Below are 57,671 nucleotides of genomic sequence, written 5' to 3' on the forward strand. Positions count from 1 at the left end.
AAACCGCGCTGATGGAATCGCTGGAAGGCAAGAAGGGCCAGCCGCGCTTCAAGCCGCCGTTCCCGGCCAACTTCGGCCTGTACGGCAAGCCGTCGACCATCAACAACACCGAAACCTACGCCTCGGTGCCGTCGATCCTGCGCAAGGGCGCCGACTGGTTCCTGGCGCAGAGCAAGACCAAGAACGGCGGTCCGAAGATCTTCTCGGTCTCCGGCTGCGTCCAGAAGGGCGGCAACTTCGAAGTGCCGCTGGGCACCACCTTCGACGAGCTGCTAGAAATGGCCGGCGGCCTGCGTCCGGGCCGCACGCTCAAGGGCGCGATCCCGGGCGGCGTGTCGATGCCGGTGCTGAAGGCCGAGCAGCTCAAGGGGCTGCCGTTCGACTACGACACCCTGCGCGACCTGAAGACCGGCCTCGGTTCGGGCGCCATCGTGGTGCTGGACGACACCGTCTGCACGGTGCGCTTCACCCGCCGCATCTCGCAGTTCTTCCATAAGGAATCCTGCGGCCAGTGCACGCCGTGCCGCGAAGGCACCGGCTGGATGCATCGCGTGCTGGACCGCATCGTGGAAGGCAAGGGCACCATGGACGACCTGCATCGCCTGAAGGCGATCGCGGGCCAGATCGAAGGCCACACCATCTGCGCGTTCGGCGAAGCGGCGGCGTGGCCGGTGCAGGGTTTCCTGCGCCAGTTCTGGCATGAATTCGAGTACTACATCGTCAACGGTCGCTCCATTGTCGACGACCTGCCGAGCGAGCCGATGGGAGCCGCGGCATGAGCGCGCAGCCGGTGAACAACACGCCGCCCGACCTGCTCAATATCGAGGTCGACGGCAAGCCCACGCAGATCCGCAAGGGCGCCATGATCATCGAAGCGGCTGACGCGATCGGCGTGTCGATCCCGCGCTTCTGCTATCACCGCAAGCTGCCGATCGCCGCCAACTGCCGCATGTGCCTGGTGGAAGTGGAGATGGGCGGCAAGCCCATGCCCAAGCCGCAGCCGGCCTGCGCCACCCCGGTGGCCGAGGGCATGAAGGTGACCACCCGTTCCGCCGGCGCGCTGAAGTACCAGCGCGACGTGATGGAATTCCTGCTGATCAATCATCCGCTGGACTGCCCGATCTGCGACCAGGGCGGCGAGTGCGAACTGCAGGACGTGGCCCTGGGCTACGGCCGCAGCGTGTCGCGCTACACCGAGCGCAAGCGCACCATCGCCGACGAAAACCTCGGTCCGCTGGTCGCTACCGAGATGACCCGCTGTATCCAGTGCACGCGTTGCGTGCGCTTCACCAGCGAGATCGCCGGCACCTACGAGCTGGGCGGCATGAGCCGCGGCGACAATCTGCAGATCGGCACCTATATCGGCAAGGCGCTGGAGACCGAGCTGTCCGGCAACGTCATCGACGTGTGCCCGGTCGGCGCGCTCACCAACAAGCCGTTCCAGTTCAAGGCGCGCGCCTGGGAACTGGTGGCCAAGCCCTCCGTCGGCTACCACGACGCGCTGGGCTCCAACCTGTGGCTGCATACGCGCCGCGGCGAAGTGCTGCGCACGGTGCCGCGCGACAACGAAAGCATCAACGAATGCTGGCTGTCCGACCGCGACCGCTACAGCCACCAGGGCCTGTACGCCGCGGACCGCATCACCGCGCCGCAGGTCAAGCGCAACGGCCAGTGGCAGTCGACCACCTGGGAAGACGCGCTGAGCGTCGCCGGCGAAGCGCTGGCCAAGGCGCGCGGGGAGCTCGGCTTCCTGGTGTCGCCGGCCACCACCAATGAGGAAGGCGACCTGCTGGTGCGCCTGGCCCATGGCCTGGGCAGCGCGCACATCGATCATCGCCTGCGCCAGACCGATTTCGCCGACCACGCCAGCGCCCAGGCCTTCAGCCTGCCGGTGGCGGAAGTTGACAAGGTCAAGGCCGCGCTGCTGATCGGCGCGGACCTGCGCTACGAAATGCCGCTGCTGAACCACCGCGTGCACCAGGCGGTGAAGAAGGGCGCCAAGGTCTACGCGGTCAATCCGGCGCGCTTCAACTTCAACTACGCGCTGGCCGGCGAAGAGATCGTCGCGCCGCAGGCCATGGTCGACGCGCTGCTGGCGCTGGCCAAGGCAGCGGTGCAGGGCGGTGCGATCGCTCCGGCCGCGCTCGCCTCCGCGATCGACGCCGTGCCGGCGGACGAGGGCGACCGCGGCGCGATCGATGCGCTGAAGTCCGGCAAGGCGGTGGTGATCCTCGGCGAAGCCGCCGTGACGCATCCGCAGGCTTCGTGGCTGCGTGCGATCGCGCGCTTCATCGCGCAGGCCACCGGCGCCGGCTACAACGAGATCGCGCCTGGCGCCAATGCGCTGGGCCTGACCCGCGTGGGCGTGCTGCCGGGTAACGGCGGCCTCGACGCGCAGGCGATGCTGGCGCAGCCGCGCAAGGCCTACGTGCTGTACGGCGTGGAGCTGCCGCACGACGTCGCCGCCGGCGCCGCCGCGCTGCAGGCGCTGACCGGCGCCGAAAGCGTGGTCGCATTCTCTGCCTATGCCACTCCCGTGCTGCGCGACCTGGCCGACGTGATCCTGCCGATCGCGCTGCTGCCGGAAATCGACGGCACCCTGGTCAATGTCGACGGCCTCGCCCAAAGCGTGGTGCAGGGCGCCCGCGCCCCCGGCGACGCGCGCCTGGGCTGGAAGGTGCTGCGCGCGCTCGGCGGCAACCTGAAGCTGGCCGGTTTCGAGTTCGACGACCTGGCCGGCCTGCGCGACGGCATCGTCGAGCGCGCCCCGGTTGCCCGCGAAGGCCTCGCGCCGCGCGCGCCGGCCGACGGCCTGACCCGTCTCGCCACCTGGCCGATGTACCGCTCCGACGCCGTGCTGCGCCGCGCGAGCGCGCTCAGCGCGCATCCGCTCAACCGCGAGCCGGCCGTGCGCCTGAGCGCGGCCGAAGCGCAGCGCCAGGGCCTGGCCGACGGCGCTTCGGTGCGTATCGGCAAGGTCGCGCTGCCGGTGGTCATCGATGAGTCGGTGCCGGACGGCACCGCCTGGATCGAAGCCGCGCACGAACTCACCGCCACGTTGCCGCCTTACGGCGCGGCCATCACCTTGAGCAAGGCGTAAGCCATGGGCGAACAGATCCTCAACCAGCTCGTCTGGCCGATCATCTACATCCTGTGCATCGCCGTTCCGGTGATCCTGGCGGTGGCGATGTTCGTGTACTGGGAGCGCAAGGTCATCGGCTGGATGCACGTGCGCATGGGGCCGAACAAGGTCGGTCCCCTCGGCCTGCTGCAGGCCTTCGCCGACGTGGTCAAGCTGCTGATCAAGGAAGTGATCCTTCCCAGCAGCGCGAACAAGTTCCTGTACTACCTGGCGCCGCTGCTGGCGCTGGTGCCGGCGATGGCGGCGTGGGCGGTGATCCCGTTCAACGACAAGCTGGTGCTGGCCAACGTCAACGCCGGCGTGCTGTACCTGCTGGCGATGACCTCGCTGGGCGTGTACGGCATCATCCTCGCCGGCTGGGCTTCCAACTCGCGCTACGCGCTGCTCGGTGCGATGCGCTCGGCGGCGCAGGTGATCTCCTACGAGCTGGCCATGGGCCTGTGCCTGGTCTGCGTGCTGGTGCTGGCCGGCAGCCTGAACCTCACCGACATCGTGCATGCCCAGGCCGGCAAGAAGGGCTTCCTCGAGTGGTTCATGTGGCCGCTGCTGCCGGTGTTCATCATCTACTTCATCTCCGGCGTGGCCGAGACCAACCGCGCACCGTTCGACGTGGCCGAAGGCGAGTCGGAAATCGTCGCCGGCTTCCACGTGGAGTACTCCGGTTCGGCGTTCGCGATCTTCTTCCTGGCCGAATACGCCAACATGATCCTGGTCAGCTTCCTGGCCGCGATCCTGTTCATGGGCGGCTGGCTGTCGCCGTTCCCGCCCTCGGTGCCGTTCCTGGGGCAGGGCAGCTTCTTCTGGCTGTTCGCGAAGGCGTTCTTCTTCGCCTTCTTCTTCCTCTGGTTCCGCGCCAGTTTCCCGCGCTACCGCTATGACCAGATCATGCGGCTGGGCTGGAAGGTATTCATTCCCATCACCATCGTCTGGGTCCTCGTCGCCGGCTGCATGAAGTATTTCGGCTGGGTCAGCATCGGCACGGGAGGCTGAAGAAAACCATGTCCGGCATTACCAACTACTTCAAGAGCCTGCTGCTCATCGAGCTGTTCAAGGGCATGGGCCTGACCATGCGCTACATGTTCAGCCCCAAGTACACGATGCGCTACCCGATGGAGCACATCCCCAAGTCGAACCGCTTCCGCGGCCTGCACGCGCTGCGCCGCTACGCCAACGGCGAAGAACGCTGCATCGCGTGCAAGCTGTGCGAAGCGGTGTGCCCCGCGCTGGCGATCACCATCGACTCCGCTCCGCGCGAGAGCGACGGCCAGCGCCGCACCACCCGCTACGACATCGACCTGTTCAAGTGCATCTTCTGCGGCTTCTGCGAGGAGAGCTGCCCGGTGGACTCGATCGTCGAGACGCACGTGCACGAATACCACTTCGAAAAGCGTGGCGAAAACGTGGTGACCAAGCTGCAGCTGCTCGCCATCGGCGACCGCTTCGAGCATGAAGTCGCCGCCGCCCGCGCTCAAGACGCCGCGTACCGCTAAAGGACACAACCGTGATCGATCCGTCTGTGTTCCAACTTATCTGTTTCTACGCTTTCGCGGCGGTCACCGTAGCGGCAGCGCTGGGCGTCATCACCTTGCGCAACTCGGTGCATGCGGTGCTGTCGCTGGTGCTGACCTTCTTCAGCACCGCCTGCATCTGGCTGCTGGCCGAGGCGGAGTTCCTGGCCATCGCGCTGATCGTGGTCTACGTCGGCGCGGTGATGGTGCTGTTCCTGTTCGTGGTGATGATGCTGGACATCAAGCAGGAACACCTGCGCGAAGGCTTCATCCGCTACCTGCCGGTGGGCATCGTGGTGGCCGTGGTGATGCTGGTGGAAATGCTCGCCCTGATCGGCGTGCGCTCCATGCACGAGGCCGTGATGGGGGCCAACCCGGCCACCGCTGCCGGCCTGTCCAACACGCAGTGGCTGGGCCAGGCGCTGTATACCCAGTTCCTGCTGCCGTTCGAGATCGCCGCGCTGATCCTGACCGTGGGCGTGGTCGCGGCCGTGGCGCTGACCCTGCGCCACCGCGGCGGCACGCGCCACCAGACGGCGGCGCAGCAGGTGGCCGTGAAGGCCACCGACCGCGTGCGCATCGTGAAGATGGCGGCGGAGCGCCCCGCGCCCGAAGCGCCCGCTACGAATCCGGAGACCAAGCCATGATCACGCTGTCGCATTTCATCGTGCTTGGCGCGGTGCTGTTCTGCATCGCGGTGGCCAGCCTGTTCATCAACCGCAAGAACGTCATCGTGCTGCTGATGTCGATCGAGCTGATGCTGCTGGCCGTGAACATCAACTTCGTGGCCTTCTCGCGCTTCCTCGGCGACGTGGCCGGCCAGGTGTTCGTGTTCTTCATCCTTACCGTGGCCGCGGCGGAAACCGCCATCGGCCTGGCGATCCTGGTCCTGCTGTTCCGCAATCGCAGCACGATCAACATCGCCGAAATCGACAGCATGAAGGGCTGAGCCGATGATCTCCACCTCCATCCTGCTGATCATCGCGCTGGCGCCGCTGCTCGGCTGCCTGCTGGCCGGCTTCCTCGGCCGGTTCATCGGGCGCGCCGGCGCGCACAGCGCCACCATCCTCGGCGTAGCGATTTCCTGCGCGCTGTCGATGTACGTGCTGTACCAGCTGTGCACGGGCGCGGTGCCGGTCTACAACCAGAACATCTACACCTGGTTCGAGATCGGCAAGTACACCGCCACCGTCGGCTTCCTGATCGACAAGCTGTCCGCCATGATGATGGTGGTGGTCACCTTCGTGTCGCTGCTGGTGCACATCTACACCATCGGCTACATGGCCGAAGACGACGGCTACCAGCGCTTCTTCAGCTACATCTCGCTGTTCACCTTCTCGATGTTGATGCTCGTGATGAGCAACAACTTCATGCAGCTGTTCTTCGGCTGGGAAGCGGTGGGCCTGGTCTCGTACCTGCTGATCGGTTTCTGGTTCAAGCGTCCGACCGCGATCTTCGCCAACCTCAAGGCGTTCCTGGTCAACCGCGTGGGCGACTTCGGTTTCCTGCTGGGCATCGCCGCGATCCTGTACTTCCTGGGCACGCTGGACTACTCCGCCGCGTTCGCCAACGCGCCGAGCCTGGTCGGCAAGACCCTGCAGATCACCCAGAACCATGCCTGGGATGCCGCCACCGTGATCGGCGTGCTGCTGTTCATCGGCGCGATGGGCAAGTCCGCCCAGGTGCCGCTGCACGTGTGGCTGCCGGACTCGATGGAAGGCCCGACGCCGATCTCGGCGCTGATCCACGCGGCCACCATGGTGACCGCGGGCATCTTCATGGTCGCGCGCATGTCGCCGCTGTTCGAGCTGTCCGAAGGCGCGCTCAGCTTCATCATGGTGATCGGCGCCACCGGCGCGCTGTTCACCGGCCTGATCGGCATCGTGCAGAACGACATCAAGCGCGTGGTGGCGTATTCCACGCTGTCGCAGCTGGGCTACATGACCGTGGCGCTGGGCGTTTCGGCGTACTCCGGCGCGGTGTTCCACCTGATGACCCACGCCTTCTTCAAGGCGCTGCTGTTCCTGGGCGCGGGCTCGGTGATCATCGCCATGCACCATGAGCAGGACATGCGCTACATGGGCGGGCTGCGCAAGTACATGCCGGTCACCTGGATCACCATGTGGATCGGTTCGCTGGCGCTGTGCGGCGTGCCGTTCTTCGCGGGCTTCTATTCCAAGGACGCGATCATCGAGGCGGTGGGCGAGTCGCATCGCTGGGGCGCGGGCTATGCCTATGCCTGCGTGCTGATCGGCGCCTTCGTCACCGCGCTGTACACGTTCCGCCAGATGTACCTGACCTTCCACGGCAAGGAGCGCTTCACCGTCGTGGCTGAGCATGGCCACGCGCATCATGAAGCGCACCACGACGCTCACCATGACGATGGGCATCACGACGACCACGGCCACCACGAGCCGGGCGTGCTGCACCACGCGCCGAAGGAGTCGCCGTGGGTGGTGACGCTGCCGCTGGTGCTGCTGGCGATCCCGTCGGTGGTGATCGGCGCGATCTTCGCCAAGGCGATGCTGTATGACGGCTGGTTCGGTGAAGCGATCCACGTCAACGAGGCCAACAACGTGCTGGCCGAGTTGAGCCATGAGTTCCATGACTGGTTCTCGGCGGGTATCCATGGCTTCGCGCAGTGGCCGTTCTGGCTGGTCGCAGCCGCCTTCGCGATTCAGACCTACATCTACCTCTTCAACCCGTCCGTCGCCGACAAGATCAAGAGCGCGCTCAAGCCGCTGTGGACCGTGCTCGATCGCAAGTACTGGATCGACGACGTCTACTTCGCGCTGTTCGCCAAGGGCGGCGTGAAGCTCGGCCGCGCGCTGTGGAAGGGCGGCGACGCCGCGGTGATCGACGGCGTGCTGGTGGATGGCTCGGCCTCGCTGGTCCGGCGCATCGCCAGCGCGGTGCGCACGCTGCAGTCCGGCTACCTCTATCACTATGCCTTCGCGATGATCCTCGGCCTGATCCTGCTGCTTGGCGGGTATTGGCTGGTCGGGCAATAAGGGAACCCAGCTCCATGTTCAATCACTTGCTCAGCCTGCTGATCTGGCTCCCGATCGTCGGCGCCATCCCCGTGCTGCTGGCCGGTTCCGGCCGCCCCAACACCGCACGCTGGATCTCGCTGCTGGTAGCCGTGCTCACCTTCGTGCTCAGCCTGTTCCTGCTGTCGCAGTACAACGCGGCGGACAGCAGCAAGCAGCTCGGTGAAAGCTACCTGTGGATCGCCTCGCTCGGCGTGCACTACGGCCTGGCGGTCGACGGCATCGCGGTGGCGCTGATCCTGCTCACTACCTTCGTCGGCATCCTGGTCATCGTCGGCGCCTGGGAGGTCATCCAGAACAAGCCGCACCAGTACATGGCCGCCATGCTGGTGCTCGAGGGCCTGATGATCGGCGTGTTCTGCGCCACCGACGCCTTGCTGTTCTACGTGTTCTTCGAGGCCATGCTGATCCCGATGTTCATCCTCATCGGTATCTGGGGTGGTCCGCGCCGCGTCTACGCGACGCTGAAGTTCTTCATCTACACCTTCCTCGGCTCCATCTTCATGCTGGTGGGCCTGATCTACCTGTACCTGAAGGCGGGCTCGTTCGACCTGGCCACGCTGGCGGCGCTGCCGCTGAGCATGCGCGAGCAGACCTGGCTGTTCTTCGCCTTCCTGGCTGCGTTCGCGGTGAAGGTGCCGATGGTGCCGGTGCACACCTGGTTGCCGGACGCCCACGTGGAGGCGCCGACCGGCGGCTCGGTGGTGCTGGCCGCGGTGATGCTGAAGATCGGTGGCTACGGTTTCCTGCGCTTCTCGCTGCCGATCGTGCCGGACGCCTCGGAAGCCTATGCCTGGGTGGTGATCGGCCTGAGCCTGATCGCGGTGGTCTACATCGGCTATATCGCCCTGGTGCAGGAGGACATGAAGAAGCTGGTGGCGTATTCGTCCGTGGCGCACATGGGCTTCGTCACCCTGGGCATCTTCATCGCCTTCATGCTGGTGCGCGGCGCCGGCAACTTCGATGCGGCCAAGCTGGGCATGCAGGGCGCGATGGTGCAGATGATCTCGCACGGCTTCGTGTCGGGCGCGATGTTCTCCTGCATCGGCGTGCTGTACGACCGCCTGCATAGCCGCCAGATCAAGGACTACGGCGGCGTCATCAACGTGATGCCGTGGTTCGGCTTCTTCTACGTGCTGTTCGCCATGGCCAACAGCGGCCTGCCGGGCACCAGCGGCTTCGTCGGCGAGTTCCAGGTGATCCTGGCCAGCTTCCAGGCCAATCCGTGGATCGCGCTGTTCGCAGGCTTCACCCTGATCATCGGCGCCGCCTACACCTTGTGGATGGTTAAGCGCGTGCTGTGGGGCGAAGTGACCAACCCGCACGTGGCCGAAATGAAGGACATCAACGGGCGCGAAGCCTTCGTGCTGATCGCCTTTGCCGCCGCGGTGATCGCGCTGGGCGTGTGGCCGCAGCCGCTGATCCACCTGATGGACAGCTCCGTGTCGCAGCTGGTGCAGCAGCTTGGCAACCACAAGATCTGAGAATGACCATGCCGAATCTCAATGACATTCTGATCATGCTGCCGGAGTTGTACCTGGTGGCGGCGGCGTGCCTGCTGTTGCTGGTGGACGCCTTCATGAAGCCCGAACAGCCTGTCCTGCTGGGCCTCAAGGGACGCGACGTGCTGCATTGGATGTCGATCCTGGTAGTGCTGGTCGCCATCTACCTGGTGATCTCCGGCCAGCCGGAGCAGCCGATGCGCGCCTTCGGCGGCATGTTCATCCGCGACGGCGTGGCCGAGATCCTGAAGACCTTCGCGCTGCTGAGCGTGGCGCTGATCTTCGTCTACTCGCGCTCCTACCTGGCCGACCGCAAGCTGTACGTCGGCGAGTTCTACACGCTGATGATCTTCGCGGTGATCGGCGTAATGCTGCTGGTCTCGGCCGGCAGCCTGGTCACGGTGTACCTGGGCCTGGAACTGCTGACCTTGTCCTCGTACGCACTGGTCGCGCTCAACCGCGATTCGAAGCTGTCGTCCGAGGCGGCGGTGAAGTACTTCGTGCTGGGCGCGCTGGCCTCGGGCATGCTGCTGTACGGCATGTCGATGGTCTACGGCGCCACCGCCACGCTGGACCTGGCCACCTTGCACGGCGCTGCCGCGCATACCGGCGTGCCCAACCTGCTGCTGTTCGGCATGATCTTCATGATCATCGGCATCGGCTTCAAGCTGGGCGCCGCGCCGTTCCATATGTGGATCCCGGACGTCTACCAGGGTGCGCCGACCGCAGTGACGATCTTCATCGCTTCCGCACCGAAGCTGGCCGCGTTCGGCATGGCGTACCGCCTGCTGGAATCGGGCCTGGGCGACCTGTCGCAGCATTGGCAGCAGATGCTGTCCGCGCTGGCGGTGCTGTCGCTGGCGATCGGCAACCTGGTCGCGATCGTGCAGACCAACCTCAAGCGCCTGCTGGCCTATTCGACCATCTCGCACATGGGCTACCTGCTGCTGGGCCTGGTCAATGCCGGGCCCGAGGGTTATGCGTCCGCGCTGTTCTATGCGATCAGCTACGCGCTGATGGGCACCGCGGCGTTCGGCGTGATCATGGCGCTGGCGCGTGCGGGCTTCGAGTGCGAGGAGATCGACGATCTCAAGGGCCTCAACCAGCGTTCGCCGTGGATGGCTTTCCTGATGATGCTGGTGATGTTCTCGCTGGCCGGCGTGCCGCCGCTGTTCGGTTTCTTCGCCAAGTTCCTGGTGCTGCAGGCGGCGATGCATGCCGGCATGCTGTGGCTGGCGATCGTCGGCGCGGTGTTCGCGATCATCGGCCTGTACTACTACCTGCGCGTGGTGAAGGTGATGTACTTCGACGCGCCGGTGGAAGGCACCGAGATCAAGCTGCAGCAGGATCCGGCGATGCGCCTGGTGCTGTCGCTCAATGCGCTGACGCTGCTAGTACTCGGCCTCGCATGGGGCCCGCTGCTGGGCTGGTGCAAGAGCGTGTTTCCCGGTTGAACGATGCGGCGGCTGCGGCTGCCGCGTTTGCATGGCAAGCGTGCGATAGAGAAGCTTGCGTCGGGTTCGGTAAGCATTCTGCAAAAAAAGTTTTACGGAATCGGCTTACAACCCTTGCAAGAATTCGGCCATCTCGCTATAGTTTCTTTTCTGGTGCGGGGTGGAGCAGTCTGGCAGCTCGTCGGGCTCATAACCCGAAGGTCGTAGGTTCGAATCCTACCCCCGCTACCAACTATTCGATTCGGCGTCCTCGAAAGAGGACGCCGAATTTCTTTGTGCGCTCGAAAAAATGCGAGTTCGCAAAAGATCGAGAGCACAGATCACAGGTTGCGATGAAGCAAGGTTTGCGCGCGCTTGTGCGGCGCGTGCGAGGTCTGTGGCCCGGCTGGTATTTCGCGACTCATCAGCCAGCGACACGCATGCCAGCCTGGACATGAAACTCGTGCAGCTGGAAATGGCGCGCCGGGTATTCGCCAGCTCGCGCACGTCCTCGCGCCGGCTGCGGGAAGGGGTCGAGGAGGGCTGTGGATACGCCCCTTTTCCCGGGAATTGACCCGCGTGCGGCAGGGCTGCCGGGCCGGTGTCGCGCCCGTCGCGCCAAAGCCGGGACAAGTGGCGTGAATGTTGCAAAATCGCGTTAAGCAGACTATGCTCCTTGAACTCTGCAGCGGACAAAGCGGAACAACGAAGCGCTTCGACAGCGCATCCTGGTTCCCCCGCTCCCGGACCTTTCTTTGAACAAGAAAGCCTCCTCGTGAGGCTTTTTTGTTGGGCGCAAGGATGCGTCGCATATTCGTCACGCCCGGCTTGGTATTTGTGCCGGTTTGCGCGCGCATATGCCCGGAAAGAGCCCCGGAAGAGTCGGGACATCGGCGCGATAAGGGAATGGGCCGTTGGAGCCCATTTTTTGTTTCTGGCGACGGTAAAACAGACGGTTTTTTATGGACACGCAGGCACTGGCACAACGTTTCACCGAGGTACTGGCCGATCTGGGCCTGAGCTGCCTTGGCGTGGAATTCTCCCCGTCGCAGGGGCAGAGTACGCTGCGCGTTTATCTGGACGTGGAAGGGCGGGAAATCTCCGTCGACGATTGCGAGGCCGCCAGCCGCGAGCTGTCGGCCATGCTCGACGTAGAGGACCCGATCCCGGGGCACTACCTGCTGGAAGTGTCCTCGCCCGGCATCGACCGCCCGCTGTTCACCGCGGCGCAGTTCGGCAGGTTCGTCGGGCAGGAAGTGAAAGTGCTGCTGAAGGCGCCGATCGAAGGGCGCCGCCGCCTGCGCGGCAAGGTCACCAAAGTGGAAGGCGAGCGCATTTCGCTGGAAGCCGAGGGGAAGGTAGTCGAGTTCGATCATGACGCGGTGGAAAGCGCGCGCGTGGTGCCGGATTGGGCAGCGCTCGGCTACGTGCCGCAGCCCAAGCCCGGCAAGAAGCCGGTCAAGAAGAGCTAAGTCATCCATCAGAGCGAGCGGGCGACGGAAAGGCGTCCACGGAGTTGCTGCAATGAGCAAAGAACTATTGCTGGTCGTCGATGCGGTCGCCAACGAAAAGGGCGTGCCGCGCGAGGTGATCTTCCTGGCGATGGAGGCCGCGCTGGCCTCGGCCGCCAAGAAGCGTTACCCCGACGAGGATCCGAACATCCGCGTGAGCATCGACCGCCAGAACGGCGAGTACGAGACCTTCCGCCGCTGGGAAATCATCGCCGATGACGGCGAGATGGAATCGCCGTATCACCAGCTGCGCCTGATGGACGCCGTCGACGAGCGCGAAGACGCGCAGATCGGCGAGCACATCGAGACGCAGATCGAGAACGCCGAATTCGGCCGCATCGCCGCACAGGCCGCCAAGCAGGTGATCGTGCAGCGCGTGCGCGAGGCCGAGCGCCAGCAGGTGGTGGACGCCTACACCGATCGCGTGGGCGAGCTGATCACCGGCATCGTCAAGCGCGTCGAGCGCGGAAACGTCTATCTGGACCTGGGCGGCAACGCCGAGGCCTTCATCCCGCGCGACAAGACCATCCCGCGCGAATCGCATCGCGTCGGCGACCGCGTGCGCGGTTACCTGTTCGAAGTGAAATCGGAAATCCGCGGCCCGCAGCTGTTCGTCTCGCGCGCGGCGCCGGAATTCATGATCGAGCTGTTCAAGCTCGAGGTGCCGGAAGTCGGCCAGGGCCTGGTCGAGATCAAGGGCTGCGCCCGCGATCCGGGCGACCGCGCCAAGATCGCCGTGGTGGCCCATGACAGCCGCACCGATCCGATCGGCGCCTGCATCGGCATGCGCGGTTCGCGCGTGCAGGCGGTGTCGAACGAACTCAACGGCGAGCGCGTGGACATCATCACCTGGGCCGACAACCAGGCCCAGTACGTGATCAATGCGATGGCGCCGGCGGAAGTCCAGTCGATCATCATGGACGAAGAGAAGCACTCCATGGACATCGCGGTGGCCGAGGAGAAGCTCTCCCAGGCCATCGGCCGCGGCGGCCAGAACGTGCGCCTGGCCAGCAAGCTCACCGGCTGGCAGCTCAACGTGATGACCCAGGACCAGGTTGCCGCCAAGAGCGAAGCCGAGCAGGAGGCCGCGCGCCAGCTGTTCATGGAAAAGCTCGAAGTGGACCAGGAGATCGCCAACATCCTGGTGCAGGAAGGTTTCTCCACGGTCGAGGAAATCGCCTACGTGCCCAGCGCCGAGCTGCTGGCGGTGGAGGGCTTCGACGAGGACATCGTCGAGGAACTGCGCGCCCGCGCCCGCGACGCCTTGCTGACCGAGGCACTGGCGGTGGAAGAAGGCGTGAACGAGCCGTCGGAAGAACTGCTGGCGCTGCCGGGCATGAGCGAATCGATCGCCTATGCGCTGGCCGAGCGAGAAGTGATGTCGCTGGACGATCTGGCCGACCTCGCGGTCGACGACCTGATCGATATCGAAGGTGTGGACGAAGACCTCGCCGCCAAGCTGATCATGGAAGCGCGCAAGCCCATGATCGAGCGGCTGGAGAGGGGCGGCTAACCGCGAACGGCCGCGCTCGGGACGGGCGCGCCGAGGGAAGCCCGAAAGGCTTCCACCACGGATGGCGGTATCCGGGCGGCCTTCGGTCGTACGGGGTATGCGCGGGAACGGCGGAGAAAGAACACGATGTCGGACGTAACGATCAAACAACTTGCCAAGGTACTTGGCTTGCCGGTGGACAGGCTGCTCGGGCAGCTTGCCGAAGCCGGCATGAAATTCTCCGATCCGGAGCAGGTCATCAGCAGCACCGAAAAGGTGAAACTGCTCGGATTCCTGCGCCGCACGCACGGCAAGAGCGAGGAGACCGCGGAAGCGGAAGACAGCTCGCCGCGCCAGATCACGCTCAAGCGCCGCAAGGTCAGCGAGCTGAAGGTCTCCACGCCCGGCGCCCGCGGCGCCGGCGGCGCCAAGACGGTGAACGTGGAAGTGCGCGCCAAGCGCACCTACGTCAAGCGCAGCGTCATCGCCGAGGAGGCCAGCGCCGACCACGAGCGCGAGGACGCCGTGCGCAAGCTGCAGGAATCCGCGCAGCAGCGCGAGCACGAAGAAACCGAGCGCGTCGACGCCGAGCGCCGCCGCCAGGACGAGACGCGCGAGCGCGAGGAAGCCGAGCAGCGTCGCCAGGAAGAAGCCGAGCAGCGCCGCGCGCAGGCCGAGGCTGAAGCCGAGGCGGCCCGCGAGGCCGCGGCTGCCGCCGCACGCGAACAGGCGCAGGTCGAGGAGCCGGCCCAGGCCGCTCCGCAGCCGCAGGTGCAGGCGCCCGTCGCGAACGATAAGGCCGCAGCGGTGCCGCCGGCGTCGACCGTGCAGAAGATCGACCCGAAGGCGCTGGGCATGATCCTGCCGCGCATTCACGAGCCGCGTCGCCGCGAGAAGCCGGTGGCCGCTCCGGTGGCTGCGCCGGCCCCCGCGCCGGCACCGGCTCCCGCTGCCGCTGCTGCGTCCACTCCGGCCCGGACTTCCGGCCCGGCGCGGACTCCGGCTACGGCCGCCGCCCCCGCGGCGGCTGGCGCCACCGATGCGCGCAACAAGGCGCGTCCCGGCGGCCGCGACCGCGACGAAGGCCCGGGCGGCAAGCGTTTCGCCGCCGGCGAGCTGCATCTGTCCGAGGCCGACCGCGCCCGCCGCAACAAGCGCGGCAAGCCGGGCCGGCCCGGTGGCAGGGGCGAGCCCGTGCGTGGCGGTTCCTCGGCCTCCGGTTCGGGCCCGCACGGCTTCTCCCGCCCGACCGCACCGGTGGTGCGCGAAGTGGTGGTGGGCGACGCCAACGTGGTCGCCGACCTGGCCCAGAAGATGGCCGTCAAGGGTTCGGAAGTGGTCAAGGCGCTCTTCAAGATGGGCGTGATGGCCACCATCAACCAGACCATCGACCACGACACCGCGGTACTGGTGATCGAGGAACTCGGCCACAAGGCCGTGGCGGTGAGCGAGAACAACGCCGAAGCCGCGCTGGCTGCCCACACCCAGAACGCCGAGCTCGAAGGCGAGAAGAAGCCGCGTCCGCCGGTGGTCACCATCATGGGCCACGTCGACCACGGCAAGACCTCGACGCTCGACTACATCCGCCGCACCAAGGTCGCCTCGGGCGAAGCCGGCGGCATCACGCAGCACATCGGCGCGTACCACGTGGAAACGCCCAAGGGCGTCATCACGTTCCTGGATACCCCGGGCCACGCGGCGTTCACCTCGATGCGTGCACGCGGCGCCCAGTCCACCGACATCGTGGTGCTGGTGGTCGCGGCCGACGACGGCGTCATGCCGCAGACGGCCGAAGCCGTGCAGCATGCGCGTGCCGCCAAGGTGCCGCTGATCGTGGCGCTGAACAAGATGGACAAGTCGGACGCCAATCCGGACCACGTCAAGCAGGGCCTCGGCAATCTGCAGGTGATTCCGGAAGAATGGGGTGGCGATACCCCGTTCGTGGCGATCTCGGCCAAGACCGGCATGGGTATCGACGAACTGCTCGACGCGATCCTGGTCCAGGCCGAAGTGATGGAGCTGAAGGCCGTCGAAGACGGTCCGGCCTCCGGCGTGGTGATCGAATCGAGCCTGGATCGCGGCCGCGGTCCGGTGGCGACGGTGCTGGTGCAGCAGGGCACGCTCAAGCGCGGCGACTTCGTCGTCTGCGGCATTGAGTACGGCCGCATGCGCGCACTGATCGACGAGAGCGGCAAGACCGTGCAGGAAGCCGGTCCGTCGATTCCGGTGCAGGTGCTGGGCCTGTCCGGCGTGCCGGAATCCGGCGACGACTTCGTGGTGGTGGCGGACGAACGCCTCGCCCGCGAAGTGGCCGCGGAGCGCCAGCTCAAGCGTCGCGAAACGCGCATGGTCAGCAAGGCCAACCGTCTTGAAGACATCATGGCCCTGATGAGCCAGGGTGCGGATCTGCAGACGCTCAACATCCTGGTCAAGGCCGACGTGCAGGGTTCGGTGCAGGCGCTGCGCGAGTCGCTCAGCGCGATCGGCAACGAGAACGTGAAGGTCAACGTGATCGCGGCCGGCGTCGGCGGCATCACCGAGTCCGACGCTACCCTGGCCGCGGCCTCCAAGGCGCTGGTGATCGGCTTCAACGTGCGTGCCGACGCTTCGGCGCGCAAGGTGATCGATACCGCCGGCCTGGACGTGCGCTACTTCTCGATCATCTACGACGTGATCGACCAGGTGAAACAGGCCGCTTCGGGCCTGCTGGGCAAGGAAGTGCGCGAGGAGATCATCGGTGTCGCCCAGGTGCGCGAGGTGTTCCGCAGCTCCAAGTTCGGCGCCGTGGCCGGTTGCATGGTGATCGAAGGCACGGTCAAGCGCAGCAAGCCGATCCGCGTGCTGCGCGACAACACCGTGGTCTTCCAGGGCGAGCTGGAATCGCTGCGCCGCTTCAAGGAACTGGTCGACGAAGTGCGCAACGGCATGGAATGCGGTATCGCCGTGAAGCAGTACAACGACGTGAAGGTCGGCGACCAGATCGAGTGCTTCGAGCGCATCGAGGTGGCACGCACGCTGTAAACCGGATGGGGGGCTTGCGCCCCCCGTTCCGCAGGGTTATTCCGTAAGAGCTGGAGCCCGGACAGTCCTGTCCGGGCTTCGGCGTTTTTCGTATCCGCGGCCGCTGGTGCTGGCCGCGCGTCATCGGCCGCGCATGGCGGTCGTCAAGGAGGCTATATGCCCTCACGCGATTTCAAGCGTACCGACCGCGTCGGTGCCGAGCTGCGCCGCGAACTGGCCCTGCTGGTCCACGCCGCCGTGCGCGACCACGGCCTGCCTTCGGTAAGCGTGTCGGATGTGGAAGTGACCCGCGACCTGGACTTCGCCTCGGTGTGGGTGACCGCGCTGCTGCCGGACCAGTCGAAGGCCGCGGTCAAGGCGTTGAACGAGCTGGCGGTGGAATTCCGCCGTTCGCTCTCGCGCAGCATGCGTTTGCGCCGGGTGCCGGAGCTGCGCTTCAAGTACGACGACTCGGTCGACAAGGGCGAGCGCATCGAAGAGCTGCTGCGCGAGCAGGCGCGCGACCTGGTGCCGATCAAGGACGACGGTGCGGCCAAGGACGATAGCGCCGCCAAGGACGACGGCGAGGCCTGATGCGCCGCAGCCGCTTCCGCGACCTGCACGGCCTGCTGCTGCTGGACAAGCCGCTGGGCCTCAGTTCCAACCAGGCCCTGCAGAAGGCCCGCCATCGGCTGCGCGCCGAGAAGGGCGGCCATACCGGGGCGCTCGATCCGCTGGCCACCGGCCTGCTGCCGCTGTGCTTCGGCGAGGCCACCAAGATCGCCGGCAGCCTGCTGGGCTCGCGCAAGGCCTATCGCGCCGAGGTGCGCCTGGGCGCGACCACCACCACCGCCGACCTGGAAGGCGAGGTGGTGCTGCAGCGCCCGGTGCCGCCGCTGGACGCTGCCGCGCTGGAGCAGGCCCTGGCCGGCCTGCGCGGGCGCATCGTGCAGATACCGCCGGTGTATTCGGCGCTGAAGCAGGGCGGCGAGCCGCTGTACCTGAAGGCGCGCCGCGGCGAAGACGTGCAGGCGCCGCCGCGCGAAGTGGACGTGTTCAGGCTCGAACTGCTGTCGCGCACCGCCGATACCCTGGTGCTGGACGTGGAATGCGGCTCCGGCACCTATGTCCGCAGCCTCGCCGTGGACCTGGGCGAGGCGCTGGGCTGCGGCGCGCACCTGACCGCGCTGCGCCGGCTGTGGGTCGAGCCGTTCCGGGTCCCGGCCATGGTCACGCTGGAGCAACTGGACGCGGCGGCGGAGCGGGGCGAGGCCGCCATGGACGCCTTGCTGCTGCCGGTGGCCGCCGGCCTGGCCGGCTGGCCGGCGCTGGCCCTGGACGATGAACAGAGCCACGCGGTGACCCGCGGCCAGCGCATTCAGCTTGAGGGCCATGCGGCCGGCGCCTATGCCGCGTTCGCCCCGGACGGGCGCCCGGTAGCGCTGTGCGAGCTGGACCAGGACGGCCTGCTGCGCATCCAGCGCGGCTTCAATCTGCCGCCGGCAACGGCGGAAAGGGCATGACAACGCCATCGGTGCACTTGTCATGCTCTTGTTGTAATGCGCGTCGGGCCGCTAGAATAGCCCGCTTGTTCCAGAGTTTTATCCATCCATCCGAAGCTTGCGCAACGTCACCGTCGGTGACGTTGCGCAAGCTTCGTACCCGCTTTTGAGGAAGAGAGACCCATGTCCCTTACTGCAGAACAGACCGGCAAGATCATTGCTGACTACGGCCGCGTGCCGAACGACACCGGTTCGCCGGAAGTCCAGGTGGCCCTGCTGTCGGCCCGCATCGCCCACCTGACCGACCATTTCAAGACCCACAAGCAGGACCACCACTCGCGTCGTGGCCTGCTCAAGCTGGTCAACCAGCGCAAGCGTCTGCTGAGCTACCTCCAGGCCAGCGACGTGACTCGCTACCAGAGCCTGATCGAACGCCTCGGCCTGCGGCGTTAATTTTTGCGATCATCCGTGATCGCAAAGGTCAAAAAGCGGCCATCCATGGCCGCACTTTTCAAATCAGGACATTAACGTGGCGAAAGTAACCAAGTCATTCCAGTACGGTAATCACACGGTCACCCTGGAGACGGGCGAAATCGCCCGCCAGGCCTCCGGTGCCGTCATGGTCAGCATGGACGGCACCGTGGTGCTCGTCACCGCGGTCGCCGCCACCAAGGCGAAGGACGGGCAGGACTTCTTCCCGCTCACCGTCGACTACGTCGAGAAGTTCTACTCCGCGGGCCGCATCCCGGGTGGCTTCTTCAAGCGCGAAGGCCGTCCGACCGAGAAAGAGACGCTGACCTCGCGCCTGATCGATCGCCCCGTTCGTCCTCTGTTCCCGGAGGAGTTCAAGAACGAAGTGCAGGTCATCGCCCAGGTCGTCTCGCTCAATCCGGAAGTCGACGGCGACATCCCGGCCCTGCTGGGCGCGTCCGCCGCGCTGAGCCTCGCCGGCATCCCGTTCAAGGGTCCGATCGGCGCCGCCCGCGTCGGTTACGTCGACGGCAAGTACGTGCTCAACCCGACCGCCACCGAGCTGAAGGGCTCGGCGCTGGACCTGGTCGTGGCCGGCACCTCCAACGCCGTGCTGATGGTGGAATCCGAAGCCAAGCTGCTCAGCGAGGAAGTGATGCTGGGCGCGGTGGTGTTCGGCCACCAGCAGATGCAGGTCGCCGTCCGCGCGATCGCCGAACTGGCCACCGAGGCCGCCCGCCCGTCGATGGACTGGCAGCCGCCGGCCCGTAACGAGGCCCTGGCCGCCGCCGTGCGCGGCTTCGTCGGCGACAAGCTGGCGGAAGCGTTCCAGGTCAAGGACAAGCTGCAGCGCCGCGACGCCATCGCCGCGATCAAGGCCGACGTGCTGGCTTCGCTCAAGGCCCAGGCCGAAGAGCATGCCTGGCCGACCGCCGAGCTGGTGAAGGAATTCGGCGAGCTCGAATACCACACCATGCGCGACAGCGTGCTCAAGACCAAGGTGCGCATCGACGGCCGCCAGCTGGACGACGTGCGTCCGATCACCGTCCGCGTCGGCGTGCTGCCGCGCACCCACGGCTCGGCGCTGTTCACCCGCGGCGAGACCCAGGCGCTGGTCGTGGCCACGCTCGGCACCACCCGCGACGCGCAGATCATCGACGCGCCGGAAGGCGAGTCGAAGGATCCGTTCCTGTTCCACTACAACTTCCCCCCGTTCTCGGTGGGCGAAGCCGGCCGCTTCGGCGCGCCGAAGCGTCGTGAGATCGGCCATGGCCGCCTCGCCAAGCGCGGCGTGCAGGCCGTCAAGCCGTCGATCGAAGAGTTCCCGTACGTGCTGCGCGTGGTCTCCGAGATCACCGAGTCGAACGGTTCCTCCTCGATGGCCTCGGTGTGCGGTTCCTCGCTGGCCATGATGGACGCCGGCGTGCCGCTGAAGGCTCCGGTGGCGGGCATCGCCATGGGCCTGGTGAAGGAAGGCGGCGACTTCGTCGTGCTGTCCGACATCCTCGGCGACGAAGACCACCTCGGCGACATGGACTTCAAGGTGGCCGGTAGCGCCACCGGCGTGTCCGCGCTGCAGATGGACATCAAGATCGACGGCATCACCGAAGAGATCATGAAGGTGGCGCTGGAGCAGGCCAAGCGTGGCCGTCTGCACATCCTCGGCGAAATGGCCAAGGTGCTCAGCGAGCCGCGTTCGGAGATGAGCGAGTACGCCCCGCGCCTGCTCACCGTCAAGATCCATCCGGACAAGATCCGCGAAGTCATCGGCAAGGGCGGCGCCACCATCCGCTCGATCACCGAAGAGACCGGCACCACCATCGACATCAGCGACGACGGCACCGTCATCATCGCCTCGGTCAACCGCCTGGCGGCTGACGAAGCGAAGAAGCGCATCGAGCAGATCGTCTCCGACGTCGAGCCGGGCCGCATCTACGAGGGCAAGGTCGCCAAGCTGATGGACTTCGGCGCATTCGTCACGATCCTGCCGGGCAAGGACGGTCTCGTCCACGTCTCGCAGATCTCCAACGAGCGCGTGGAGAAGGTCTCCGACAAGCTGAAGGAAGGCGACATCGTCAAGGTCAAGGTGCTGGAAGTGGACAAGCAGGGCCGTATCCGCCTGTCCATCAAGGCCGTGACCGAGGAAGAAGGCGCCTGAGCCTTCGACCCGTAACGTGTCCGAAAGAAGGCCCGGTTTTTACCGGGCCTTCTTTTTTTGCGGCGCCGCGCTGCAACGCAGCCGAACCAGCGCTTTTGCTAGGATGCGGAAAGCGCAAACGAGGATGCGGGCATGAGTGATCACGCCAACGATGTCACGAAGCAATACCAGGCCTGGGCGCAGCAATCCTGGGATGCATGGATGCAATCGCTGCAGCGGCCCGCGTCGCCGTTCGCAGCGGCGCCGGCACCCGCCGACGACTTGCTGTCGCGCGCCATGGGCGGCCTGAAAAGCTATGCCGACTGGATGCAGGCCGCGGCGACCAGCGGCATCGCGGGGCAGGGGCCGGACGATTGGCAGCAGGCGCTGCGCCAGCTGTTCATGGGGCAGGCTGCGACCGGTTCGCCGTTCATGGGCTCGCCCTTCGGTGCCTCGCCGTTTGCCGGTTCGCCCTTTGCAGGCGCTCCCTTCGGCGGCATGAACTCGCCGTTCGCGCAGGCCTTCGCCGGCATCGACAGCTCGGCCGCCCACGGGTTCGCCCAGCAATGGCAGAGCTGGCTGCAGGCGGCGCAGCCGCAGGCCGGCGCCTGGGGTGCGGGACTCGGCGACACGCCGGCCTTCGGCTATACGCGCGAACGCCAGATGCAGCAGCAGGCCTTGCTGGAAGCGATGCGCGCCTACGCCGATGCCTCGTCGCACTACAACACGCTGATCCAGCGCGCTAACGCCGACGGCTTCGAGCGCCTGCGCGAGAAACTCACGCAGATGACCGAGCCGGCCCGCCAGGTCGATTCGCTCAAGGCGCTGTACGACCTGTGGGTCGATGCCGCCGAAGAGGCCTATGCCGAGATCGCGCTGTCGGACGAATTCCGCGAAGCCTACGGCGCCATGGTCAACACGCAGATGCAGGTGCGCCAGCGCCAGCAGCGCCAGACCGACGCCTGGTGCCGCGAGCTGGGCATGCCGACGCGCGGCGAAGTCGATTCGCTGGGCAAGCGCGTGCAGCAACTGCGCCGCGAGCTGCGCGCGGCCGCTTCGGGAAGCGCACCGCGTGCGGCAGCGCCGAATGCGGAACTGGATGCGCTGCGCGGCGAAGTCGCCGCATTGAAACGCAAGCTGGCCGGCCGCGCCGAAGCGAGCCACGCGCCGAAGAAAGTGCTGTCCGAATCGCTGGGTGCGGAAGTCGAAAGCGAGAGCGCGCGCAAGCGCAAACCCGCTTCCGCCCGCCGCACCGTCAAGGCCGCGCCGACCCGCGGCACGCAACGCACGCGCAAGTGAAGGACTGACGCATGTTCACGCCTCTACGCATCGATCCGGCCAAGCTCCTGGGCGAAGTCGCCGCCTTCCAGCGCAAGCTCGCCGCAGGCATGGAAAGCCTGCGCGGCCTGCATGAACCGGACTACGCCAACACGCCGCGCGAAGCCGTCTATCGCGAGGACAAGCTCACCGTCTGGCACATCAAGGGCGACGGCAAGCCGACCTCGAAGACGCCGCTGCTGATCGTCTACGCCCTGGTCAACACGGTGTGGATGACCGACCTGCAGGCAGACCGCTCGCTGGTGCGCAACCTGCTGGAGCAGGGCGAAGACGTCTACCTGATCGACTGGGGCTATCCGGACGGCGCCGACCGCTGGCTCACCCTGGACGATTATCTCAACGGCTATCTCGACCGCTGCGTCGACGCGGTGCGCCAGCGCCACGGCCTGGACGCGATCAACCTGCTCGGCATCTGCCAGGGCGGCGCGTTCTCGCTGTGCTACACGGCGATGCATCCGGACAAGGTCAAGAACCTGGTCACCATGGTCACGCCGGTGGACTACCACACGCCGGACAACATGCTGTCGCACTGGGTGCAGAACCTGGACGTCGACCTGTTCGTCGACACGCTGGGCAATATCCCCGCCGAGCTGATGAACTACGTCTACCTCACGCTGAAGCCGGTGCGCCTCAACCAGCAGAAATACGTGTCGATGGTCGAGCTGCTGGACAACCGCAAGGAGATGGAAAATTTCCTGCGCATGGAACGCTGGATCTTCGACTCGCCCGACCAGGCCGGCGAAGCGTTCCGCGAATTCATCAAGGACTTCTACCAGGGCAACAAGCTGGTGAAGGGCACGCTCACCATCGGCGACAAGCCGGTGGACCTGGGCATGGTCACCCAGCCGGTGCTGAACATCTTCGCCGAGCAGGACCACCTGGTGCCGCCGGATGCCTCGCGCGCGCTGGGCAAGCACGTGGGCACCACCGACTACACCCAGCTCGCCTTCAAGGGCGGGCATATCGGCATCTATGTGTCCGGACGCGCGCAGCGCGAGGTGCCGCCGGCCATTCACCAGTGGCTGCGTTCCAGGGACTGAGCTTCCGTGCAAGGAGAACACCATGAATAGCGATAAGCGCCTCGTCCGTTCCAGCAGCCAGAAGATGCTCGCCGGCGTCTGCGGCGGTGTGGCGCAATACCTGGGCTGGGACGTCACCGTCGTGCGCCTGCTGTGGATCGTCCTGACCCTGGCCGGCGGCTCCGGTATCCTTATCTATCTCATCCTGTGGCTGGTGATGCCGCAGGACGTCTGAGCCGTCGAAGGCCCGCGGTGGACATGCGCGGGCTGCGGCACGCGCATCCCCTTCAGCGAATCCCTTCCATGAGCATCGACTACGACCGTTACGACCGCATCCGTGCCGTGCAATGGCAGGGCGGCCACCTGCGCCTGCTCGACCAGCGCCTGCTGCCGCGCGAGGAACAATGGATCGACTGCCGCGACGCCGCGCAGGTGACCCAGGCGATCCGCGACCTGGCCGTGCGCGGTGCGCCGGCCATCGGCATCGCCGCGGCCTGGGGCGTGGTGCTGGCCGCGCAGCAGGGCGCGCCACTTGAGCAGGCCCTGGCCATGCTGCGCGCTGCGCGTCCCACCGCGGTGAACCTGATGTGGGCGCTGGACCGCATGAAGGCGCGCATCGCCGCCGGCGCCGACGCCGCCGCGCTGGAGCGCGAGGCGCAGGCGATCCAGGACGAGGACCTGGCCGCCAACCGCCATATGGGCGAGCTGGGCGCCGCGCTGATCGCGCCGGGTTCGGGCGTACTCACGCATTGCAATACCGGCTCGCTGGCCACCGCCGGTTTCGGTACGGCGCTGGGCGTGATCCGCGCCGGCGTCAGCGCCGGGCGCATCGGCGAGGTCTATGCCGGCGAGACGCGTCCCTGGCAGCAGGGCGCACGCCTGACCATGTGGGAGCTGGTGCGCGACGGCGTGCCCGCGCGCCTGATCGCCGACTCCGCCGCGTCGCACCTGATGCGCTCCGGCGCCGTGCAATGGGTGATCGTCGGCGCCGACCGCATCGCCGCCAACGGCGACACCGCCAACAAGATCGGCACCTACCAGCTGGCCATCGCCGCGCGCTACCACGGCGTGAAGTTCATGGTGGTGGCGCCGTCGTCCACGGTCGACATGGCCACACGCTCGGGCGAGGCGATCGAGATCGAGCTGCGCGATCCGGCCGAATTACTGGCGGTGGCCGGGCAGCGCGTGGTGGTCGAGGGCGCGCAGGCGTGGAACCCGGTGTTCGACGTGACGCCGGCCGAACTGATCGACGCCATCGTTACCGAGCGCGGCGTGATCGAGCATCCGAACGCGCTGGCCATGCAGGCGATGTTCGGTTCATGAGGGCGTGCTTTCATGCAGGCAGGTCCTTGCGGGCGTGTCCATGAAGCTGCGCCGCGAAGCCGGCCTGTTCTTCGTCGGCGGCGTGATCGGCTTCATCGTCGACGCCGGCGTGGTGCAGGCCCTGGTCGGACTGGCCGGCTGGAACGCCTACCTGGCCCGCGTGCTGTCCTTCCTGCTGGCCGCCACGGCCACCTGGTGGTGGAACAGCCGCTACACCTTCGCCCATCGCGCCAGCGGCCGTCCGCTGTATCAGGAATGGCTGCACTGGATGGGCCTGATGACCGCCGGTGCGCTGATCAACTACGCCGCGTACGCGGTGATGCTGATCAGTTTTCCCGCCTTGCAGCGCTGGCCGGCGGTGGCGGTGCTGGTGGGTTCGGTGGTGGCTGCGCTGGTCAATTTCTCGACAGCGCGCGGGGTGCTTTTCAAGGGCTCCAAAAGCTCCGCGTAACCTATTGATTTAACTGATCAAAATACTGTCGTTTCGATGGTATTTCTGTTACACTTCAAAGGTTCAACCGGGGACCGTCATGCGCGCAGCTCACGCACGCGCGCCGCGGCCCTTTTTCTTCATCCAGGGAACCCGATTGATGGCAGAACTCGCCAAAGAAATCATCCGCGTCAACATCGAAGACGAGATGCGCCAGAGCTACCTCGACTACGCCATGAGCGTGATCGTGGGCCGCGCCCTCCCGGATGTGCGCGATGGCCTCAAGCCGGTGCATCGCCGCGTGCTGTACGCGATGAACGAGCTCAACAACGTCTGGAACAAGCCTTACAAGAAATCGGCCCGCGTGGTCGGTGACGTGATCGGTAAATACCATCCGCACGGCGACGCCTCGGTCTACGACGCGATCGTGCGCATGGCCCAGCCGTTCTCGCTGCGCTACATGCTGGTCGACGGCCAGGGCAACTTCGGTTCGGTCGACGGCGACAACGCCGCGGCGATGCGTTACACCGAGGTGCGCATGGCGCGCCTCACCCACGAGCTGCTGGCCGACATCGACAAGGAAACCGTCGACTTCGGTCCCAACTACGACGAGAGCGAAAGCGAGCCGCTGGTGCTGCCCACCCGCGTGCCGAACCTGCTCGTCAACGGCTCCGCCGGCATCGCGGTGGGCATGGCCACCAACGTGCCGCCGCACAACCTCAACGAGGTGGTGGCGGCGACCATCGGCCTGATCGACGATCCCTCGCTGTCGATCGACGACCTGATGCAGTTCATCCCCGGTCCGGATTTCCCGACCGCCGGCATCATCAACGGCTCCGCCGGCATCGTCGAGGCCTACCGCACCGGCCGCGGCCGCATCCTGGTGCGCGCCAGGACCGAGATCGAGACCGAATCCAACGGCCGCGAGACGATCATCGTCAGCGAGCTGCCGTACCAGGTGAACAAGGCGCGCCTGATCGAGAAGATCGCCGAGCTGGTCAAGGAAAAGAAGCTCGAAGGCATCAGCGAGCTGCGCGACGAGTCCGACAAGGACGGCATGCGCGTGGTGATCGAGATCCGCCGCGACTCGATGGCCGACGTGGTGCTCAACAACCTGTACCAGCAGACCCAGCTGCAGGTCACCTTCGGCATCAACATGGTCGCCCTGCTGGACGGCCAGCCGCGCCTGCTGAACCTCAAGGACATCCTCGAGGCCTTCATCCGCCACCGCCGCGAGGTGGTCACCCGGCGCACCATCTTCGAACTGCGCAAGGCACGCGCCCGCGCGCACATCCTCGAAGGCCTCACCGTCGCGCTGGCCAATATCGACGAGATGATCGAGCTGATCCGCAGCTCCGCCTCGCCGCAGGAAGCGCGCGAACGCATGCTGGCGCGCAAGTGGCAGCCAGGCATGGTGTCGGCCTTGCTGGGCGCCGCCGGTGCCGACGCCTCGCGTCCGGAAGACCTCGACCCGCGCGACGGCCTCAAGGCCGATGGCTACCAGCTTTCGGACGTGCAGGCGCAGGAAATCCTGGCCATGCGCCTGCACCGCCTGACCGGGCTGGAGCAGGAGAAGCTGTCCGACGAGTACCGCGAGATCCTGGCCACCATCCTCGGCCTGATCGAGATCCTGGAAGACCCGGCCCGCCTGCTGTCGGTGATCCGCGCCGAGTTGGAAGTGATCAAGGAAGAATTCGGCGACAAGCGCCGCACCGAGATCCAGCACTCGCAGGAAGACCTCAACGTACTGGACCTGATCGCGCCGGAAGACGTGGTCGTCACGCTGTCGCATACCGGCTACGTCAAGCGCCAGCCGGCCAGCACCTATCGTGCGCAGCGCCGCGGCGGCAAGGGCCGTTCGGCCTCCGCGCTGAAGGACGAGGATTTCGTCGAGCAGCTGTGGGTGGTCAACACGCACGACACTCTGCTGACCTTCACCAGCACCGGCCGCGTGTACTGGCTCAACGTGTACCAGATGCCGGAATCCGGCCCGAACGCGCGCGGCAAGCCGATGGTCAACCTGCTGCCGCTCGCCGCCGGCGAGAAGGTGCAGGCGGTGTTGCCGGTGCGCGAATACAGCGACGACTGCTACGTGTTCTTCGCCACCCGCCAGGGCACGGTGAAGAAGACCCCGCTCAACGAGTTCGCCTTCCAGCTGCAGAAGGGCAAGATCGCCATCAACCTTGACGAGGGCGATGCCCTGGTCGACGTCGCGCTCACCGACGGCAACAGCGACGTGCTGCTGTTCGCCTCCAACGGCAAGACGGTGCGCTTCGACGAAGGCGAGGTCCGCTCGATGGGCCGCACCGCCACCGGCGTGCGCGGCATGAAGCTGGCGGAAGCCGCTGAAGTGGTGTCGCTGATCGTGGTCGCCCCGGAAGGCGGCGACATCCTCACCGCCACCGCACGCGGCTACGGCAAGCGCACCCTGCTGGAAGAGTTCCCCAAGAAGGGCCGCGGCACCCAGGGCGTGATCGGCATCCAGTGCTCCGAGCGCAACGGCGGCCTGGTCTCCGCGGTGCAGATCACTGAGGCGCACGAGCTGATGCTGATCTCCAACCTCGGCACCCTGGTGCGCACCCGCGTGGCGGAAGTCTCCCAGCTCAGCCGCAACACCCAGGGCGTGACGCTGATCAAGCTGCCGTCCGACGAAACGCTGGTCAGCGTGGTGCGGCTGGATGCGGAGGAAGAGTCCGAGTCCGAAGCCAATGGCGTGGATGCGCTGGATGGCGAGAACGGCAGCGTGGAGCAGGGCGGCGACGCCGCGGCTCCCGATGCGGGCGATACGGGCGAGCCGACGCCGGAAGAGTGATCGACGACTGATCGTTCAGCGCCGATCGAAGAGATCCCTCGCCGCCCTGCGGCGAGGGATTTTTTTTGCCCGTCATCCCGGCGCAGGCCGGGATCCAGTGGCATCACCATCTGGTTTTCGCGAAAGGCGCAAAGGCCGCAGTCTTTGGCGCTCCTATCTCCATATGGCGCCTCGCTACTGGATCCCGGCCTGCGCCGGTATGACGGCGTTTGTCTCTACTCGTAAGTGGTGACGATCAGCCGCGCATCGCGCCTGGCATAGCTGGTGAAATACCCGAGCAGCTCCGGCGGATCGCCGGCGGCCAGTACGGCACTCAAGGACTGCTTGCGCGCACGGGCCGAGTTTCCATCCGGCAGCAGGTGTACGCCCGCGACGCTGAGAGGCGCGGCGGGCGTGACGAGTTTTCCAGTGAATTGAATCCGCCCTTGCTGGGCTTGCCCGGCAGCGGTGCCGGACGACAGCAGCAGGGTGGTGACGGCGAAGGCGAGGGCAGGCCGCGTGCGGCCGATGTAGCGAACATGCATGGATAAACATTTCAAATAGTGGTGGTGGCCGTAGATGTACCCGGTCACCTAGGACTATTCATTGAGGTGTTTCCCGATCACGGCGATTTTGTCTTCGCGGATACTTCTTTGAAGACATACGGCGGCGTAAAGCTCAGCACCGACAGCGGCGCCGGCAGCTCACCGCGACGCACGACCGCACTCGCCGATGGCAGCCACTTTTTCTCGCCGCCGAAATCCGCGATCGACGCGTAGCTGCCCATCCAGCCGAACTGATCCAGCGCATAAGGCACGCCTTCCGCATCCAGCGGCACGTTCGCATCGGCGACATGCATATGCAGATGCGGCCCGGTGGTTTCGCCGGTATAGCCGAGCCGGCCGATCACGTCGCCGCGATGCACCGCCTGGCCCGTCTTCACCGTGATGCTGCCGGTCTTCAGATGCTCGTAGAACACGTAGCGGCCGCCGCCCAGGTCCAGGCTGACGTAGTTGCCGCTGGCGTCCTGCAACGGTACGCGGGTCGGCTTGCCGGGATCGACTTTGGCCGGCTCCGGCATGCCGTCCATGGCGGCGGCGATCTTGCCGTCGGCGACCGCCAATACTTCCGCGCCGTAACCAAGCCAGTGGTTCTTGTCGGTCGGATCGCCCTTGGTATAGCGGCCCTGCGCGTCGACCTTGATCCAGTCGATGGCGTAGCGCCCCGGCACGTGCACGGCGCCGTTCACTGCGTAAAGCGTGCGGCGGTGGCCGCGCGGCCAGCTGCTGTCGTAGATGGCGACCCAGTAGCCGTCGCGCAGGGGCGGCGAGAACGTCACCGGTGCCGGCCACGGCTGCAAGCTCAGCGTGCCGCCCTGGGCCTGCAGTGGCGTGCCGCCGTTGTCGCGTGTGGCGCTGAGCTGGTGGGTGAGATGCAGTGCCGCCGGTGCGTCGTCGAAGCTCAGGTTGAGATAGATGACGGCGTGCGCGCCTGGAGCGATCGTCGCATCGCCTTGCTTGCCGGACAGGCCTGGCCCGCCGAGCATCGCGCGCAAGGCGGTCTCGTCGTAGTCGCGCAGCACCTGGCCGTTGTCGGCGTCGAGCACGCGCAGTTGTTTCGGCTGCAGCGGTTCGGCGGCGTAGTTGTCCAGATGCAGCTCATACAGGAGCTGCCATTGGCCGTTGACCTTGATCGGCGCGGGCTGCCCCGGCACGCGCAGGTCGAAGGTCTGCACGACGGGAGCGCGTTGGGCGAGGGCAGGGAATAGGGACAGGCCAAGAAGCGCGATGGCGATGGGAAGGAACTGGCCGAATGTCGAAGCGGATTTCATGCGTCCCCCGATGGCGATGCCGGCCAATGTGGGAGACCACGATGCAGCGCGCCAGTGCCCACGCACCATGACCCATGGCGTAGGTTGGGGTGAGCCGCAGGCGAACCCCAACACGGTAGGGCGCCCGCCATGTTGGGGTTCGCCGGTGGCTCACCCCAACCTGCGCCGGTCGGTGCCGCGAGGCTGCTAGGCGTCGATTGCAGTCAGCATCGCTTCGGCACTGGACACGCGAAACTCGCCCGGCGCTTCCACATGCAACTGCCGCACCACGCCGTTCTCCGCATACAGCGCAAAGCGCCGCGAACGCAGCCCCATGCCATACGCCGCGCCATCGAGCTGCAAGCCGAGCGCCTGCGTGAAAAGGCCATTGCCGTCGGCCAGCATCAGCAATCCCGGCGGCACTTTCTGGTCGCGCGCCCAGGCCTGCATCACATAGGCGTCGTTGACCGCCATGCACACCACCTCCACACCGCGCTGCTGGAACTCGGCGAAGCGCTGCACATAGCCGGGCAGATGCTTGTTCGAACAGGTCGGCGTGAATGCACCCGGCACGGCGAACAGCACTACCTTGCGCTGGTCGAACAGTGCGGCGGTCTGGCGGGTTTCGATCTGGCCATCGACGATCGCCTTGAGCTCGAGATCGGGCAGGGCCTGGCCGGGTTGGATCGTCGTCATGGGCAGCACTCTGAGCAGGGATAAGCGCGGGGATGCTAGCGCGCCGGCCGTGCGGCTGTCGTCTTGAATCGCCGCGACGCGTACCTATCTAGCAAGGCAGGCGGTGATGGCACCGCAAACTTATTTGAGAGGATTCACCATGTATCTGGGACGTAATGTTTCCTGGCCCCGGCACAGCCTGGGCGAGCGCCTGTTCCAAGTGGAGCAGGCCGCCAGCACCGCTGAGGCAGCGTGGGCGCCGCGCGTGGACATCAAGGAAGACGACAAGCGCTTCGTGATTCTCGCCGACATCCCGGGCATCGACCCGGCCGGTATCGAAGTGAGCATGGACAAGGGTGTGCTCACCATCAAGGGCGAGCGCACGCAGGAGGCTCCGGCCGAAGGCGATCGCTACACCCGCGTGGAGCGCGCGCATGGCGCCTTCCTGCGCCGCTTCGCGCTGCCGGACAGCGCCGATGCCGAGGGCATCACCGCGCATGGGCGCAACGGCGTGCTGGAAGTCTCGATCCCCAAGCGGGCCGAGACCGCGCCGCGCCGTATCAACATCGAAATCACGCACTAAGGCGCCTGTTCGAGGCCGGTGTGTTGCGGCCACGGCCCGCCACGGACCATCATCCGTGGCGGGCCGTCCGCGTTGTCTGGACTTGCAGTAGCCATGGGTGGGAGTGGCAGTGGAATTCAAAGATTATTACGACACTCTGGGCGTGAAAGCGGACGCCAGCGAGGCCGAGATCAAGGCGGCCTTTCGCAAGCTCGCCCGTAAATACCATCCGGACAAGAACAAGGACGCGGGCGCCGAAGAGAAGTTCAAGGCGATCAACGAAGCGAACGAAGTGCTGCGCGATCCGGAAAAGCGCCGCGCCTACGACAACGTGCGCGCCGGCGGCTACCGCGGCGGCGAGCAGTTCCGTCCACCGCCGGGCTGGGGCCAGGGCCAGGGGCAGAACTTCGATTTCGGCGGTGCCGGCGGCGGCGACTTCAGCGATTTCTTCGAAAGCCTGTTCGGCCGCGCGGCCGGCGGCGGTGCCCACGGCCAGGCCCGTGCGGCGCGCGGCGGCGATATCCAGGCGCAGGTGCAGATCGAACTGCAGACCGCCTTCGACGGCGGCCGCACGCGCGTGGCGCTGCATGACGGCAGCGGCAACGAGCGCGTGCTGGAAGTGAAGATCCCGGTCGGCATCCAGCCCGGCCAGGTGATCCGCCTGTCCGGCCAGGGCCACCCCGGCCGCGGCGGCGGCCCCAGCGGCGACCTGCTGCTGGAAGTGCAGTTGCGCGACGACCCGCGCTTCCGCCTGGAAGGCCGCAACGTGCTCCACGTGTTGCCGATCGCCCCCTGGGAAGCCGCCCTGGGCGCCACCGTGCCGGTGCCGACCCTGGCCGGCGCGGTGGACCTGCGCATTCCCGCCGGCTCGCAGTCCGGCCGCAAGCTGCGGCTGAAGGGCCGCGGGCTGCCGGGGGCGCATCCGGGCGACCAGCTGGTGGAACTGTCGATCCGCGTGCCGGCGGCGGAGTCGGAGGCGCAGAAGAACGCTTACGAGGCGCTGCGCGAGCAGTTCGAGGACTTCGATCCGCGGCGCTGAATCGACCGATGTAGGTTGGGGTGAGCGCAGCGAACCCCAACGTGGCGGTCGTGGTGCGAGGTCTGTTGGGGTTCGCCTTTGGCTCACCCCAACCTACGCCTACGCTTCACCTGTCGGCAAACAAAAAACGGCGCCCTCGGGCGCCGTTTTTCTGTACTGCTTCGCCCTGCCAGTTCAGGCCGGCAGCAGCCCCTTCAGCGTCTCCACCAGCTCTTCTTCCTTGATCGGCTTGGTCACATAAGCCTTGGCGCCCTGGCGCAGGCCCCACACCTTGTCGGTTTCCTGGTCCTTGGTAGTCACCAGGATCACCGGGATGTGCTGCGTCTCCGGGTCCTTGCTGATGGTGCGGGTGGCCTGGAAGCCGTTGAGGTTGGGCATGACCACGTCCATCAGGATCAGGTCGGGCTTCTCGCGCTTGGCCACCTCAACGCCGGCGGCGCCGTCTTCCGCAGTCAGGGTCTCGTGCCCCAGCTTTTCGACGATGCGCTTGATGCCCAGCAACTGCGACGGCGAATCGTCGACGATCAGAATACGTGCCATAAGGTGGGAGTCCCCTAGTTGTTTCGTGTTTCGAAGGATTCTAAGCCGCGCCAGCGGCTCTTCCAAGTCGGTTCAGCCTGGGCTTTACACTTCGAGGCGCACAACCGTGCGGCCGAACGAATCTCCGGCCAGCATGCGCTCGAAAACGCCCGGGAGTTCATCCAGGCTGACCTCGCGGGTGGCGATGCGCTCCAGGTGCCGCGGCTTCCAGTCGCCGGCGAGCTTTTCCCAGACGCGTTCGCGCTGGTCCCGCGCGGTGCCGGCCGAGGCGACGCCCAGCAGGTTCACGCCGCGGATGATGAAGGGCAGCACCGTGCTGTCGAAGGCGACGCCGCCGGCATTGCCGCAGATCGCCACGTTGCCGTAGGGCGCGACCAGCGGCAGCAGGCCGGCGAGCATGGCGCCGCCGACATTGTCCAGGGCGCCGCCGAAACGCGCCGAATCCATCGGCTTGCCGCTGAAAACCAGCTCATGGCGGTCGATGCATTCGCTCGCGCCCAGGCTGCGCAGGAAATCGAAATGCGCGGCCTTGCCGCTGATCGCATGCACCGCGTAGCCGGCGCGGCTGAACATGTCGATCGCCAGCATGCCCACGCCGCCGGAGGCGCCGGTCACGGCGATCGGGCCCAGCGCCGGTGTCTGGCGGTTGTCTTCCATCTGCAGCAGGGCCAGCGCGGCGGTGAAGCCGGCGGTGCCCAGCACCATGCTTTCGCGCAAGGAAAGGCCGGCCGGCAGGGGAATGGTCCATGCGGCGTCGAAGCGCGCGTATTCGCCGTAGCCGCCGTCGCGTATTTCGGAAAGGCCGCTGCCGGTGCACAGCACCGCATCGCCTTCCTTGAACTTCGCATCGGTGGAAGCCACCACGATGCCGGCCGCATCGATGCCGCCGTTGAGCGGGTACTGGCGAAGGATCTTGCCCCTGCCGGTGCCGGCCAGCGCATCTTTGTAGTTGACCGAGGAGTACGCCACTTTCACCAGCACCTGGCCTGCGCTCAGCGCGCCGGTGCCGATCTGTTCAATGCCGCCGCGATAGCCGGAACCATCGTTGTGGATGCGGAACGCGCGGAAGTCGATATCTCTCATGGCGTGAGGTCCGGAGGGATGGCGGTCAGGCTTCGACGCTGCTGCGGTCGATCCACTTGGGCAGGTGCTGGCCCTGGTAGTGCTCCATCCAGTGGAACAGCTTGTCCATGCTGTCGCCGAACCACACACTGTCGCGCTGTTCGGTGCGCACGAAACGCTCGTCCACCATGTGGTCGAGCATGCCGCGCAGCTGACGATAGTAGCCGCGCACGTCGAGGAAGGCGCAGGGAAAGCTGTGCAGGCCCAGCTGCGCCCAGGTCAGCATCTCGAACATCTCGTCCATGGTGCCGAAGCCGCCGGGCAGGGCGACGAAGGCATCGGAGCGTTCGAACATGCGGGTCTTGCGCTGGTGCATGGTCTCGACCACTTCCAGCTCAGTCAGGCCGGCGTGCGCCACTTCGCGCTCCACCAGCTGGCGCGGAATGATGCCGATCACCTTGCCGTCGCCGGCCAGCACCGCATCGGCCACCGTGCCCATCAACCCGACCTTGCCGCCGCCGTAGACCAGCGCGATGCCGCGCCGCGCCATTTCGGCGCCGAACGCGCGCGCCTGTTCGGTGTATTCCGGCGAGCCGCCCGGGCTCGAGCCGCAATAGACGCAGATGGCGGTGGGCTGGGGCATGGGTGTCTCCGGGGAAAAGGAATTAGGAAACGACGGCCGGTCGCGAGGATGTGAAGGCCGCCGCGATTCGGAGCAAGGCCCGAAAACGGACGGGCCCGCCCATGTCGCCATGGACGGGCCGGTCGGTAGTGCCTGGATCCCGGATCGACGCGCACCCTGCGCTGTCCGGGATGAGGTCGTCCTGACCTCAATTGCCCTTGTGGATCGCGCGCTTGTCCACCGACAGCGCGGCCTCGTGCACGGCTTCCGACAGGGTTGGATGGGCGTGGACGATGCGGGCCAGGTCTTCGGCGGAGCCCTTGAACTCCATCGTCACCACGGCTTCGGCGATCAGCTCGGACACGCCCGGGCCGACCATGTGCACGCCGAGCAGGCGGTCGGTTTCGGCATGGGCCAGCATCTTCACCTGGCCGACGGCCTCGTTCATGGCCACGGCACGGCCGATGGCGGCGAACGGGAAGGTGCCGACCTTGTACGGGATGCCCGCGTCCTTCAGTTCCTTCTCGGTCTTGCCGGCCCAGGCGATTTCCGGCTCGGTGTAGATCACCCACGGAATGGTGTCGTAATTGATGTGGCCAGCCTTGCCGGCGATCCACTCGGCCACCGCCACGCCTTCCTCGGAGCCCTTGTGCGCCAGCATCGGGCCGCGCACGGCGTCGCCGATGGCCCACACGCCGTCCACGCCGGTGTGGTTGTGCGCGTCGACCACGATGCGGCCACGCTCGTCCAGCTTCACGCCGGTGTCGTCGGCCAGCAGGCCGGTGGTGTAGGCGCGGCGGCCCACGGCCACCAGCAGCTTGTCCACCACCAGCTCGTGCGCGCCGTCCTTGTCTTCATAGGTGAGCGCAACCTCGTTGCCCTTCACCTCGGCCTTGGTCAGCTTGGCGCCCAGCTTGATCTTCAGGCCCTGCTTGGCGAATTCCTTGGCGGCGATCTTGGCCACGTCGGTGTCGGCCACCGAGAGGAAGTCCGGCAGCGCTTCCAGGATCGTCACGTCGGCGCCCAGGCGGCCCCACACGCTGCCCAGTTCCAGGCCGATCACGCCGGCGCCGATCACGCCCAGGCGCTTCGGAACTTCCGGAAAATCCAGCGCGCCGGCGTTGTCGACGATGAACTTGTTGTCGAACTTCGCGAACGGCAGCTCGATCGGCACCGAGCCGGAGGCCAGGATCACGTTGGTGGCGCTGATGGTCTGCTTGCTGCCGTCGGCGGCGGTGATCTCGACGTCGTTACCTTTGAGCAGCTTGCCGGTGCCGTAGAACGCGGTGACCTTGTTCGCCTTGAACAGCTGGCCGATGCCGCCGGTGAACTGCTTGACGATCTTGTCCTTGCGGCCGACGAAGGTGGCCACGTCGATCTTCGCGTTGTCGGCGGTGATGCCGTGCACCGCGAAGTTGTGCGTCAGGTTGTGGAACTGCCTGGACGAATCCAACAGCGCCTTGGAAGGGATGCAGCCCACGTTGAGGCAGGTGCCGCCGAGCGCCTGCTTGCCGTCCTTGCCGGTGAAGGCGTCGATGCAGGCGGTCTTCAGGCCCAGCTGCGCGGCGCGGATCGCGGCCACGTAGCCGGCCGGGCCGGCGCCGATGACGATGACGTCGAATTTGTCGCTCATGGTTGTTCCTTGCTGCGTGGCGCCTTAAGCAGGCGCCAGAGTGAAGCGGGGGAGGTTGGCGGCGAGCGTGGATGTTGTGCCACGGCTCGCCGCCAAAGCTTCGTTACCTATTCGGACTTTGAGCGGGACGCTCAAAGTCCAAGCAGCATGCGCTGCGGGTTCTCCAGCTGGTTCTTGATGTCGACCAGGAACAGCACCGCATCCTTGCCATCGATGATGCGATGGTCGTAGGACAGCGCCAGGTACATCATCGGCGCGGCGATCACCTGGCCGTTCTCGACGATGGCGCGGTCCTTGATGGTGTGCATGCCCAGGATCGCGCTCTGCGGCGGGTTCACGATCGGGGTCGACAGCAGCGAGCCGAAGGTGCCGCCGTTGGTGATGGTGAAGGTGCCACCCTGCAGGTCGTCCAGGCCCAGCTTGCCGTCACGCGCCTTCTTGGCGTAGTCGAGGATGCCCTTCTCGATCTCGGCGAAGCTCTTGTCCTGCACGTCGCGCAGCACCGGCGTCACCAGGCCCTTCTCGGTGGACACGGCGATCGAGATGTCCTGGTAGCCGTGATAGACGATGTCGTTGCCGTCGACCGAGGCATTGACCACCGGGTGGCGCTTCAGCGCCTCGGCGGCGGCCTTGACGAAGAAGCTCATGAAGCCGAGCTTCACGCCGTTCGACTTCTCGAACTGCTCGCCCAGCGTCTTGCGCATCTTCACCACCTCGGCCAGGTTCACTTCGTTGAACGAGGTGAGCATGGCGATCGAGTTCTTCGACTGCATCAGGCGCTCGGCGATGCGGGCGCGGATGCGGGTCATCGGCACGCGCTCTTCCGGACGCGCGCCCGGGGTCGGCTTGGCCGCCGGCGCGGCAGCGGCCGGCGCGGCGCCACCCTTGCCGTAGTTGACCAGGTCTTCCTTGGTCACGCGGCCGTCGCGGCCGGTGCCGGCGACCTTGGAGGCGTCAATATTTTGCTCGGTGGCCACGCGCAGGCCGGCCGGGGACAGGTCCGCGCTGCCCTTGGCGGCGGCGGGAGCCGCGGCGGCCGGGGCGGGGGCGGCAGCCGGAGCGGCGGCGGGCGCGGCAGCGGCGGCCACGGCGCCTTCCTCGATCACCGCGATCACCTGCTGGCTGTTCACCGTGTCGCCGGTCTGGAACTTCAGTTCCTTGATCACGCCGTCGACCGGGGCGGGCACTTCCAGCACCACCTTGTCGGTTTCGAGGTCGACCAGGTTCTCGTCGCGCTTGATCGCTTCGCCCACCTTCTTGTGCCAGGTGGCAATGGTCGCGTCGGAGACAGACTCGGGCAGAACAGGAACTTTAACTTCGATAGACATCGGGTCTTACTCCGCAGCGTGGTCGGTGCCGATCGGCGCGACCAGCGCCTGCTCGACGAGTGCCGCTTGTTCGGCGACGTGGGTATTGAGGTGTCCGGCGGCCGGTGCCGGCGAGCGAGCGCGTCCCGCGTACGAGAGGCTCTGCTTGCTGCTGACGCAGGCCTGCAGGTGATGACGGATCTGGAACCAGGCGCCCTGGTTCATCGGCTCTTCCTGGCACCAGATCACTTCCTTGGCGGAAGCATATTTGTCCAGCTCGGCGATGACTTCCGGGCGCGGGAACGGATACAGCTGCTCGACGCGCACCACCGCCACGTCGCTCAGCTCGCGCTTCTGGGCGTCTTCCAGCAGGTCGTAATAGACCTTGCCCGAGCACAGCACCACGCGCTTGACCTTCTTGGCCGGCAGCTCGCGGTGCTCGCCGATCACCAGCTGGAACTGGCCGCTGGCCAGCTCGTCCAGGCTGGAGATGGCCAGCTTGTGGCGCAGCAGCGACTTGGGCGTCATCACGATCAGCGGCTTGCGCGTCGGGCGCACCATCTGGCGGCGGATCATGTGGAACGCCTGGGCCGGCGTGGTCGGCACGCAGACCTGCATGTTTTCCAGCGCGCACATCTGCAGGAAGCGCTCCAGGCGCGCGGAGGAATGCTCCGGACCCTGGCCTTCGTAGCCGTGCGGCAGGAACAGCGCCAGGCCGCACAGGCGGTTCCACTTCGACTCGCCGGAGCTGATGAACTGGTCGATCACCACCTGGGCGCCGTTGGCGAAGTCGCCGAACTGGCCTTCCCAGATGTGCAAGGTGTAGGGATCGGTGGTGGCGTGGCCGTACTCGAAGGCCATCACCGCTTCCTCGCTGAGCAGCGAGTCGATCACTTCGACGCTGGCGTTGTCGCGCAGCGTGGCCAGCGGCAGGTAGGTGTGGCCGTCCTTCTGGTCGTGCAGCACCGCGTGGCGGTGGAAGAAGGTGCCGCGGCCGACGTCCTGGCCGACCAGGCGCAGGTTGTAGCTCTGCTCGATCAAGGTGGCGTAGGCCAGATTCTCGGCGAAGCCCCAGTCGCCCGGCAGCTCGCCGGCGGCCATCTTGCGGCGGTCGTCGTAGATCTTGGCGACGCGCGCCTGCAGGGTGATGTCCTGCGGCATGTCCAGGATCTTGTTGGCCAGCTCGACCAGCTTGGCCTTGGGCACGCCGGTGTCGGTCTGGGTGGACAGCTTGCCGCCGATGAACTGGTTCCAGTCCACCTCGATGTCCTTGACCAGGGCCTGGGTCAGCTCGGTCATCGGGTTGCCGGCTTCCAGCCGCGAGCGATATGCCTCGACCAGCTTCTGGGCGTCGCCGTCGGCGATCACGCCTTCCTTGACCAGGCTCTGCGCGTACAGGTCGCGGGTGGTCGGGCGGGCGCGGATGATCTGGTACATCACCGGCTGGGTCGCGGCCGGCTCGTCGGCTTCGTTATGGCCGTGGCGGCGGTAGCAGACCAGGTCGATCACCACGTCCTTGCGGAACTGCTTGCGGAAGTCGTAGACCAGGCGGGTGGCCTGGATCACCGCTTCCGGGTCGTCGCCGTTCACGTGCAGCACCGGCGCGTTGACCATCTTGGCCAGGTCGGTGCAGTACAGCGTGGAGCGCGCGTCCTGCGGGTTCGAGGTGGTGAAGCCGACCTGGTTGTTGACCACGATGTGCAGCGTGCCGCCGATGCGGAAGCCGCGCGCCTGCGACATGTTGAACAGCTCCATGTTCACGCCCTGGCCGGCCAGCGCGGCGTCGCCATGGATCAGCACGGCCATCGACTGCTGGCGCTCGCTGTCGCGGCGGCGCAGCTGGCGCGAATGCACCGAGCCGGCCACCACCGGGTTGACGATCTCCAGGTGCGACGGGTTGAACGCCAGCGCCACGTGCACGCCGCCGTTCGGCGTCTTGACGTCGGCGGAGAAGCCCATGTGGTACTTCACGTCGCCGGAGTGCGCCGGGTCGTCCGGGTGCTCGAACTTGCCTTCGAATTCGTTGAACAGGGTCTTCGGCGGCTTGCCCAGGATATTGACCAGCATGTTGAGGCGGCCGCGGTGGGCCATGCCGACCACGACTTCCTTGATGCCGTTGTCGCCGGCGGTGCGCACCATGTCGTCCACCATCGGGATCAGGCTGTCGCCGCCTTCCAGCGAGAAGCGCTTCTGGCCCACGTACTTGGTGTGCAGGTAGCGCTCCAGGCCCTCGGCGGCGGTGAGGCCCGCCAGCAGGCGCTGCTTGCCGGCCTGGTCCAGCCCGGCGTTGCCGCCGGCCTTCTCCAGGCGGGTGTAGATCCAGTTGCGCTGCTCATGGTTGCTGATGTGCATGAACTCGGCGCCGATGGTGCCGGCATACACCTTCTTCAGGCGCGCCAGCAGCTCGCGCAGCTTCATGCGCTGGCCGCCGCCGGCGAAGTTGCCGCAGTCGAATTCGGTGTCGAGGTCGGCGTCGCCCAGGCCGTGGAAGGCCAGGCCCAGATCCGGTGCCGGCAGCTTCTCGGCCAGGCCCAGCGGATCGAGGTCGGCGGCCAGGTGGCCGCGCGAACGGTAGGCGGTCAGGATGCGCAGCACCGCGGCCTGCTTGCGTGCGTGCTGGTCGTCGACCGGGGCGGCCACGCCGGGGGCGCGCTGCTTCTGTGCGGCCTCGATCCGGGCGATCGCCGCGGAATGCGGAACATCGCCGGATTCGCGGCCTTTGAAGGTCCCGAAATACTGGTTCCATTCGGCGGGGACCGACGCGGGGTCGGCCAGCCAGGACTCATACAACTGCTCGACATAATCGGCGTTGCCGCCGGCGAGCTGGGACGAATCGAAGAACTCGCGAATCAGATTTGTACTCACGTCACCACCGGTGAGGGAAGGGAGGCCTGCGGCCATCCGTCGACCTGGCGGATGGCGGGGGAAAAATCCTGTTAATTATGGCCCCGGCTGCTGCACAGCGGCAACCCGGGAAACGGGTTTCAGGTGGGGTCGGAGGGTGTTATTTCGAGGGGAAGCGCTACCGACCATCGTCGTAGGCGCTGGTTTTCGCCGATTTCGCGCGCCACCGGCGTCCGCGCGCACGAGCCGGTTGGCGTTCAGCCGCAGGCTACAGATCGAGCGGCTGCAGCACGCTGGCGCGGGCCGAACGCTCCCACACTTCCTGGAAGTACTGCTGCAGCGGCGCCTGGCTGGCGCGGTCTTCCAGCGCGCCGCGCCCGCGCGGACGCGCCGCTTCCGGCAAAAACAGATAGCCGCCGCTGTCGGTCAGCAGATAGGCCGAGGCATAAGAGAGGTCCGACTCCTCGATCGGCTCGCGCACCAGCACCAGGCTGGGCAACCGCTGCGCCAGGGCGACCAGGCGGTGGCTGTCGCGCAGCGCCGCGGCGGCGTCGTGCAGCAGCAGGCGGATCTCGGCGCCGCGGCCGGAGGTGGCGATCCGGCGCAGCTCGTCCAGCTCGGCGGCATGGTTATAAGCGTCGGTCGGCAAGGCCGGCTGGTAGATCGCCACGCGGCGGCGCGCGCCGCGCAGCAAGGCCAGGCGCAGCTCGGCCAGCGCCTCGCCGTTGTCGATCGCCAGCGTGGCCGGCGCCGGGTTCACCGCCGGCGCGCCTTGCGCGGGACCAGATGGCCGTCGTTGACCAGGGCCAGCAGCAGCGCGCGCTCGGCGCCGGCCGGCGCGCGGGCGAAGGCCAGCGTGCGTTCGGCGCACACGCGTTCGGCCAACTCGGCCGGCGCGGGGTAGGCCTGGCCATTGGCGAACAGGGTGGCGCCGCCCTTGCCGCGGGCCCAGGCCAGCCGCGCCCAGGGATGGCGCAGCAGTTGCGCGCCGTCGCCGAGCTGCTTGGCCAGGGCGGCCTCGGTGGTCGGCTTGTCCAGCGCGGCCGGGGTCCGCGCCACGCGGTAGCGGGTGATATAGCGGCCGAACCAGTCGAGCAGGGTGGCGTCGTCGAGCGCGGCGAACGGCAGGGCCTCGCGCACGCGGGCCAGGGCGGCGCGATCGATCTCGCCGGAAGCCTTGGCCGGGGCCAGGTCCGGGTCGCGGTAGCGCTGCTCGTCCGGCAGGCGCTCGACCAGGTAATCGGCCAGGTCGCTGGCCAGCTCCGCGCGGGAAGGTGCGCGCATGCCCACCGAGAAAGTCATGCAGGGGCCGCCGAAGGCCACGCCGTCGTGCGGCACGCCGGGCGGCAGATAAAGCATGTCGCCCGGTTCCAGCAGCCATTCGTGGGTCGGCTCGAAGTGCTTGAGCTGCTTCAGCTCCACGTCGTCGCGGAATTCGGTGGGCGCGTGCGGATCGTCGCTGATCGCCCAGTGGCGCTGGCCCAGGCCCTGCAGCAGGAACACGTCGTACTGGTCGACGTGGGCGCCCACGCCGCCGCCCGGCTCGGCATAGGAAATCATGATGTCGTCGACGCGCCAGCTCGGCAGGAAGCGGAAGGTGTCCAGCAGGGCGGCCACGTCGGCGTCCCATTTGTCCACGTCCTGCACCAGCAGGGTCCAGTTGGCGTTCGGGGTCTTGGCGAAATCGTCCTCGCTCAGCGGGCCGGTCTTTACCGACCAGCGGTCGCGCCGTTCGTCGTGGACGATCAGGCGCGACAAGGCATCCTCCTCCAGCGCCAGGCCGGCCAGGTCGTCCGGCTGCAGCGGGGGCGTGAAGTCCGGGAAGGCATGGCGGATCAGCAGGGGGCGCTTCTGCCAGTAATCGCGCAGGAACTGCGCCGGGCTCATGCCGAGGGGCTGGCGGGCGGTGCCGCGGACTTCGAGGGGGAGGGGGGGCTTGGTCATCCTGGGATTGTAAGGGGAGTCGAGCGTTGAGCCCCTCTCCCGTCGGGAGAGGGGTTGGGGTGAGGGTGCGGGCGGAGCGCAAGAATGATGTGCACTGCTCCGGCCGAACCCTCATCCGGCTGCCGCCACCTTCCTCGCTCCTCAGAGCCGCGCACATCCCTGTGCGCTCCCCGCGTGCTCCCGGAGGGAGAAGGGTCACACGTCGGAGGTTTTGGTTTAACGAGGAAATAATGGAAATGGCATGTGCATATGTCGACACATCCTTTCCGGCATAAGCAGGAGCAGGGCTATCTTCGATGAATAGACGTATAGACGTCCAAAGAAGGTCAAGCCTTGAACGCCGTCGTTTCCCAGGAATCCCTCGCTTCGCCGCTGGCCGCCGACAAAGCGGCGCAACTCCACCGGCTGCTGGAGGGCCTGGCTCCCCATGAGCTGTACTGGGTGGCCGCCCGCAGCGCGGCGCTGGCGGCGCGCGGACCGCAGCCGGCCCAGGTGCAGGCGGCCGCGGCGGCGACGGAGCGGGTCACCGTGCTCTACGGCAGCCAGACCGGCAACGCCAAGCGGGTGGCCGAGCAGCTGTTGAAGAAGCTGGAAGCGGCCGGCCTGCCGGCGCGGCTGGTGCGCGCCGACGCCTACGTGCAGCGCGAACTGGCGCAGGAGCGCCAGCTGTTCCTGGTGATCAGCACCCAGGGCGAGGGCGAGCCACCGGACGATGCGCGCGGCCTGATCGACTTTATCGCCGGCCGCCGCGCGCCGCGGCTGCCGGCGCTGCGCTATGCGGTGCTGGGCCTGGGCGATTCCAGCTATCCGCAGTTCTGCGCGATCGGGCGCCAGCTCGACGCGCGGCTGGCCGAGCTGGGCGCCACCCGGCTGGACGCGCTGGCCGAGGCCGACGTAGACCTGGACGAAGTGGCCGCGCCATGGACTGCCGCCGCGCTGGAACGCGCCCGCGAAGTGCTGAAGGCGCCGGCCGCCGCCGTGCGCGCGCCGCTGCTGCAGGCGGTGCCCAGCCACGCCGCGCACGATCGGGACAAGCCCTTCGCCGCGACCGTGCTGGCCAACCAGCGCATCGTCTCCCGCGACAGCGCGCGCGAAGTGCTGCACGTGGAGCTGTCGCTGGAAGGCTCCGGCCTCAGCTACCGCCCCGGCGACGCGCTCGGCGTATGGCCGCGCAATCCGCCCGCGCTGGTGCAGCAGTGGCTGCAACGGCTGCGCCTGGACGGTGCGGCGGAAGTCACCCACAACGGCCGCACGCTGCCGCTCGCGCGCTGGCTGACCGAGGAACGCGAGCTGACCCGCCTGGCGCGCGGCTTCGCGCTGGCCCATGCGCGGGTCAGCGGCGATGCGGGGCTGACGCGGGCGCTGGAAGACCCGGTGGCCCTGTCCGCGCTGCTCGACACCCACCAGCCGATCGACCTGCTGCGCCGCTACCCGGCCGATTGGGACGCCAGCGCACTGGTCGCCGCGCTGCGCCCGCTGACGCCGCGGCTGTATTCGATCGCCTCGAGCTCGGCCGTGGTCGGCGACGAAGTGCACCTCACCGTGTCCACCGTCGACTACGAGGCGTTCGGCGAACGTCACTGGGGTGCCGCGTCCGCCTTCCTCGCCGCCAGTGCCGAAGACGCGCGCGTACCGGTCTTCATCGAAGCGAATGAACGCTTCCACCTGCCGGCCGACGACGCACGCGACGTGATCATGATCGGCCCCGGCACCGGCGTCGCCCCGTTCCGCGGCTTCGTGCAGGAGCGCCACGAAAGCGGCGCGCGCGGACGCAACTGGCTGTTCTTCGGCAACCGCCATTTCAGCGAAGACTTCCTCTACCAGGTCGAATGGCAGGAAGCGCTCAAGCAAGGCGCGCTGCATCGGCTGGAGCTGGCCTTCTCGCGCGACGGCGCCGACAAGGTCTACGTGCAGCAGCGCCTGCGCGAACACGGCAAGGAGCTGTATGCATGGCTGGCCGGCGGCGCGCATCTGTATGTCTGCGGCGACGCCACGCATATGGCCAAGGACGTGCACGCGGCCCTGGTCGACATCGCCGCCGAACACGGCGGCCTCTCCCGCGAAGACGCCGGCGCCTGGCTGGCCGACCTCCTGCAACAAGGGCGTTACGCCCGCGACGTGTACTGACATGAGCGCACCAGTTTCCGATTTCGAACGTATCAAGGCCGCCAGCCGCCACCTGCGCGGCAGCATCGCCGAGGGCCTGGCCGACCCCGTCACCGGCGCGATCAGCGACGACGACGGCAAGCTGCTCAAGTTCCACGGCAGCTACCAGCAGGACGACCGCGACCTGCGCGAGGAACGCCGCCGCCAGAAACTGGAGCCCGCCTACAGCTTCATGCTGCGCGCGCGCCTGCCGGGCGGCGTGGTGACGCCGGCGCAATGGCTGGAGTTCGACCGCCTGGCGCGCGAGCACGCCAACGGCACGCTGCGCATCACCACGCGGCAGACCTTCCAGTGGCACGGCATCATCAAGCGCAAGCTCAAGCCCACCATTGCCGCCATCCACGCCAGCCTGGCCAGCACCATCGCCGCCTGCGGCGACGTGGTGCGCAACGTGGTCAGCACCGCCAACCCGGTGGAGACGCAGGCGCACGGCGAGGCCTACGCGTGGGCGGCCAAGCTGTCGGACGAGCTGGCGCCGCGCACGCGGGCGTATCACGAGATCTGGCTGGACGGTGAAGCGCTGGTTGGCGAACCGCCCGCACTCGAAGAAGAGCGGGAGCCGCTGTACGGCGCCACCTATCTGCCGCGCAAATTCAAGATCGGGCTGGCCATTCCGCCGTTGAACGACGTGGACGTGTTCTCGCAGGACCTCGGGCTGATTGCGATTGCCGAAGGCGGCGTGCTGCAAGGTTTCAATATCGCGGTCGGCGGCGGCATGGGCGCGACGCATGGCGATGCATCGACCTATCCGCGCCTGGCGAGCGTGCTCGGCTTTGTCACGCCGCAGCAGTTGTATGCCGCGGCCGAAGCGGTGGTGACGGTGCAGCGCGACTGGGGCAATCGCGTCGAGCGCAAGCATGCGCGCCTGAAGTACACACTGGATCATCGCGGCGTCGATGCCTTCAAGGCCGAACTGGAACGCCGCCTCGGCTTTGCGCTCGAACCCGCGCGGCCCTTTCGTTTCGAACACAACGGCGACCGCTACGGCTGGATCGAAGGCCACGACGGGCGCTGGCATCTCACCTTGCATATCGAATCCGGCCGCCTCGCCGATCGCGGCGAGCGCCGCTGGCTGAGCGGGCTGCGCGAACTGGCCCGGGTGCACCAGGGCGATTTCCGCCTGACCTGCAACCAGAACGTGATCGTGGCGAACGTGCCGGCAGCGGAGCGCGCGCGCATCGACGCCATCGTCGCGGCCTGCGGCCTGGACGACTACCAGCGCGCCGGCCCGATCCGCCGCCACGCGGTGTCCTGCGTCGCATTGCCCACCTGCGGCCTGGCCATGGCCGAGGCGGAACGCTACCTGCCCGAACTGTTGGACAAGGTGGAAGCGCTGCTGGCCCGGCACGGCATCGCCGACGCACCGATCGTGCTGCGCATCTCCGGCTGCCCGAACGGCTGCTCGCGGCCGTACCTGGGCGAGATCGCCCTGGTCGGCCGCGGCCCGGGCCGCTACGACCTGCGCCTGGGCGCGGATTTCAGCGGGCAGCGGCTCAACCGCACCTATCTGGAGAACGTCGACGAAGCGGCCATCCTCGCCGCGCTCGATCCGCTGTTCGCGCGCTATGCGCAGGAACGTGAACCGGACGAAGGCTTCGGCGATTTCCTGCTGCGCGCTGCTGTGGTCGCCAACCCGCCGGACCGGCGCATTCCCCTGGAGGTGACGGCATGAACGGCGCAACGCTGGAAGCCGCGCGGCACGATGCGGAGGCACTGGCCGAACTCGATACCTGGCTGGGCACGCTCGATGCCGAACAGCGTGTTGCCTGGGCCCTGGAGCACGCTCCCGGCGCGCATGCGCTGTCGTCCAGCTTCGGCGCGCAGGCGGCGGTGTCGCTGCACCTGCTGACGCAGCGCCAGGCGGACCTGCCGGTGATCCTGGTCGATACCGGCTATCTGTTTGCCGAGACCTATCGCTTCGTCGACGAACTGCGCGAACGCCTTGCGCTGAACCTGCATGTCTACCGCTCGCCGCTGGGCACCGCGTGGATGGAATCGCGCTTCGGTCGCTTGTGGGAGCAGGGCGTGGAAGGGCTGGGGCGCTACAACGAACTGCGCAAGGTCGAACCGATGCGGCGCGCGCTCGACGAGCTGGGCATCGGCAGCTGGTTTGCCGGCCTGCGCCGCGGCCAGTCGCGCAGCCGCGAACGCATTCCCTTCCTGCGCCTGAGCCAGGGCCGCTGGAAATTCCATCCGATCGCCGACTGGAGCGACCGCGACGTCGGCCGCTATCTGCAGCGCCACGACCTGCCGTACCACCCGCTGTGGGAGCAGGGCTACGTGTCGATCGGCGACACCCACACGACCCGGCCGTGGGAGCCGGGCATGGACCCCGAAGAGACCCGTTTCTTCGGCCTGAAGCGCGAGTGCGGACTGCACGACCTCGCCTGACCCTTCCACCGCCCCGACACCTAAGAAAACCATCATGAGCCAGAGCGCACTCGCTTCACTCCCCGTCGAAACCGAACTGGAACCGTTGATCGCGCCGCACGGCGGCACGCTCAAGGATCTCTACCTGCCCTATGCCGAAGCACAGGCGCTCAAGCAGCGCAGTGCGGGTCTACCGGCCTTGGATCTGAACACGCGGCAGCTGTGCGACCTGGAGCTGCTGCTCAACGGCGCGTTCTCGCCGCTCGAAGGCTTTCTCACCGAGCGCGACTACCGCCGCGTGGTCGACGAGCTGCGCCTGGACGACGGCACGCTGTGGCCGATCCCGATCACGCTGGATGTGAGCGAAGACTTTGCCTCGTCGCTGGCGCCCGGGGCGGAGATCGTGCTGCGCGATGCGCAGAGCGTGCCGCTGGCGGTGCTGGAGCTGCAGGACATTTATCGTCCGGACCGCGCGCACGAAGCGCAGCAGGTGTTCGGCACGCAGGATCATCTGCATCCCGGCGTGGCCGAACTGCTTGAGCGCACCAGGCCAGTCTATTTGGGTGGCCGCCTGCGCGGCATCCAGCAGCCGGTGCATTACGACTTCACCGAACTGCGCGACAGCCCGCGCACCTTGCGCGCCTGGTTCGAGGCCAACGGCTGGCGCCGCGTGGTGGCATTCCAGACGCGCAACCCGATGCATCGCGCGCATCGCGAGCTGACCCTGCGCGCGGCACAGAAAGTAGGCGCCAAGCTGCTGATCCAGCCCTCGGTGGGCCGCACCAAGCCCGGCGACGTGGACCACTACACCCGCGTGCGCTGCTATCGCGCCCTGCTGCCGCAGTACCCCGGCGACAGCGCCAAGCTCTCGCTGCTGCCGCTGGCGATGCGCATGGGCGGACCGCGCGAGGCGATCTGGCACGCAATCATCCGCAAGAACTACGGCGCCACGCATTTCATCGTGGGGCGCGACCATGCCGGTCCGGGCAAGGATTCCAGCGGCCAGCCGTTCTACGGGCCGTTCGATGCGCAGCATCTGCTGGAGCGTTACCAGGGCGAGCTGGGCATCCAGGTGGTGGCGTTCCCGGCGATGGTCTACGCGGCCAATCGCGATGCCTACGTGCCAGCCACCGAAGTGGAGGCGGACGATGAGGTGCGCGATATCTCCGGCACCCAGCTACGCCGGCATCTGCACGAAGGCACCGATATCCCCGCCTGGTTCACCTTCCCCGAGGTGGTGACCATCCTGCGCGAACGCCATCCGGCGCGTGCGCCGCGCGGTTTCGCGCTGTTCTTCACCGGCTTGTCCGGCGCGGGCAAGTCGACCATTGCGCAGGCGGTGGTGTCGCAGCTGCTGGAGCACACCAGCCGCGCGGTGACCGTGCTGGATGGCGACGAGGTGCGCAAGCATCTGTCGCGCGGACTGGGCTTCTCGCGCGAAGACCGCGATGCCAACGTGACGCGGATTGCCTACGTGGCGAGCGAGATCGTGCGCCATGGCGGCGTGGCGGTGTGCGCGCCGATTGCGCCGTATGCGGTGGCGCGCGCCGAGGCGCGCGGCCTGGTGGAGGCGCACGGCGACTTTATTGAGATCCATGTGTCGACGCCGCTGGAAGTGTGCGAAGCGCGGGATCGCAAGGGGCTGTATGCGCAGGCGCGTGCCGGCAAGATCGCGCAGTTCACCGGGATCAGCGATCCGTACGAGGCGCCGGAGCAGCCGGAGGTGCGGGTGGATGGCAGCGGCGCGGAGCCGTCGGTGCTGGCGGGGCATATTCTGGGGTTGTTGCGGGACCGCGGCCTGTTGGCGAACTGAGCCAAGCTGCGATGTAGGTTGGGGTGAGCGTAAGCGAACCCCAACATCGCGCCAGATCCAGCGCCACGTTGGGGTTCGCCTGCGGCTCACCCCAACCTACGCCGACTCATGCGTCAGTCCGCCGCGCGCTCGCGCCAATGCGGCACCGCCGGCCAATGCGTGGCACTGCCGCTGGCCAGCGCCCGGCTCACCGCCCGCCGCTCCAGCTGCGGCGCGAACAGCCCGATAAACTCCAGCGCAAACTCGCGCAACACGCTTTCCTTGCGCAACACGATCCAGGTCGTGCATGACGAGAACAGATGATCCGCCGGCAACGCACGCAGATCGTCATCGCCCGGCTGCAACGCCATCTCGGCCAGGATGCCGATCCCTAAACCTGCCCGCACATAGGTCTTGATCAGATCCGCATCGCTCGCCGTCATGGCGATCTGCGGATGCAGATTGGCCGCATGAAACGCACGCGCCAGCGACGAGCCGGGCTTGAGCGACGAGTCGTAACTCACCAGCGGATACGCCGCCAGCTCGTCCAGCGTCGGCGGCCGCTCCAGCTTCGCCAGCGCATGCCCATGCGGCACCATCGCCACCCGGTTCCAGCGGTAGGCGGGCAGGGCGATGCCGCTGCCGGCGGGGGCGGCGCCGGAGCTGCTGACGATGGCCAGGTCGACATGGCCGCCTTCGAGCAGGCCGATCACGTCCGCATCGGTGGACGGCAGCAGGTGCACGCTGACCTGCGGGTATTGCCGGGTCAGCGTGGCGACTGCACTGGGCAGGGCGAAGCGGGCCTGGGTGTGGGTGGTGGCGACGCGCAGGGTGCCGCGCGATTCGTTGCGCAGGTTGGCGGCGATGGAACGGATATTGGTGGCCTCGGCCAGGATCGTGCGCGCGCGTTCCAGCACGTGGCTGCCGGCGTGGGTGATCGAGTCGAGGCTGCGGCCCTTGCGGTGGAAGAGCTGGAAGCCGAGTTCGTCCTCAAGCTGCTTGAGCAGCTTGCTGAGTCCCGGCTGGGTGGCGTGCACGCGCTCGGCGGCCAGCGTGATGTTGAGGCCGGCGTCGGCGATGGCGACGAGATAGCGCAGTTGGGTCAGGGTCATGCGAGGGCATCCTGGAGCGGGCAGGTCGGGTGGACTGGCTTGCGGGCGCTGCAGGGGGACATCGCGTGATGGCGGGGCGACACGGGCACGCGACGACCGGGTGGCCGGAGGGCAGGGCGTCGGTGGCGTGGTTCGCAGTGGACATTTAGACGTCTATACATCCGTTTAATGATGGCGTCAATGCGCGGGCGGGTTCTTATGCCCGAAGCGGGAGCTGGCACATAACCTCGCAGCATGAGCGGCCACGGACAAATCATTTGCGCGGTCCACCGGCCCCGCCTAGCGTCGTTGCTTCCTTTTTCATGGTGCCAGGCCGATGAAGCTCTACCCGCTGTTCGCCGATCTCGCCGGCCGCCGCGTGCTGGTGGTGGGCGGGGGCGCGGTGGCCGAGCGCAAGGCGGCGGCGCTGCTCGAAGCCGGTGCCGCGGTGACCGTGGGCGCGCTGGCGGTCACCGCCCATCTGCAAGACTGGGCCACGTCAGGCCGTATCGAACTGCGCCTGGGCGGCTTCGAACAGGCCTGGCTCGACGAATGCTGGCTGGTGATCGCCGCCACCGGCGAGCCCTTGCTCAATCGCCGCATCGCCACGCAGGCCGCGCAGCGGCGGCTGTTCGTCAATGTGGTGGACGATGCGGAACTATGCAGCTTCCATGTGCCGGCGGTGATCGACCGCGATCCGGTGACCATCGCGATCTCCAGCGGCGGCACCGCGCCGGTGCTGGCGCGGCTGTTGCGCGAAGGCCTGGAAAGCCTGCTGGACCCGGCGCTGGGCCCGCTCGCCGCCCTGGCTGCACGCCTGCGCGAGAAAATCCGTGCGCGCCTGCCCGATCTTGGCGCACGCCGCCGCTTCTACGAGCAACTGCTTTCCGGCCCGGTGCTGCAGTTGCTGCGCCGGGCGCAGCCCGAACAAGCGGAGGCGGAAGCGGAGCGTGCGCTGGCGGGTGCCGTCACGCAGAGCGTCGGCAGCGTGGTGCTGGTCGGCGCCGGCCCCGGCGATCCGGGCCTGCTGACCCTGCGCGGCCTGCGCGCACTGCAGGAAGCGGACGTGATCCTGTACGACCGCCTGGTCGCCGCCGAGGTCTTGGCGCTGGCGCGCCGCGATGCCGAGCGCATCGAGGTGGGCAAGGAAGCGGGTCATCACCATGTCACCCAGGAACGCATCCACGCGCTGCTGCTGGAACACGCGCAGGCCGGCCGCCGCGTGGTGAGGTTGAAGGGCGGCGATCCGTTCGTGTTCGGCCGCGGCGGCGAGGAACTGGAACACCTGCGCGCACACGGCGTGCCCTACGAAGTGGTGCCCGGCATCACCGCCGCACTGGCCTGTGCCGCCTATGCCGGCGTGCCGCTCACCCATCGCGAGCACGCCCAGTCGGTGCGCCTGCTCACCGCGCATTGCCGCGGCTCGCACGACACGCTGGACTGGCCCGCGCTGGCGCGCGAGCGGCAGACGCTGGCCGTCTACATGGGTGTCAGCGAACTGGGTACGGTGCAAGAGCAACTGCTCGCCCACGGCCGCGCGCCGGGCACGCCGTTCGCCCTGGTGGAGAACGGCTCGCGCCCGCGGCAGCGCGTGATCACCGGCACGCTGGCGCGCCTGCACGAGCTGGCGCAGGCGCATGCGGTGCGCTCGCCGGCGCTGCTGATCCTGGGCGAAGTGGCGGCGCTGGCATCGACCCTGGCCTGGTATGGCGCGCCGCCGATCGGGGACTGTTCCGAAATTGATGCACCATCCGGCGCCGAACCGGCCCTGGCCCGCCGCGCCTGACGCAAAATTTCACCGGCGTGGGCGCACTATTCGCCGACCCGCTCAAACCTGCCCATCCCGTCCTGCCATCCCGCCTGGAGCTTTTCATGATCTACGACAGCATCCTCGACACCATCGGCAACACCCCGATCGTGAAACTGCACCGGCTGGCGCCGAAACACGTCGAGCTTTACGTGAAGGTGGAAGCGTTCAATCCGGCCGGCTCGGTGAAGGACCGTCTCGCCCTGGCCATCATCCTGGACGCCGAGGCGCGCGGCACCATCAAGCCCGGCCAGACCGTGATCGAAGCCACCTCCGGCAATACCGGCGTGGCGCTGGCGGCGGTGTGCGCGGCGCGCGGCTATCCGTTCGTGGCGGTGATGACCGAGACCTTCTCGATCGAGCGGCGCAAGTTGATCCGCGCGTACGGCGGCAAGGTGCTGCTGACGCCCGCGGCCGAGCGCGGCAGCGGCATGGTGCGCAAGGCGAAGGAGCTGGCGGACAAGCACGGCTGGTTCCTGGCGAGCCAGTTCGAGAATCCCGCCAATCCGGCGTATCACCGCAGCACCACGGCGGCGGAAATCCTGCGCGACTTCGCCGGCCGCCGCTTGAATTACTTCGTCACCGGCTGGGGCACCGGCGGCACGCTGACCGGCGTGGGCGAGGTGCTGAAGGTGGCGCGCCCGGAGGTGAAGGTGATCGCCAGCGAACCGGCCGGCGCTTCGCTGCTCGGCGGCAAGGACTGGCAGCCGCACAAGATCCAGGGCTGGACGCCGGACTTCGTGCCGGCGGTGCTCAACCGCGACGTGGCGCAGCAGATCGTGCCGGTGGACGACGTGCTGGCCCGCGATACCTCGCGCGCCTTGGCGCAGCAGGAGGGCATCTTCGTCGGCATTTCCTCCGGCGCGACGCTGGCCGCGGCGCTGCAGGTGGCGAAGGATGCACCGGAAGGCTCGGTGCTGCTGGCGATGCTGCCGGATACCGGCGAGCGGTATTTGTCGACGTTCTTGTTCGAGGGCGTCAACGAGGGTTCGGACGAAGTTGAATAAGCCAGCGCGACGTAGGTTGGGGTGAGCCGAAGGCGAACCCCAACAAACCCCGCACGATGGCGCTACCTGGAGCGGGTTGCCCACTCCGCGATCAACTTCGCCCCCACCCCCACCAACGCCTCGATCGCCGGCAGCAACTCCCGCCCCAACGGCGTCAAGGCATACTCCGCGGACGGCGGCGACGTATCCAGCATCTTGCGCATCACCAAGCCGCGCGATTCCAGCTCCCGCAAGCGCGCACTCAGCACCCGTGCCGAGATCTTCGGGATGTCATGGCGCAACTCGCCGAACCGCCGCGGCTCCCCGCTCAACAGCCACACCACATTCGGCGCCCATGCCCCGCGCAACAGCCCCAGCACTTCGCTGAGCGGACACGCCGGCGGCGGCATCACTTTGTTCTTGCGGACAGGCAAACCCATGGCGCGGTCCAGGTAACTGGCGAGATACCGCATTTTAGGGGCTACCCCCGGCCAGGTGGTATCCAACAGTAACCATGGCTGGCTAGGATGCGCGCCTCACCCACCCAAGGAGGATCGCCATGAAGCTCTATTACGCCGCCGGTGCCTGTTCGCTGTCGCCGCATATCGTCGCGCTGGAAGCCGGCATTCCGGTCGAGCTGGAAAGGGTCGACACCAAGGCCAAGCGCACGGCCAGCGACCAGGATTATTGGCTGATCAACCCCAAGGGCTATGTGCCGGCGCTGGTGCTGGACAATGGCGAACTGCTCACCGAAGGCCCGGCCATCGTGCAGTACCTGGCCGACCAGAAGCCGGAAAGCGGGTTGGCCCCGGCCAATGGCACCACGGCGCGCTACCGCCTGCAGGAAATGCTCGGCTACATCAATTCCGAGCTGCACAAGAGCTACTCGCCGCTGTTCAAGCCGGAAACGCCGGACGTGGTGCGCGAGGAGCGCAAGGAATACCTGCGCAAGCGCTATCGCCTGATCGAACAGCGCCTGGCCGGGCACCCGTGGCTGGTCGGCGAGCAGTTCAGCGCTGCCGATGCCTATTTGTTCACCGTCACCAACTGGGCCAAGCACCTGGGCGTGGACCTGGCGGATTTCCCGGCCCTGCAGGATTTCCAGCAGCGCGTCGCGGCGCGTCCGCATGTGCAGGAAGCGCTGGAGTTCGAACGGCAGGCCAAGAAGGTCGCCTGAAAACCAATAAGTAATGCAGCAGCGCTCCCGGCTATCGGGAGCGTTGCTTCAGGCCCTCTTCTCCAACGCCTGGGATAGTGCGCTCGAGGGTTTGAGGTCAGCCGTGCGCACCGGCGCCAGGGTGGCGGTCGCTGCGCGGGGCAGGGACCATCGGGCGAAGCGATCAGCCAGTCGGATCGCCGGCCGATCGACCAGGTTCCTGAAACCCACCGACACGCCAAGCGATGCCACCACCGTGAGCAGCGAGGCGAGCAGCGCGGCCAGCGGATAACCCAGCGGCGCCCGGAGCAGGCCGAACGAGGCCAGCCCGACGCTGGACAACACGAAGCTGTGAATCAGGTACAGCGAGAAAGAAACGCTGCCGAGCCACGCCGGCGTTCTGCTGGAAAGCAGCGCGGACAGCGTTTTCGAATGCAGTACCAGCCAGACCAGCAGCAACGCGCCCAGCGACGGAAACACGAACATGGGATCGGCGCGGACATGCTGCCCGGCCAGCCACGTCGCCAGGTCCTGCAGCGGCCGGTAGAACGTGCTGCCGCTATGGAAGCCGCCAAGCACCAGCGCGATCGCCAGCAGCAAGTACCTGAGCGCCGCGGACGAGGGTGGTTTCGGCCACGCGTGCAGATACGCGCCGCCAAGAAACAGCGCGCCTAGCAGATACGGCGTGTCGCCTTTCCAGACCAGCGCGGCCGCGCACAGCAAGGCGTACGTACCGGCGCAACGCGAGCTGCCGAAAAGCGCCATGAACGCGAACAGGCCGATCGAACCGATGAACTCGATATTGATCGTCCACAGAATGTAGTTGTAGCCGTTATGGCCCAGCAGCAGCGAGCCGAACAGGGCGTCCTTCAAGGCCAGAAAAATGCGGGCGTTGATGTGATACCAGGCGCCAAGGAAATTGTGCGCATTCGGCACGACGTCCGAAATCAGGCCGAGCTTCATCACCGCATAGCCGAGCAGCACCGAAGCGAGCACCGGGATGCCCAGCCGCGGAGCGCGCTTGATCGCTGACTCGTCCAGCCGCGCCGCGCCCGGCTGTGCGACATAGCGGCGGGTCAGCACATAGCCGCTCATGACGAAAAAAATCGCGACCGAATAGGTGCCGTTGTAGAGCACCCGCAGCGGACTGTTCTGGATCCACGACTCCCAGCCGCCGAGCAGGTCGGCGGGCAGGCCCGATTGCAGGTACGGAAAGAATGCCCAGGCGCAATGCGAGAACACCACCACCAGTGCGGCCATGCCGCGCAGCCCTTCCAGAGCCTGATTCTTGTTTTGTGGATTCATGTACCACTGAAGCCGTGAGCGGCAGGCCGCTCATGCGGCGGAAAGGTGGAGGCGTCGTCGATAACGGCGAAGGTCAGATTTCGCGCGCCAGTGGCTCCGCCAGGCCGATATAGCCACCCGGGGTGAGTTCGAGCAGGCGTTGCCTGGCATCGGCCGGCAGCTCCAGCCCGGCGATGAACTGGCGCATCGATTCCTTGGTGATGCCCTGGCCGCGGGTCAGCGCCTTGAGCTGCTCGTACGGCTCCGGCAGGCCATGGCGGCGCATCACCGTCTGCACGGCTTCGGCCAGCACTTCCCAGCTTGCGTCCAGGTCGGCGCCGATGCGCTCGGCGTTGACGTTGAGCTTGCCCAGGCCCTTCTGCAGCGATTCCAGCGCGACCAGGGTGTGGCCGAAGGCGGTGCCCAGGGCGCGCAGCACGGTGGAGTCGGTGAGGTCGCGCTGCCAGCGGCTGATCGGCAGCTTTTCGGCGAAGTGGCCGAGCAAAGCATTCGCCAGGCCGAAATTGCCTTCGGCGTTTTCGAAGTCGATCGGGTTGACCTTGTGCGGCATGGTGGACGAACCCACCTCGCCGGCCTTCAGCGCCTGCTTGAAATAGCCCAGCGAGATATAGCCCCACACGTCGCGCGCCAGGTCGATCAGGATGGTGTTGGCGCGGCGCACGGCGTCGCAGTATTCGGCCACGCCGTCGTGCGGCTCGATCTGGGTGGTGTAGGGGTTGTAGTCCAGGCCCAGGCCCTGCACGAAGCGCTGCGAGAAGGCGCGCCAGTCCAGTTCCGGATAGGCGATGGCGTGCGCGTTGTAATTGCCCACCGCGCCGTTGATCTTGCCGGGGATCGCCACCGCGGCCAGCTGCTTGCGCTGGCGCTCCAGGCGCGCGACCACGTTGGCCAGTTCCTTGCCGAGCGTGCTGGGCGTGGCGGTCTGGCCGTGGGTGCGCGACAGCATCGGCAGCGCGGCATGGGCGTGGGCCAGTTCGCGCAGCGTGGCGAGCACGCGGTCGAAGGCCGGCAGCAGCACCTGCTGCCGGGCGTCGCGCAGCATCAGGGCGTAAGAGAGATTGTTGATGTCCTCGCTGGTGCAGGCGAAGTGCACGAACTCCTTGGCCTGGGCCAGGGCGGCATCGTTGCCGATGCGCTCCTTGATGAAGTACTCGATCGCCTTCACGTCGTGGTTGGTGGTCGCTTCGATGGCCTTGACCCGCTCGCCGTCTTCCACGCTGAACCTGGCGGCGATGTCCTTGAGCAGGGCGACCTGCGCGGGCGAGAAGGCCGGCAGTTCGACGATGCCGGGATCGGCGGCCAGCGCCAGCAGCCATTCGATCTCCACGTGGACGCGCCGGTGCATCAGGCCGTACTCGCTGAAGATCGGGCGCAGGGCTTGCGCCTTGCTGGCGTAGCGGCCGTCCAGCGGGGACAGGGCGGTCAGGGCATGGGCAGACATCGAGGCGATCCGGCAGAGGGAAAACGGCATTTTACAACGGGCGGGGCCAGCTCCGCCCCCGTGCCGCTTGGCACCGCCCTAACGGGGGGCGGCCTATAGTGGTCCGATCCATTCAGCGTCAAGGAACCGAAGGCATGAGCCAGTACCGCATCGAACACGACAGCATGGGGGAGCTGAAGGTCCCCGCCGATGCGCTGTACGGCGCGCAGACCCAGCGCGCCGTGGACAATTTCCCGATTTCCGGCCTGCACCTGCCGCGCCCCTTTATCCGCGCGCTGGGCCTGATCAAGGCCGCCGCGGCCGAGGCCAATCTGGGCCTGGGCCACCTGCGCAAGGCCCAGGCGGCGGCGATCCGCAAGGCCGCGCTGGCGGTGGCGGACGGGCAGTACGACGACCAGTTCCCGATCGACGTGTTCCAGACCGGCTCGGGCACCAGCACCAATATGAATGCCAACGAGGTGATCGCCCACCTCGCCGGCAAGGGCGGCGCCAAGGTGCACCCGAACGACCACGTCAATTACGGGCAGAGCTCCAACGACGTGATCCCCACCGCGATCCACGTCAGCGCCACGCTCACCGCCAGCGAGCAGTTGCTGCCGGCGCTCAAGCACCTGAAGAAGACCATCGAGCGCCGCGCGCGCGAACTGCGCAACGTGCCCAAGACCGGCCGCACCCATCTGATGGACGCCATGCCGGTCACCTTCGGCCAGGAGCTGTCCGGCTGGGCCGCGCAGATCGCCAGCGCGATCGAGCGCATCGAGGACAGCCTCAAGCGCATGCGCCGCCTGCCGCAGGGCGGCACAGCGGTGGGCACCGGCATCAATGCCGACCCGAAGTTCGGCCCCGCGGTGGCGCGCGAGCTGAAGAAGCTCAGCGGCGTGCGCTTCGAGGCGGCGGAGAATTATTTCGAGGGCATGGCCGGGCAGGACGCAGCAGTGGAGCTCTCCGGCCAGCTCAAGGCGCTGGCGGTAGCGTTGATGAAGATCGCCAACGACCTGCGCTGGATGAATTCCGGTCCGCTGGCGGGCCTGGGCGAGATCGAGCTGCCGGCGTTGCAGCCGGGCTCGTCGATCATGCCGGGCAAGGTCAACCCGGTGATTCCCGAAGCCACCGCGATGGTGGCGGCGCAGGTGATCGGCAACGACGCGGCGATCACCATCGGCGGCCAGTCCGGCAATTTCCAGCTCAACGTGATGCTGCCGTTGATCGCGCACAACCTGCTGCAGTCGATCGGCCTGCTGGCCAATGTCAGCGTGCTGCTGGCGGACAAGGCCATCGCCGGCTTCAAGGTGAATGCGCCGCGGGTGAAGGAAGCGCTGGACAAGAATCCCATCCTGGTCACCGCGCTCAATCCGGTGATCGGTTATGAGAAGGGCGCGGCGACGGCCAAGCAGGCGTACAAGCAGAAGCGGCCGATCATGGAGGTGGCACTGGAAACCACCGGGCTGTCGAAGGACGAGCTGAAGAAACTGCTCGATCCGATGGCGCTTACGAAGGGTGGTATCCATGGTGGTGGGGGTGGTGGCTGAGTGCAGCCACCATTGCATACACCGACACATACGTCCGGCGTAGGTTGGGGTGAGCCGGCAGGCGAACCCCAACGATGCGATGCGTTTGAAGGTGGTCATGTTGGGGTTCGCCTGCGGCTCACCCCAACCTACGCCGTTACGTGCGTTACGCGATGGCGTCAGCTCTTCCTTTCAGTCTTCTCGTCATCCCTGCAACTGGTCACCGACTTCTCGTCCATCAGCCCCGCATAGGGCTTGAACGCCGGCAGGCCGATGGCGAGTTCGTCCTGGGCGGCCTTGATGCCAGCGAGGTCGTCGCAGATCTTCATTACCTGGTCGGTGATCTTCTGGGTCTGCGCCTC

Annotated in this window: 48 protein-coding genes and 1 tRNA gene (2 of these 49 running past the window's edge); 33 read left to right on the plus strand and 16 right to left on the minus strand. The window is 67.0% G+C overall.

Going from position 1 to position 57,671, the window contains the following annotated elements; translation table 11 throughout:
• The 23 genes from nuoF to gyrA form a co-directional block, all read left to right on the plus strand.
• Positions 1–779: the 3' portion of an NADH-quinone oxidoreductase subunit NuoF gene (gene nuoF, locus AB4083_RS03720; protein ID WP_441606390.1), read on the plus strand. It extends 544 nt beyond the left edge of the window; only the last 779 of its 1,323 coding nucleotides appear in the window; its start codon lies off the left edge, out of view; its stop codon occupies positions 777–779.
• Positions 776–3,100, plus strand: a complete 2,325-nt coding sequence (gene nuoG / locus AB4083_RS03725) for an NADH-quinone oxidoreductase subunit NuoG (RefSeq protein WP_441606391.1) — start codon at positions 776–778, stop codon at positions 3,098–3,100. Before nuoF ends, nuoG begins: the two co-directional genes overlap by 4 nt.
• A gap of 3 nt (positions 3,101–3,103) precedes the next feature.
• A complete protein-coding gene (gene nuoH / locus AB4083_RS03730) occupies positions 3,104–4,132 on the plus strand; it encodes an NADH-quinone oxidoreductase subunit NuoH (RefSeq protein ID WP_441606392.1) in 1,029 nt (342 codons plus the stop codon).
• An 8-nt stretch (positions 4,133–4,140) separates the two neighbouring features.
• Positions 4,141–4,632, plus strand: coding sequence for an NADH-quinone oxidoreductase subunit NuoI (nuoI, locus tag AB4083_RS03735; RefSeq protein ID WP_441606393.1), 492 nt, complete (start codon positions 4,141–4,143; stop codon positions 4,630–4,632).
• Positions 4,633–4,643: 11 nt separating this feature from the next.
• Positions 4,644–5,297, plus strand: coding sequence for an NADH-quinone oxidoreductase subunit J (locus tag AB4083_RS03740; protein ID WP_441606394.1), 654 nt, complete (start codon positions 4,644–4,646; stop codon positions 5,295–5,297).
• Positions 5,294–5,599: an NADH-quinone oxidoreductase subunit NuoK gene (gene nuoK / locus AB4083_RS03745; RefSeq protein ID WP_026634431.1), complete on the plus strand. Its 306-nt coding sequence runs from the start codon at positions 5,294–5,296 to the stop codon at positions 5,597–5,599. The genes AB4083_RS03740 and nuoK overlap by 4 nt, the downstream gene beginning before the upstream one ends.
• A 4-nt stretch (positions 5,600–5,603) precedes the next feature.
• Complete coding sequence (nuoL, locus tag AB4083_RS03750; protein ID WP_441606395.1) at positions 5,604–7,661, plus strand: NADH-quinone oxidoreductase subunit L; 2,058 nt, start codon at positions 5,604–5,606, stop codon at positions 7,659–7,661.
• 14 nt (positions 7,662–7,675) lie between these two features.
• A complete protein-coding gene (locus AB4083_RS03755) occupies positions 7,676–9,184 on the plus strand; it encodes an NADH-quinone oxidoreductase subunit M (protein WP_441606396.1) in 1,509 nt (502 codons plus the stop codon).
• A gap of 2 nt (positions 9,185–9,186) precedes the next feature.
• Positions 9,187–10,656: an NADH-quinone oxidoreductase subunit NuoN gene (gene nuoN, locus AB4083_RS03760; protein ID WP_441606397.1), complete on the plus strand. Its 1,470-nt coding sequence runs from the start codon at positions 9,187–9,189 to the stop codon at positions 10,654–10,656.
• A gap of 154 nt (positions 10,657–10,810) precedes the next feature.
• Positions 10,811–10,887 (plus strand) — tRNA-Met (locus AB4083_RS03765).
• A gap of 710 nt (positions 10,888–11,597) precedes the next feature.
• Positions 11,598–12,107, plus strand: a complete 510-nt coding sequence (rimP, locus tag AB4083_RS03770) for a ribosome maturation factor RimP (RefSeq protein ID WP_441606398.1) — start codon at positions 11,598–11,600, stop codon at positions 12,105–12,107.
• A 52-nt stretch (positions 12,108–12,159) separates the two neighbouring features.
• Positions 12,160–13,659: a transcription termination factor NusA gene (gene nusA, locus AB4083_RS03775; RefSeq protein WP_441606399.1), complete on the plus strand. Its 1,500-nt coding sequence runs from the start codon at positions 12,160–12,162 to the stop codon at positions 13,657–13,659.
• Positions 13,660–13,785: 126 nt separating this feature from the next.
• Positions 13,786–16,659 carry a translation initiation factor IF-2 gene (gene infB / locus AB4083_RS03780; protein WP_441606400.1) on the plus strand — a complete coding sequence of 958 codons (2,874 nt, stop codon included), beginning with the start codon at positions 13,786–13,788 and terminating at the stop codon, positions 16,657–16,659.
• A 156-nt stretch (positions 16,660–16,815) separates the two neighbouring features.
• Positions 16,816–17,232 carry a 30S ribosome-binding factor RbfA gene (rbfA, locus tag AB4083_RS03785; protein ID WP_441606401.1) on the plus strand — a complete coding sequence of 139 codons (417 nt, stop codon included), beginning with the start codon at positions 16,816–16,818 and terminating at the stop codon, positions 17,230–17,232.
• Complete coding sequence (truB, locus tag AB4083_RS03790; RefSeq protein WP_441606402.1) at positions 17,232–18,161, plus strand: tRNA pseudouridine(55) synthase TruB; 930 nt, start codon at positions 17,232–17,234, stop codon at positions 18,159–18,161. Before rbfA ends, truB begins: the two co-directional genes overlap by 1 nt.
• Before the next feature lie 162 nt (positions 18,162–18,323).
• Complete coding sequence (gene rpsO, locus AB4083_RS03795) at positions 18,324–18,593, plus strand: 30S ribosomal protein S15 (RefSeq protein ID WP_441606403.1); 270 nt, start codon at positions 18,324–18,326, stop codon at positions 18,591–18,593.
• A 76-nt stretch (positions 18,594–18,669) separates the two neighbouring features.
• Complete coding sequence (pnp, locus tag AB4083_RS03800; protein WP_441606404.1) at positions 18,670–20,769, plus strand: polyribonucleotide nucleotidyltransferase; 2,100 nt, start codon at positions 18,670–18,672, stop codon at positions 20,767–20,769.
• 132 nt (positions 20,770–20,901) lie between these two features.
• The gene (locus AB4083_RS03805; RefSeq protein WP_441606405.1) at positions 20,902–22,047 is read left to right on the plus strand and encodes a poly(R)-hydroxyalkanoic acid synthase subunit PhaE; all 1,146 of its coding nucleotides are present in this window, start codon (positions 20,902–20,904) and stop codon (positions 22,045–22,047) included.
• A gap of 11 nt (positions 22,048–22,058) precedes the next feature.
• Positions 22,059–23,126: a class III poly(R)-hydroxyalkanoic acid synthase subunit PhaC gene (gene phaC / locus AB4083_RS03810; RefSeq protein WP_441606406.1), complete on the plus strand. Its 1,068-nt coding sequence runs from the start codon at positions 22,059–22,061 to the stop codon at positions 23,124–23,126.
• 22 nt (positions 23,127–23,148) lie between these two features.
• Complete coding sequence (locus AB4083_RS03815; RefSeq protein ID WP_441606407.1) at positions 23,149–23,340, plus strand: PspC domain-containing protein; 192 nt, start codon at positions 23,149–23,151, stop codon at positions 23,338–23,340.
• Between the two features lie 68 nt (positions 23,341–23,408).
• Entirely contained in the window at positions 23,409–24,428 is a 1,020-nt protein-coding gene (mtnA, locus tag AB4083_RS03820; RefSeq protein WP_441606408.1) for an S-methyl-5-thioribose-1-phosphate isomerase, read from the plus strand.
• 40 nt (positions 24,429–24,468) lie between these two features.
• Positions 24,469–24,879 carry a GtrA family protein gene (locus AB4083_RS03825; protein WP_441606409.1) on the plus strand — a complete coding sequence of 137 codons (411 nt, stop codon included), beginning with the start codon at positions 24,469–24,471 and terminating at the stop codon, positions 24,877–24,879.
• A gap of 139 nt (positions 24,880–25,018) precedes the next feature.
• The gene (gyrA, locus tag AB4083_RS03830) at positions 25,019–27,670 is read left to right on the plus strand and encodes a DNA gyrase subunit A (protein WP_441606410.1); all 2,652 of its coding nucleotides are present in this window, start codon (positions 25,019–25,021) and stop codon (positions 27,668–27,670) included.
• A gap of 215 nt (positions 27,671–27,885) precedes the next feature.
• Here the strand turns inward: gyrA and AB4083_RS03835 are convergent, their stop codons facing one another.
• The 3 genes from AB4083_RS03835 to AB4083_RS03845 all read right to left on the minus strand — a co-directional run bounded on the left by AB4083_RS03835 (position 27,886) and on the right by AB4083_RS03845 (position 30,155).
• On the minus strand, positions 27,886–28,194 hold the full coding sequence (locus tag AB4083_RS03835) for a hypothetical protein (protein ID WP_441606411.1): 309 nt from the start codon (positions 28,192–28,194) through the stop codon (positions 27,886–27,888).
• 77 nt (positions 28,195–28,271) lie between these two features.
• Complete coding sequence (locus tag AB4083_RS03840; RefSeq protein WP_441606412.1) at positions 28,272–29,384, minus strand: M23 family metallopeptidase; 1,113 nt, start codon at positions 29,382–29,384, stop codon at positions 28,272–28,274.
• A 282-nt stretch (positions 29,385–29,666) separates the two neighbouring features.
• Entirely contained in the window at positions 29,667–30,155 is a 489-nt protein-coding gene (locus tag AB4083_RS03845; protein WP_441606413.1) for a peroxiredoxin, read from the minus strand.
• Between the two features lie 139 nt (positions 30,156–30,294).
• On the opposite strand from AB4083_RS03845, the gene AB4083_RS03850 reads away from it, so the two are divergent.
• Positions 30,295–30,717 (plus strand): Hsp20/alpha crystallin family protein, encoded by a 423-nt coding sequence (locus AB4083_RS03850; RefSeq protein ID WP_441606414.1) that lies wholly within the window; start codon positions 30,295–30,297, stop codon positions 30,715–30,717.
• Positions 30,718–30,826: 109 nt separating this feature from the next.
• Positions 30,827–31,735 carry a DnaJ C-terminal domain-containing protein gene (locus tag AB4083_RS03855; RefSeq protein WP_441606415.1) on the plus strand — a complete coding sequence of 303 codons (909 nt, stop codon included), beginning with the start codon at positions 30,827–30,829 and terminating at the stop codon, positions 31,733–31,735.
• Positions 31,736–31,909: 174 nt separating this feature from the next.
• On the opposite strand, the gene pilH is transcribed toward AB4083_RS03855, so the two are convergent.
• The 8 genes from pilH to AB4083_RS03895 all read right to left on the minus strand — a co-directional run bounded on the left by pilH (position 31,910) and on the right by AB4083_RS03895 (position 41,687).
• Positions 31,910–32,275, minus strand: coding sequence for a twitching motility response regulator PilH (pilH, locus tag AB4083_RS03860; protein ID WP_026634409.1), 366 nt, complete (start codon positions 32,273–32,275; stop codon positions 31,910–31,912).
• Between the two features lie 84 nt (positions 32,276–32,359).
• Positions 32,360–33,358 carry a YhdH/YhfP family quinone oxidoreductase gene (locus AB4083_RS03865; RefSeq protein ID WP_441606416.1) on the minus strand — a complete coding sequence of 333 codons (999 nt, stop codon included), beginning with the start codon at positions 33,356–33,358 and terminating at the stop codon, positions 32,360–32,362.
• Positions 33,359–33,383: 25 nt separating this feature from the next.
• The gene (locus tag AB4083_RS03870) at positions 33,384–33,980 is read right to left on the minus strand and encodes a TIGR00730 family Rossman fold protein (RefSeq protein WP_441606417.1); all 597 of its coding nucleotides are present in this window, start codon (positions 33,978–33,980) and stop codon (positions 33,384–33,386) included.
• A gap of 187 nt (positions 33,981–34,167) precedes the next feature.
• Positions 34,168–35,592 carry a dihydrolipoyl dehydrogenase gene (gene lpdA / locus AB4083_RS03875; RefSeq protein WP_441606418.1) on the minus strand — a complete coding sequence of 475 codons (1,425 nt, stop codon included), beginning with the start codon at positions 35,590–35,592 and terminating at the stop codon, positions 34,168–34,170.
• Positions 35,593–35,723: 131 nt separating this feature from the next.
• On the minus strand, positions 35,724–36,920 hold the full coding sequence (gene odhB, locus AB4083_RS03880; protein WP_441606419.1) for a 2-oxoglutarate dehydrogenase complex dihydrolipoyllysine-residue succinyltransferase: 1,197 nt from the start codon (positions 36,918–36,920) through the stop codon (positions 35,724–35,726).
• Between the two features lie 6 nt (positions 36,921–36,926).
• Positions 36,927–39,764 (minus strand): 2-oxoglutarate dehydrogenase E1 component, encoded by a 2,838-nt coding sequence (locus AB4083_RS03885; protein ID WP_441606420.1) that lies wholly within the window; start codon positions 39,762–39,764, stop codon positions 36,927–36,929.
• Between the two features lie 247 nt (positions 39,765–40,011).
• Entirely contained in the window at positions 40,012–40,503 is a 492-nt protein-coding gene (locus AB4083_RS03890) for a DUF7931 domain-containing protein (RefSeq protein WP_441606421.1), read from the minus strand.
• The gene (locus AB4083_RS03895; protein WP_441606422.1) at positions 40,500–41,687 is read right to left on the minus strand and encodes a JmjC domain-containing protein; all 1,188 of its coding nucleotides are present in this window, start codon (positions 41,685–41,687) and stop codon (positions 40,500–40,502) included. The genes AB4083_RS03890 and AB4083_RS03895 overlap by 4 nt, the downstream gene beginning before the upstream one ends.
• Positions 41,688–42,020: 333 nt before the next feature.
• Between AB4083_RS03895 and AB4083_RS03900 the strand changes: the two genes are divergently transcribed.
• Genes AB4083_RS03900 through AB4083_RS03915 form a run of 4 tightly spaced genes read left to right on the plus strand, consistent with a single transcriptional unit; the run spans position 42,021 to position 48,036 of the window.
• The gene (locus AB4083_RS03900) at positions 42,021–43,814 is read left to right on the plus strand and encodes an assimilatory sulfite reductase (NADPH) flavoprotein subunit (RefSeq protein ID WP_441606423.1); all 1,794 of its coding nucleotides are present in this window, start codon (positions 42,021–42,023) and stop codon (positions 43,812–43,814) included.
• Between the two features lies 1 nt (position 43,815).
• Positions 43,816–45,525, plus strand: a complete 1,710-nt coding sequence (cysI, locus tag AB4083_RS03905) for an assimilatory sulfite reductase (NADPH) hemoprotein subunit (RefSeq protein WP_441606424.1) — start codon at positions 43,816–43,818, stop codon at positions 45,523–45,525.
• Positions 45,522–46,244: a phosphoadenylyl-sulfate reductase gene (locus AB4083_RS03910; RefSeq protein WP_441606425.1), complete on the plus strand. Its 723-nt coding sequence runs from the start codon at positions 45,522–45,524 to the stop codon at positions 46,242–46,244. Before cysI ends, AB4083_RS03910 begins: the two co-directional genes overlap by 4 nt.
• Positions 46,245–46,278: 34 nt before the next feature.
• Positions 46,279–48,036 carry a bifunctional sulfate adenylyltransferase/adenylylsulfate kinase gene (locus tag AB4083_RS03915; RefSeq protein WP_441606426.1) on the plus strand — a complete coding sequence of 586 codons (1,758 nt, stop codon included), beginning with the start codon at positions 46,279–46,281 and terminating at the stop codon, positions 48,034–48,036.
• A gap of 113 nt (positions 48,037–48,149) precedes the next feature.
• On the opposite strand, the gene AB4083_RS03920 is transcribed toward AB4083_RS03915, so the two are convergent.
• Positions 48,150–49,127, minus strand: coding sequence for a LysR substrate-binding domain-containing protein (locus AB4083_RS03920; RefSeq protein ID WP_441606427.1), 978 nt, complete (start codon positions 49,125–49,127; stop codon positions 48,150–48,152).
• A gap of 316 nt (positions 49,128–49,443) precedes the next feature.
• On the opposite strand from AB4083_RS03920, the gene cysG reads away from it, so the two are divergent.
• On the plus strand, positions 49,444–50,892 hold the full coding sequence (gene cysG / locus AB4083_RS03925) for a siroheme synthase CysG (RefSeq protein ID WP_441606428.1): 1,449 nt from the start codon (positions 49,444–49,446) through the stop codon (positions 50,890–50,892).
• 86 nt (positions 50,893–50,978) lie between these two features.
• Positions 50,979–51,920 carry a cysteine synthase A gene (cysK, locus tag AB4083_RS03930; protein ID WP_441606429.1) on the plus strand — a complete coding sequence of 314 codons (942 nt, stop codon included), beginning with the start codon at positions 50,979–50,981 and terminating at the stop codon, positions 51,918–51,920.
• Positions 51,921–51,982: 62 nt separating this feature from the next.
• Here cysK and AB4083_RS03935 read toward each other — a convergent pair whose 3' ends face one another.
• Positions 51,983–52,372 (minus strand): winged helix-turn-helix transcriptional regulator, encoded by a 390-nt coding sequence (locus tag AB4083_RS03935; RefSeq protein WP_441606430.1) that lies wholly within the window; start codon positions 52,370–52,372, stop codon positions 51,983–51,985.
• 86 nt (positions 52,373–52,458) lie between these two features.
• On the opposite strand from AB4083_RS03935, the gene gstA reads away from it, so the two are divergent.
• Complete coding sequence (gene gstA / locus AB4083_RS03940) at positions 52,459–53,076, plus strand: glutathione transferase GstA (protein WP_441606431.1); 618 nt, start codon at positions 52,459–52,461, stop codon at positions 53,074–53,076.
• 48 nt (positions 53,077–53,124) lie between these two features.
• On the opposite strand, the gene AB4083_RS03945 is transcribed toward gstA, so the two are convergent.
• Both AB4083_RS03945 and purB read right to left on the minus strand, forming a co-directional pair.
• Complete coding sequence (locus tag AB4083_RS03945) at positions 53,125–54,360, minus strand: acyltransferase family protein (RefSeq protein WP_441606432.1); 1,236 nt, start codon at positions 54,358–54,360, stop codon at positions 53,125–53,127.
• A 73-nt stretch (positions 54,361–54,433) separates the two neighbouring features.
• Entirely contained in the window at positions 54,434–55,801 is a 1,368-nt protein-coding gene (gene purB / locus AB4083_RS03950) for an adenylosuccinate lyase (RefSeq protein WP_441606433.1), read from the minus strand.
• Between the two features lie 134 nt (positions 55,802–55,935).
• On the opposite strand from purB, the gene AB4083_RS03955 reads away from it, so the two are divergent.
• Positions 55,936–57,330 (plus strand): class II fumarate hydratase, encoded by a 1,395-nt coding sequence (locus AB4083_RS03955; protein WP_441606434.1) that lies wholly within the window; start codon positions 55,936–55,938, stop codon positions 57,328–57,330.
• 158 nt (positions 57,331–57,488) lie between these two features.
• Here AB4083_RS03955 and AB4083_RS03960 read toward each other — a convergent pair whose 3' ends face one another.
• Positions 57,489–57,671: the 3' end of a DUF2884 family protein gene (locus AB4083_RS03960; protein WP_441606435.1), read on the minus strand. It continues 363 nt past the right edge of the window; only the last 183 of its 546 coding nucleotides appear in the window; its start codon lies beyond the right edge, outside the window; the stop codon is at positions 57,489–57,491.

Source organism: Dyella sp. 2RAB6 (assembly GCF_052115385.1).
In the GTDB taxonomy this organism is placed as follows: domain Bacteria; phylum Pseudomonadota; class Gammaproteobacteria; order Xanthomonadales; family Rhodanobacteraceae; genus Dyella_D.

Coding starts and splice junctions, on each gene's coding strand:
- nuoG (WP_441606391.1), top strand. CDS start 776: ATGAGCGCGCAGCCGGTGAACAACACGCCGCCCGACCTGCTCAATATC.
- nuoH (WP_441606392.1), top strand. CDS start 3,104: ATGGGCGAACAGATCCTCAACCAGCTCGTCTGGCCGATCATCTACATC.
- nuoI (WP_441606393.1), top strand. CDS start 4,141: ATGTCCGGCATTACCAACTACTTCAAGAGCCTGCTGCTCATCGAGCTG.
- nuoK (WP_026634431.1), top strand. CDS start 5,294: ATGATCACGCTGTCGCATTTCATCGTGCTTGGCGCGGTGCTGTTCTGC.
- nuoL (WP_441606395.1), top strand. CDS start 5,604: ATGATCTCCACCTCCATCCTGCTGATCATCGCGCTGGCGCCGCTGCTC.
- AB4083_RS03755 (WP_441606396.1), top strand. CDS start 7,676: ATGTTCAATCACTTGCTCAGCCTGCTGATCTGGCTCCCGATCGTCGGC.
- nuoN (WP_441606397.1), top strand. CDS start 9,187: ATGACCATGCCGAATCTCAATGACATTCTGATCATGCTGCCGGAGTTG.
- rimP (WP_441606398.1), top strand. CDS start 11,598: ATGGACACGCAGGCACTGGCACAACGTTTCACCGAGGTACTGGCCGAT.
- nusA (WP_441606399.1), top strand. CDS start 12,160: ATGAGCAAAGAACTATTGCTGGTCGTCGATGCGGTCGCCAACGAAAAG.
- infB (WP_441606400.1), top strand. CDS start 13,786: ATGTCGGACGTAACGATCAAACAACTTGCCAAGGTACTTGGCTTGCCG.
- rbfA (WP_441606401.1), top strand. CDS start 16,816: ATGCCCTCACGCGATTTCAAGCGTACCGACCGCGTCGGTGCCGAGCTG.
- truB (WP_441606402.1), top strand. CDS start 17,232: ATGCGCCGCAGCCGCTTCCGCGACCTGCACGGCCTGCTGCTGCTGGAC.
- rpsO (WP_441606403.1), top strand. CDS start 18,324: ATGTCCCTTACTGCAGAACAGACCGGCAAGATCATTGCTGACTACGGC.
- AB4083_RS03805 (WP_441606405.1), top strand. CDS start 20,902: ATGAGTGATCACGCCAACGATGTCACGAAGCAATACCAGGCCTGGGCG.
- phaC (WP_441606406.1), top strand. CDS start 22,059: ATGTTCACGCCTCTACGCATCGATCCGGCCAAGCTCCTGGGCGAAGTC.
- AB4083_RS03815 (WP_441606407.1), top strand. CDS start 23,149: ATGAATAGCGATAAGCGCCTCGTCCGTTCCAGCAGCCAGAAGATGCTC.
- mtnA (WP_441606408.1), top strand. CDS start 23,409: ATGAGCATCGACTACGACCGTTACGACCGCATCCGTGCCGTGCAATGG.
- AB4083_RS03825 (WP_441606409.1), top strand. CDS start 24,469: ATGAAGCTGCGCCGCGAAGCCGGCCTGTTCTTCGTCGGCGGCGTGATC.
- gyrA (WP_441606410.1), top strand. CDS start 25,019: ATGGCAGAACTCGCCAAAGAAATCATCCGCGTCAACATCGAAGACGAG.
- AB4083_RS03835 (WP_441606411.1), bottom strand. CDS start 28,194: ATGCATGTTCGCTACATCGGCCGCACGCGGCCTGCCCTCGCCTTCGCC.
- AB4083_RS03845 (WP_441606413.1), bottom strand. CDS start 30,155: ATGACGACGATCCAACCCGGCCAGGCCCTGCCCGATCTCGAGCTCAAG.
- AB4083_RS03850 (WP_441606414.1), top strand. CDS start 30,295: ATGTATCTGGGACGTAATGTTTCCTGGCCCCGGCACAGCCTGGGCGAG.
- pilH (WP_026634409.1), bottom strand. CDS start 32,275: ATGGCACGTATTCTGATCGTCGACGATTCGCCGTCGCAGTTGCTGGGC.
- AB4083_RS03865 (WP_441606416.1), bottom strand. CDS start 33,358: ATGAGAGATATCGACTTCCGCGCGTTCCGCATCCACAACGATGGTTCC.
- AB4083_RS03870 (WP_441606417.1), bottom strand. CDS start 33,980: ATGCCCCAGCCCACCGCCATCTGCGTCTATTGCGGCTCGAGCCCGGGC.
- lpdA (WP_441606418.1), bottom strand. CDS start 35,592: ATGAGCGACAAATTCGACGTCATCGTCATCGGCGCCGGCCCGGCCGGC.
- odhB (WP_441606419.1), bottom strand. CDS start 36,920: ATGTCTATCGAAGTTAAAGTTCCTGTTCTGCCCGAGTCTGTCTCCGAC.
- AB4083_RS03895 (WP_441606422.1), bottom strand. CDS start 41,687: ATGACCAAGCCCCCCCTCCCCCTCGAAGTCCGCGGCACCGCCCGCCAG.
- cysI (WP_441606424.1), top strand. CDS start 43,816: ATGAGCGCACCAGTTTCCGATTTCGAACGTATCAAGGCCGCCAGCCGC.
- AB4083_RS03910 (WP_441606425.1), top strand. CDS start 45,522: ATGAACGGCGCAACGCTGGAAGCCGCGCGGCACGATGCGGAGGCACTG.
- AB4083_RS03915 (WP_441606426.1), top strand. CDS start 46,279: ATGAGCCAGAGCGCACTCGCTTCACTCCCCGTCGAAACCGAACTGGAA.
- AB4083_RS03920 (WP_441606427.1), bottom strand. CDS start 49,127: ATGACCCTGACCCAACTGCGCTATCTCGTCGCCATCGCCGACGCCGGC.
- cysG (WP_441606428.1), top strand. CDS start 49,444: ATGAAGCTCTACCCGCTGTTCGCCGATCTCGCCGGCCGCCGCGTGCTG.
- cysK (WP_441606429.1), top strand. CDS start 50,979: ATGATCTACGACAGCATCCTCGACACCATCGGCAACACCCCGATCGTG.
- AB4083_RS03935 (WP_441606430.1), bottom strand. CDS start 52,372: ATGCGGTATCTCGCCAGTTACCTGGACCGCGCCATGGGTTTGCCTGTC.
- gstA (WP_441606431.1), top strand. CDS start 52,459: ATGAAGCTCTATTACGCCGCCGGTGCCTGTTCGCTGTCGCCGCATATC.
- AB4083_RS03945 (WP_441606432.1), bottom strand. CDS start 54,360: ATGAATCCACAAAACAAGAATCAGGCTCTGGAAGGGCTGCGCGGCATG.
- purB (WP_441606433.1), bottom strand. CDS start 55,801: ATGTCTGCCCATGCCCTGACCGCCCTGTCCCCGCTGGACGGCCGCTAC.
- AB4083_RS03955 (WP_441606434.1), top strand. CDS start 55,936: ATGAGCCAGTACCGCATCGAACACGACAGCATGGGGGAGCTGAAGGTC.